Raw genomic sequence first — 55,367 nt, 5'->3', positions numbered from 1 at the left:
ACTGGTCCGCGCCGGCACCCTGCGCCCGGACCGCCTGGTGACCTCGACGATCACCCTGGACGCCGTCCCGCGGGCGCTGGCGGCGATGGGTACGGCCCCGGGAGCGGGGGTCACGGTCGTCGAGCCGTGGGCCTGACACGTCCGTGCCCCGCCCACGGCGGGCGGGGCACCGTACGGGACGGGCGAGGGGCGGCTCAGAAGTCCTTGCGCCCCCGGTTGCCCGGTCTCGACGCGACCCAGGCGCGGACCGTGTCGGCGTACCAGAAGGGCTTGCCGCCCTCGACGTGGTCGGGCGGCGGAAGCAGTCCGTGCTTGCGGTAGGAGCGGACGGTGTCGGGCTGCACCCGGATGTGTGCCGCGATCTCCTTGTAGGACCAGAGCCTTCGGTCGGTCATGAGCCGCACCTCCCTGCGCGCACCACGGCGGCGACCGGGGACGGTCGGCGGGGGAGCCGGGCGCTGCGCTGGCGATCACCAAGCCTGTCCCCGGTGAACGACGGAGCGTGACGGTGGGCCAGGGGCTGTCGACCGGGTGTGACCAGGAGTCCGCGCACATGCGACATGTGTGACAGAAGGGGGGTGTTTGTGACACGGCTGAGGCGCAGGTGTACCCGCTCTCTGTGCCCCCTCTCGTCCGAATGTCCGGACAAAGCATTGACACGACCTCCTGTCCAGGACTACAAACCATCGGGAGAGCCGTGACGAAGGGAAGCCGATGGCGTACGACCTGATCACCATGGGGCGGATCGGGGTGGACCTGTATCCGCTCCAGACCGGTGTCCCGCTCGCCCAGGTGTCGTCCTTCGGCAAGTTCCTCGGCGGGTCGGCGACGAACGTGGCCGTGGCGGCCGCCCGGCTCGGCCGCAGCACCGCCGTCATCACCCGCACCGGCGAGGACGCCTTCGGCGCCTACCTCCACGAGGCCCTGAGGGGCTTCGGCGTCGACGACCGCTGGGTCACCCCGGTCGCCGGCCTGAACACCCCGGTGACGTTCTGCGAGATCTTCCCGCCGGACGACTTCCCGCTCTACTTCTACCGGCAGCCCAAGGCCCCCGACCTGGAGATCGACGCCCACGAACTGGACCTCGACGCCGTCCGGGAGGCCCGCGTCTTCTGGATCACCGGCACCGGCCTGAGCGAGGAGCCCAGCCGTACGGCGACCCTCGCGGCCCTCGCCCACCGCGCCAAGGCCGGGACGACCGTCTTCGACCTCGACTGGCGCCCCATGTTCTGGCAGGACCCCGAGGCCGCCCGCCCCTTCTACGCCGAGGCCCTCAAGCACACCACCGTCGCCGTCGGAAACCTCGACGAGGTCGAGGTCGCCACCGGTGTGCGCGAGCCGCGGGCCGCCGCCCAGGCGCTGCTGGACGCCGGTGTCGAGATCGCCGTGGTCAAGCAGGGGCCCAAGGGCGTCCTCGCCGTCAGCCGCGACGGCGACTCGGCCGAGGTCCCGCCGCTGCCCGTCGAGGTCCTCAACGGACTCGGCGCCGGCGACGCCTTCGGCGGCTCCCTCGTCAACGGCCTCCTCGAAGGCTGGGACCTGGAGAAGACCATGCGGCACGCCAACGCGGCCGGCGCCATCGTGGCCTCCCGCCTGGAGTGCTCGTCCGCCATGCCGACCGGCGAGGAGATCGCCGCCGCCATCGCCGCCGGAGCGGTGCTGTGAGGGCCGGCCGCGTCACCGGCGCGCACCCCGACGGGGGCGCCGGCGCCCCCGTCAAGCGGCCCGACGTGGACGTCTCCGCCCTCGTCCGCACCCGCACCCACCACCCCGAGGCCATCGCCGAGGCGGCCGCCCGCCGCGCCCGCCGCCCGCTCCTCAACGAGGACGGCAGGCTGATGATCGTCGCGGCCGACCACCCGGCCCGCGGCGCCCTCGGCGCCGGCGGCGACAAGCTCGCCATGGCCAACCGCGCCGACCTGCTGGAACGGCTGTGCCTGGCGCTGTCCCGGCCCGGTGTCGACGGTGTCCTCGCCACCGCCGACATCCTCGACGACCTGCTCCTCCTCGGCGTCCTCGACCACAAGGTCGTCATGGGCTCGATGAACCGCGGCGGTCTCCAGGGCGCCTCCTTCGAGCTCGACGACCGCTTCACCGGCCACCGCGGCGAGGACATACAGCGCCTCGGGTTCGACGCCGGCAAGCTGCTGCTGCGCATCGACTACGACGACCCGGGCTCGCTGACCACCCTGGAGTCCACCGCCCGCGCCATCGACGACATGGCCGCGCGCCGGCTGCCGGTCTTCGTCGAGCCGTTCATCAGCCGCCGCACCCCCGAGGGCAGGGTCAGGAACGATCTGTCCCCGGAGGCGGTCACCAGGTCCATCGCCATCGCCTCGGGCCTGGGCGGGAGTTCGGCCTACACCTGGCTCAAGGTGCCGGTGACGGACGACCCCGACGACATGGCCCAGGTCATGGAGACGTCCACGCTCCCCGCGGTGCTGCTGGGCGGTGAGGTCGGCGGCTCCGTCGAGGAACAGGACGGCGTCTACGAGAAGTGGCGCAGCGCCCTGCGACTCCCCACCGTGCGCGGCCTGGTGGTCGGCCGCTCACTGCTGTACCCGGCGGACGGCGACGTGGCCGCCGCCGTGGACACCGCCGTAGGACTGCTGTGAGGCCATGATGACGACCGGCGAGCTGCACCTGAGCAAGGGGTCGACCGCGACCGCCCAGTACGAGCTCGACATCGACCCCGAGCGGGCCGGTTGGGCGCACAGCAGCCTTCGGATCGTCGAACTGCCCCCTGGTGGAACGCATTTGTTCACCACCGGGGACAGCGAGTGGATCGTACTTCCGCTACAGGGCGGTTGTACGGTGCGAACAGAGGGAACCGAGTTCCAGATCCTGGGCCGGGAGAGCGTGTTCAGCGGAGTCTCGGACTTCGCGTACGTGCCCCGGGACGCCCAGGTCCAGATCGCCTCCGGCGCGGGAGGCCGCTTCGCCCTGGCAGGAGCGAAGTGCGAGCGACAACTCCCCGCCCGCTACGGCCCCGCGCCGGAGGTCCCCGTCGAAGACCGCGGCAGCGGCACCAGTGCCCGCCGGGTGCGCAACTTCGCCTCCGCGGACTCCTTCGACTGCGACAAGCTGATCGCCGTCGAGGTGATCACCCCCGGAGGCAACTGGTCCTCGTACCCGCCGCACAAGCACGACGAGCACCGGCCCGGCGAGGAGTCGGAGCTGGAGGAGATCTACTACTTCGAGATCGACGGACCGAACGGTTTCGGGTACCAGCGCGTATTCCCCTCCCGTGAGGGCGGTACGGACGTCCTCGCCGAGGTCCGCTCCGGCGACGCCGTGCTCGTTCCCGACGGATGGCACGGCCCGTCGATCGCGCAGCCCGGGCACGACATGTACTACCTGAACGTCATGGCGGGGCCGGGTGCGACGCGGGAGTGGCGGATCTGCTTCCACCCGGACCATCTGGAGGGTTACCGATGACGATTCGGCTGACCGTCGCGCAGGCGCTCGTCCGCTTCCTCGCCGCCCAGTACACCGAACGGGACGGCGAGCGCCGCCGTCTCGTCGGCGCCACCTGGGGCATCTTCGGCCACGGCAACGTGGCCGGGATCGGCCAGGCGCTCGTCGAGTACGCGGACCGCATGCCGTACCACCAGGGCCGCAACGAGCAGGCCATGGTGCACGCGGCGGTCGGCTACGCGCGTCAGTCGAACCGTCTCTCCACGCACGCCGTCACCACCTCGATCGGCCCGGGCGCCACCAACCTGGTCACCGGCGCCGCCCTCGCCACGGTCAACCACCTCCCGGTCCTCCTGCTCCCCGGCGACGTCTTCGCGGCCCGCCCCGCCGACCCCGTCCTCCAGCAGCTGGAGGTCCCGCACGCGGCCGACGTGTCCGTCAACGACACCCTGCGCCCGGTCTCCCGCTTCTTCGACCGGATCACCCGCCCCGAGCAGCTGATCCCCTCCGCCCTCGCCGCCGTGCGGGTACTCACCGACCCCGTCGAGACCGGCGCCGTGACCCTCGCCCTCCCGCAGGACGTCCAGGCCGAGGCGTACGACTGGCCCGAGGAGTTCTTCGCCGACCGGGTGTGGACGGTACGGCGGCCGGGCGCCGACCCCGTAGAGCTCGCCGCCGCCGTACGGGCGGTCAGGGACGCCCGCCGGCCGCTGGTCATCGCCGGCGGCGGCGTCCACCACAGCCGCGCCGAGGCCGTGCTCGCCGAGTTCGCCGAGGCCACCCGCATCCCCGTCGCCTCCACCCAGGCTGGCAAGGGCTCGCTGCGCTGGGACCACCCGCAGGACGTCGGCGGCGTCGGCCACACCGGCACCGCCACCGCCGACGAACTCGCCCGCACCGCCGACCTGGTGATCGGCGTCGGCACCCGCTACACCGACTTCACCACGGCCTCCGGCACCCTCTTCGAGAACCCGGACGTCCGCTTCCTCAACCTCAACATCGCGCCCCACGACGGTCACAAGCTCGCCGGCCTGCCGCTGGTCGCCGACGCCCGGGGCGGCCTCGCCGAACTCACCGAGGCGCTGGTGATGCACGGCCACACGGTGAGCGACTCCTACGCCGCCGAGTACACCGAGGACAAGGAGCGCTGGGAGCAGCGCGTCGACGCCTGCTACGAGGCCGACGAGCCGGACGTCCGCCCCACCCAGCCCCAGGTCCTCGGCGTCCTGGACGCCCTCGCCGACGAGTCCGACGTGATCGTCAACGCGGCCGGCTCCCTCCCCGGCGACCTGCACAGGCTCTGGCGGACCCGGTCGCACGACCAGTACCACCTGGAGTACGGGTACTCGTGCATGGGCTACGAGATCCCGGCCGCCATCGGGGTGAAACTCGCCGCCCCCGAGCGCACCGTATGGGCGCTGGTCGGCGACGGCACGTATCTGATGATGCCGACCGAGCTGGTCACCGCCGTCCAGGAGGGCATAGCGATCAAGGTGCTGCTGGTGCAGAACCACGGCTACGCCTCCATCGGCGGCCTGTCCGAGTCGGTGGGCGGCGAGCGGTTCGGTACCGCGTACCGCCTCCCCTCGCCCGAGGGCACGCTCACGGGCGCCCCGCTGCCCGTCGACCTCGCCGCCAACGCGGCCAGCCTCGGCATGCGCGTCCTGCGCGCGAAGACCGTCCGGGACCTGCGCACGGCACTCGCCGAGGCGCGGGCCGCCGACACTCCCACATGTGTCTACGTGGAGACCGAAACGGCCGACACTGTGTCGGGCCCGCCTCCGGCGCAGGCCTGGTGGGATGTACCTGTGGCCGAGACCGCGACCCGCACGTCCGCGGTCAAGGCACGAGAGCTGTACGAACGGCACGTCTCGACCCGACGCCGTCATCTGTGAAGGAGCAACCGGTCATGACGAAGATCGTCAACCACTGGATCGGCGGCAAGTCCGTCGACGGCACGTCGGGCAACTTCGGGCCGGTCACCGACCCGGCCACCGGCGCGGTCACCACCAAGGTCGCGTTCGCGTCGGTCGAGGAGGTCGACGCCGCGGTCGCCACCGCCAAGGACGCCTACCTGTCCTGGGGCCAGTCCTCGCTGGCCAAGCGCACCGAGATCCTCTTCCGGTTCCGCGCGCTGCTCGACGCCAACCGCGACGCCATCGCCGAGCTGATCACCGCCGAGCACGGCAAGGTGCACAGCGACGCGCTCGGCGAGGTCGCCCGCGGCCTGGAGATCGTGGACCTGGCCTGCGGTATCACCGTGCAGCTGAAGGGCGAGCTGTCGACGCAGGTCGCGACCCGCGTGGACGTCTCCTCGATCCGCCAGCCGCTCGGTGTCGTCGCCGGCATCACGCCGTTCAACTTCCCGGCGATGGTCCCGATGTGGATGTTCCCGATCGCCATCGCGTGCGGCAACACCTTCGTGCTGAAGCCGTCCGAGAAGGACCCGTCGGCCTCCGTCAAGATCGCCGAGCTGCTGGCCGAGGCAGGCCTGCCCGACGGCGTCTTCAACGTCGTCCACGGCGACAAGGTGGCCGTGGACCGCCTCCTGGAGCACCCGGACGTCAAGGCCGTCTCCTTCGTCGGCTCGACCCCGATCGCCCGCCACATCCACACCACCGCCTCCGCCAACGGCAAGCGCGTGCAGGCCCTGGGCGGCGCCAAGAACCACATGCTGGTCCTCCCCGACGCCGACCTGGACGCGGCGGCCGACGCGGCCGTCTCCGCCGCCTACGGCTCCGCGGGCGAGCGCTGCATGGCCATCTCGGCCGTCGTCGCGGTCGGCTCGATCGCCGACGAGCTGGTGGAGAAGATCCGCGAGCGCGCCGAGAAGATCAAGATCGGCCCCGGCAACGACCCCGCCTCCGAGATGGGCCCGCTCATCACGGCCGTGCACCGCGACAAGGTGGCCTCCTACGTCACCGGTGCCGCCGCCGAGGGCTGCGAGGTCGTCCTGGACGGCACCGGCTACACGGTGGAGGGCTTCGAGGACGGTCACTGGATCGGCATCTCGCTGCTCGACAAGGTGCCCACGACCGCGAAGGCGTACCAGGACGAGATCTTCGGCCCGGTGCTCTGCGTGCTGCGCGTGGACACGTACGAGGAGGGCATCGCCCTCATGAACGCCTCGCCGTTCGGCAACGGCACCGCGATCTTCACCCGGGACGGCGGCGCGGCCCGCCGCTTCCAGCTGGAGGTCGAGGCCGGCATGGTCGGCGTGAACGTCCCGATCCCGGTCCCCGTCGGCTACCACTCCTTCGGCGGCTGGAAGGACTCGCTCTTCGGCGACCACCACATCTACGGCAACGACGGCACGCACTTCTACACCCGCGGCAAGGTCGTCACGACCCGCTGGCCCGACCCGTCCGAGGCCCCGGCCGGCGTCGACCTGGGCTTCCCGCGCAACCACTGAGCGTCACCGACCGACCCCGTCGAGGCCGTCCGATATCCGGACGGCCTCGACTTTTTTTGTCGGCCGACCTTCGGTTCTCGTTTTGCGGGATGAAACGGATGTCTTAAGCACTTCCGGCATGTGACCTTGGAAAGCAAGGTCACTGAGTGACAAGGTTTGACGATTGTCAAATTCCCTCCTCCGTCCCTAAGAAAGCGATGTGATGCTCGTCGCCTTACGGGTGCGGAATCCGAAGGTAAACGGCCATTGACGCAGCGGTTTTCGTCGGGGTTCCATGCAGCACAGTCCAACCGCCGGAGGCCCGCCGCATGACCGACACGCTCCGCCCCGTCGAGACCGCCGTACCGGAGGCCTCCGACAGCCCCAAGACGCTCAAGCGCTCCATCGGCGTGGTCGGCGGCACCCTCCTGACCCTGTCCTGCGTCACACCGGCCTCCACGCTCTTCGTGGTCGTCCCGGACCTGTTCGGTTCCCTCGGCACCGCCACCGCCCTCACGATCGCCATCGGCTCCCTTCTCTGTATCGCCGTGGCGTTCTGCTACTCCGAGCTCGGCACCCTCATCCCGAGCGCTGGCGGCGAGTACGCGATGGTGTCCACGTTGGCGGGCCGGCTGGCCGGGTGGCTGGTCTTCGTGCTCTCGCTCCTGGTCGTGATGATCGTGCCCCCGGTGATCTCGATGGGCACGGCCGACTACCTGGCACCGATCGTCCACCTCGACCCGGCGATGACCGGCGCGGGCGTCATGCTCCTCGCGACCCTCGCGGGCCTGCTGGACCTGCGCGCGAACGCCTGGATCACCGGCATCTTCCTGGTCCTGGAGGTCATCGCGGCGGGCGTGGTGGCCGTGCTCGGCTTCTCCCACAGCCGCCGCGGCGTCGGCAGCCTCACCTCCATGCAGGTCGCGGACGCGGGCGGCCACACCACGACGGTCACCGCGATGCTCGTCGTCTCCGGCCTGGCCATCGCCCTCTTCGTCACCCAGGGCTTCTCGACGGCGGTCTACCTCTCCGAGGAACTGGAGAACCCGCGCCGCAACGTCGCCCGCACCGTGCTGGCCACGCTCGCCATCTCCACGGTGATCATCCTGGTCCCGGTCGCCGCGATCACCATGGGCGCCTCCGACATCGGGGAACTCACCGGCGGCGACATCAGCAGCATGGTGACGGCCTGGTCCAACTCCGCGGTCGGCACCTTCGTCAGCCTCTGCGTGGCCCTCGCGATCATCAACGCGGGCATCGTCATGGTCATCCAGAACTCCCGCGTGCTGTTCGCCTCCGCCCGCGACAAGGCCTGGCCCGGCCCGGTCAACAACGCCCTCTCCCGGCTCGGCCGCTTCGGCTCCCCCTGGGTGGCCACCCTCGCCGTCGGCGTCCCCGGCGCGCTCCTCTGCTTCGTCAACCTCGACACCCTGTACGGCGTCACGGGCGTCTCGGTGACCGGCATGTACCTCCTGGTCGCCGTCGCCGCCCTGCTCTCCCGCCGGGCCCACCACAAGCACACGCCGGCCTGGCGCATGCCGCTGTGGCCCGCGATGCCGATCCTGCTCATCGTCGTCCTCGCGTACATCCTCACCCAGCAGGACACCACCTACCTGCTCTGGACCGGCGGCATCACCGCGGCGGCCACCCTCTACTGGGCCCTCTACCTCCGCCCCCGCAAGGAGACCCACTGGGTCGTCTCGATCCCGGAGGACGTGGCACCCCACTAGGAGCGCGCCGGCAACCGGCGGCACGCCGTAGTCACCGGCAGCACCGACACCCCCAGGGGCGCGGGGAACCACGCGCCCGGCCCCCACCGGCCCGCAGGCGATCCACCGCCGCGGCCGGTGTTCGGCTTTCCGGGCCGCTCGGGGCGGTCAGGACGTGCTGTCGTACGCGCGGACGAGGGGGAGGAAGAGGTCGTCGACGACCGACCGGACCCGGGTCTCCTGCAGGGGTCCGAATCCCATGAGCAGGTCGTGACGCACCAGGTCGAACGGCATGGCGAGTACGGCGGAGGGAATCCGTTCCAGGTCGATCTCGCCCCGGTCGTGGGCCCTTCCGTACAACTGCCGGACGCGCGACCGGGCCCGGTCGCCCAGGATCTGGTCGCGTACCTGCGCGGGGGTGAGCCCGGTGCTGGTCAGCAGCCCCGAGGTGGCGGCTGCCGCCGCCACGGAGAAGAAGCCGGCGCGTGCCTTGCCCATGGCCGTGAGGATCGCGAGGAGATCGCCCCGCAGGCTGCCGGTGTCGGGCGGGTCGATGGGGTGGGTGCGCTGGTGGTGCTGCAGCGCGGCGAGCACGAGTTCGTCCTTGTTGGCCCAGCGGCGGTAGAGGACGGCGGTGCCCGTGCGGGCGCGGGCCGCTACGGAGTCCATGGTCAGTTTCCCGAAGCCGATGTCGACGAGTTCGTCCCAGGCCGCGTCCAGCAGCGCCGCTTCCAGTTCGGGTCCGCGTCTGCGCCGGCGGGCGGGAGCGTCGGCCTCGGCGTCGGGTTCGGTGCTCACGGACCCAGTATAGGGAAGGTTTGCGTTCCTTACGAAGGAGGACTACGTTCTTAAGAAATGAATCCGACTCTTATTTTAGGGGTGTGCCCATGGCTGGGACGACCGTACTGATCGTCGGCGCCGGTCCTACCGGGCTGGTGCTGGCCTGCGCACTGGCCCGGGACAAGATCCCGTGCCGGCTCGTCGAGGCCGCCCCCGGCCCCCGGCCCGGATCGCGGGGCAAGGGCGTACAGCCCCGCAGCCTCGAAGTGTTCGACGATCTCGGAGTCGTCGACCGTGTGCTCGCGAACGGCCGCGCGGACATGCGGATCCGCTCGACCGCCGCCGACGGACAGGTGAGCTTCGGCGGCGCGAAGCCGCAGGCGGCCCGCCCCGACATCCCCTACGCCACGCCCTTGATCACTCCTCAGTGGCGGGTCGAGGAGGCGCTGCGGGCGCGGCTGACCGAACTCGGCGTGACCGTCGAGTTCGGAACCGCCCTCGAAAGCTTCGAGCAGTCACCCGACGCCGTCGTGGCGAAGGTCGTCAGGGACGGAACGGCCGAGACGGTCACCGCGCACTGGCTGGTCGGCTGCGACGGAGGCCGCAGCACCGTCCGCGGACAGGCGGGCATCTCCTTCGACGGCGAGACCCGCGAGGAGGTCCGGATGATCGTCGCCGACCTGGGCGCCGACGGCCTGGAGCGTGACGACTGGCACATGTGGTGGCACGCGGAGGGCCTCGTGGGCCTCTGCCCCCTGCCCTCGACCGGCGACTTCCAGTACCAGGCGAGCATCGCGCCGGGTCAGGACCCCGGGACGGGCCTGGCCGACCTCCAGGCGATCCTGGAGCGGCGCAGCGGCCGGACGGACATCCGTCTCAACGCTCCGCACTGGTCGACCCTGTGGCGCGCCAACGTCCGTCTCGCCGACCGCTACCGCGAGCGCCGGGTGTTCCTCGCCGGCGACGCGGCACACGTGCACGCGCCCGCCGGCGGACAGGGCATGAACACCGGTATGCAGGACGCCTACAACCTCGGCTGGAAGCTCGCGGCGGTCGAGCGGGGAGCCCCGGCCGCCCTCCTGGACACCTACGAGGCGGAACGGCGTCCGGTGGCGACCGGGGTCCTACGACTCTCCGACGCCCGTCTCGAACAGGCCATCGGGCAGAAGAACGTCCCCATCCACTCCGACGCGCGTACCCGGCAGCTGGGTGTCGGGTACCGCGGCTCCGTACTGGCACGTGACGACCGTGGCGAGGCGGCGTCGCTCCGCGCGGGTGACCGGGCCCCGGACGCGACCGGCCTCATGACGGCCGAGGGTGAGAGGCGCCTGTTCGACCTCGTACGGGGCGGCCACTTCACGCTGCTGGACTTCGGCACCGCGCCCGTGGCCCCGGCGGCCCCCGCGGCCGGTCTCAGGACACTCCGTGTCGTCGCCGGACCGGCCGGGCCGGACGACATCGCCGACACCGCGGGTCACCTCGCCGGCGCCTACGGCGCGACCGACGCCACGCTCGTGCTGATCCGCCCGGACGGGTACGTCGCCGTGCTCTCCGACACCGGTGACGTCACGGCGGTGGCCGACTGGCTCGCGTCCGCCGGCGGGACCGTCCCGGCACCGGCATGACGCGAGGGGCGCACCGCCCGGCCCCTTCGGGCGGGACTCCGGGGCCGGGCCGTCCCGGTGTACCGCGTCCGAAGTACGTGGTGGCGGGGGTGTAGTCCTCCGGGATGGGCGTCGGTTCAGCCCACCGTCTGCATCGGACGGCCGTCCCGCCCCGTAACGTTGAAGCATGGATCTTCGACCTCCCGGCCTACGAGCCCTGCTGCGGCGGCCGCGACGGCTTCTGTCCGCCGCGGCCGCCGTCGTCGTGCTCGTAGGCGCCGGTACCTGGCAGGCCGTCGCCTCCGACGGCCCGGCCCCGGTGCACCGTTCCGACAAGGTGATGGCCGTGGACGGGGTGCGCCTGGACACCTCGTACTTCACCACCGCCGGCACCGGCCGACGCCCCGCCGTCCTGCTCGCCCACGGCTTCGGCGGCAGCAAGGACGACATGCGCCAGGAAGCCGAGTCCCTCGCCCGCGACGGCTACGCGGTCCTGACCTGGTCCGCCCGCGGCTTCGGCAGATCCACCGGGAAGATCGGCCTCAACGACCCGAAGGGCGAGGTCGCCGACGTCTCCCGGCTCATCGACTGGCTCGCCGAGCAGCCCCAGGTCGAGCTGGACAAGGCCGGCGACCCGCGCGTCGGCATGGCCGGCGGCTCCTACGGCGGCGCGATCTCCCTGCTCGCCGCCGCCTACGACGACCGCGTGGACGCCATCGCCCCGTCCATCACCTACTGGGACCTCGCCGACGCCCTGTTCCCGGACGGCGTGTTCAAGAAGCTCTGGGCCGGCATCTTCGTCAACTCCGGTGGCGGCTGCGCCAAGTTCCAGAGCGAGCTGTGCGCGATGTACGACCGGGTCGCCGAGTCGGGCGAGCCGGACGCGGCCGCGGTCAAGCTCCTCCAGGAGCGGTCCCCGTCCGCCGTCGGCGACCGCATCAAGGTGCCGACCCTGCTCTTCCAGGGCCAGACCGACTCCCTCTTCACGCTCGCCCAGTCCGACGCCGCCGCGAAGGCGATCAAGGCCAACGGCGCCCCCGTCGACGTCGACTGGATCGCCGGCGGCCACGACGGCGGCGACATGGAGACCAGCCGCGTCCAGGCCCGGGTCACCTCCTGGTTCGACCGCTACCTGAAGGGCGACAAGGCCACCGACATCGGCCCGGCCTTCCGGGTCACCCGCACCGGAGGCGTCGACTCCACCGACGGCGCCACCCAGCTGCGCGGCGCGACCTCGGACCGCTACCCCGGCCTGGGAGACGACCGGAAGTCCGTCGCCCTGACCGGCTCCGCGCAGCGCGTCGAGAACCCGGCCGGCGCCAGCCCGCCCGGCGTCTCCGCGCTCCCCGGCATCGGCAGCGGCCTCTCCCAGCTCTCCAGCCTGGGCGTCGGCGTCTCGCTCGACTTCGCCGGCCAGTACGCCCGCTTCGAGTCCGCCCCCGTCACCGACGACCTGCGGATCACCGGCTCACCCACCGTCACCGTGCACGCCACCTCCACCAGCGACGACGTCGTGCTCTTCGGCAAGGTGTACGACGTCGGCCCGGACGGCTCCCAGGTGCTGCCCTCCCAGCTGGTCGCCCCGATCCGCGTCGAGGGAGCGAAGTCCGGCAAGGACGTCACCATCACCCTCCCCGCCGTCGACCACGAGGTGCAGAAGGGCCACCGGCTCCGCCTGGTCCTCGCCTCCACCGACCTCGGCTACGCCTCCCCGGCCGCCCCGGCCACCTACACGGTCTCCCTCAAGGGCGCCCTGAGCGTGCCGACGGCCCCCGAGGTGGACACCGCCGCCACCTCCCTGCCGTCCTGGGTGTGGTGGCTGCCGGTGGCCGGCGCCCTGGTCGCGCTGGCCCTGCTGCTCACCGGCCGCCGCCGTACGGCGGGCCCGGCGCCCGACCCGGAGTCGGCCGAGGTCCCGCTGCGGATCACGGACCTGAGCAAGCGCTACGCGGGCTCGACCGACCGCTACGCGGTCCGCGACCTGTCCTTCACCGTGGAGAAGGGCCAGGTCCTGGGCCTCCTCGGGCCGAACGGCGCGGGCAAGACCACCACCCTGCGCATGCTGATGGGCCTGATCAAGCCGGACGGCGGCGAGATCCGCGTCTTCGGCCACGCCATCCGCCCCGGCGCCCCCGTGCTCTCCCGGGTCGGTGCCTTCGTGGAGGGCGCGGGCTTCCTGCCGCACCTCTCCGGCCGGGAGAACCTGGAGCTGTACTGGCGGGCCACCGGCCGCCCGCCCGGGGACGCGCACCTCGACGAGGCCCTGGAGATCGCGGGCCTCGGCGACGCGCTGGCCCGCGCGGTCCGCACCTACTCGCAGGGCATGCGCCAGCGCCTCGCCATCGCGCAGGCCATGCTCGGCCTGCCGGACCTGCTCATCCTCGACGAACCGACCAACGGACTCGACCCGCCGCAGATCCGCGAGATGCGCGAGGTGATGATCCGCTACGCGGCCGCCGGCCGTACCGTGATCGTCTCCAGCCATCTCCTCGCCGAGGTCGAGCAGTCCTGCACCCACCTGGTGGTGATGGACCGCGGCCGGCTGGTCCAGGCCGGTCCGGTCGCCGAGATCGTCGGCTCCGGCGACACCCTCCTCGTCGGCACCGGCGTGCCGGTGGAGGAACCGGTCGTGGAGAAGGTCGCGGCGCTGCCCGGCGTCGCCTCCGTGACCGGCACGGACGACGGGCTCCTCGTCCGCCTGGAGCCCGGCGGCAGCGCCCCGCGCCTGGTCGCCGAACTCGTCCGGCTCGACGTGCCCGTGGCGTCGGTGGGCCCGCACCGCCGCCTGGAAGACGCCTTCCTGACCCTGATCGGAGGTTCCGCATGAGCAGCGCGCTCACCGAGGAGACCGCGGTCGCCTCCGGCTACCGGGCGGGCCGCACCCTGCCGTTGCGCGTCGAGCTGGTCCGCCAGCTGGGGCGCCGCCGCACCCTGGTGATGGGCGGCGTCCTGGCCGCCCTGCCGTTCGTGCTCGTGATCGCGTTCGCGGTCGGCGGGCAGCCGGGCGGACGCAACAGCTCGGTCAGCCTGATGGACACGGCCACCGCGTCCGCCGCCAACTTCGCCGCGGTCAACCTGTTCGTGTCGTCGGGCTTCCTGCTGATCATCCCGGTCGCCCTGTTCTGCGGGGACACGGTCGCCTCGGAGGCCGGCTGGTCCTCCCTGCGCTACCTGCTCGCGGCGCCCGTGCCGAGGATGCGCCTGCTGTGGTCCAAGCTGGTCGTCGCGCTCGGCCTGAGCCTGGCCGCGATGCTCCTGCTGCCCCTGGTCGCGCTGGTCGTCGGCACCGTCGCCTACGGCTGGGGCCCGCTCCAGATCCCCACCGGCGGCACGCTCGGCACCGGCACCGCGCTGCAGAGCCTGCTGATCGTCGTCTCGTACATCTTCCTGTCCCAACTGGTCACCGCCGGACTCGCGTTCTGGCTGTCCACGAAGACCGACGCCCCTCTCGGCGCGGTCGGCGGCGCGGTCGGCCTGACCATCGTCGGCAACGTCCTGGACGCCGTCACCGCCCTCGGCCACTGGCGCGACTTCCTGCCCGCGCACTGGCAGTACGCCTGGGCGGACGCCGTACAGGCACACCCCGAGTGGTCCGGCATGATCCAGGGCACCGTGGTCTCGGTGACCTACGCCCTGGTCCTGTTCGCCCTGGCCTTCCGGGGGTTCGCCCGCAAGGACGTGGTGTCCTAGGCGCCGGCCCGGTCCAGCCCATTGACCAATCCTTACTTCTGAGTAAGTTGACGGCCCATGGGCGTACGCAGTGATCTCAGACGGGCCCGCCGACGGACCGACCTGGCCGACCGGGGCAAGATCGAAGTCATCAGGGACGCCGACGGCGTCGTACGGGAGGTGCGCCGGGAGCCCCTCGCGCCGCCGCTCACCACCGGCTCCCTGGCCGACCTCCCGTACACCAACGCGGCCGGGGCGCCGGACGCCACGGCCTTCCGGCGCGGCGACGGCACGGTCACCGCGGCCGGTTTCGCCGCCCAGGTGACCTCGGTCGCCAAGGGCCTCATCGGCGCCGGCCTGGCCGTGGGCGACCGGGTGGCGGTCATGTCCCGCACCCGCTACGAGTGGACGGTCCTCGACTTCGCGATCTGGGCGGCCGGCGGTGTGACCGTCCCGGTCTACCCCACCTCCTCCGCCGACCAGGTGGAGTGGATCGTCAGGGACTCCGGCGCGGCCCACGTCGTCACGGAGACCCCCGACAACACCGCCACCGTCACCACCGGCACCGCCGCCCACGACCGGCCCCCGCGCGTCTGGGAGATCGCCCCGGCACCGGGGGCCGGCGCGGCGGGCGGCGCGCTCGCCGAGCTCACCGCGCTCGGCCGGGACGTCCCCGACGAGGAGGTGGCCAAGCGCCGCGGCGCCCTCACCCCCGACACGGTCGCCACCGTCTGCTACACCTCCGGAACCACCGGCCGGCCCAAGGGCTGCGTCCTCACCCACGCCAACCTGCACGCCGAGGCCGCCAACACGGTCGAGCTGCTGCACCCGGTCTTCCAGGCGGTCACCGGCCGGACCGCCTCCACCCTGCTCTTCCTCCCGCTCGCCCACATCCTGGGCCGCACGCTCCAGATCGCGTGCCTGATGGGCCGTATCGAGATGGGCCACTTCCCGAGCGTGAAGCCCGACGAACTGCGGCCCGCGCTCAGGGAGTTCCGGCCGACGTTCCTGGTCGGGGTGCCGTACCTCTTCGAGAAGATCCACGACACCGGCCGGGCGACGGCCGAACGGATCGGCCGGGCCGCCTCCTTCGACCGCGCCGAGCGGATCGGGGTGCGGTTCGCCGAGGCGTACCTCGGCCGCTTCCTCGGCACCGGGAAGGGCCCCGGACCGGGACTGTACGCCGCGTGGGCGCTGTACGACCTGCTGGTCTACCGCCGTATCCGCAGGGAGCTCGGCGGCCGGATGCGGTACGCCATCAGCGGCGGCTCCCCGCTCGACCGGGACCTCAACCTGTTCTTCCACGCGGCCGGGATCGTCGTCTACGAGGGCTACGGCCTGACCGAGACCAGCGCGGCCGCCACCATCGTGCCGCCGCTGGCACCCCGGCCCGGCACGGTCGGACAGCCCGTCCCGGGCACGGCGGTCCGGATCGCCGCCGACGGCGAGGTGCTGATCAAGGGGCCGGTGGTCTTCGGGTCCTACTGGCACAACCCGGCCGCCACCGCCGAAGTCCTCCCGGACGACGGCTGGTTCGCCACCGGCGACCTCGGCGCGCTCGACGCCGACGGCTATCTGACGATCACCGGCCGCAAGAAGGACATCCTGGTCACCTCCGGCGGCAAGAACGTCTCCCCGGCCGTCCTGGAGGACCGGCTGCGCAGCCGCTCACCCGTCGGCCAGTGCCTGGTCGTCGGCGACAACCGGCCCTTCGTCGCCGCCCTGATCACCCTCGACCCGGAGGCGGTCGCCCACTGGCTGTCGGTGCGGAAGCTGCCGCCGGACACCCCGTTGTCCGAGCTGGTGCGCGACGAGCGGATACGCGCCGAGGTGCAGAAGGCCGTCGACCACGCCAACCAGGCGGTCTCCCGCGCCGAGTCGATCCGCTCCTTCGCCCTGGTCGAGGGCGAGTTCACCGAGGACAACGGGCTGCTCACACCGTCCCTGAAGGTCAAGCGGCACGCGGTGAGCGCCCGTTACGCCGAGCAGATCGAGGCGCTGTACCACCCGTAGGCACGACAAAGGCGGCGGGCCACCGGAGGAACCGGTGACCCGCCGCCCGCGGAGCGTCCGGCTCAGCTGTTGCCGGCGCCGTTGGCCGACAGGGCCGAGATGTCGTCCAGGACGTGCGACAGCGGCTCGTCGCCCTTGGCCTGGGTGGAGTTGTCGGCGCACTGCTGGTTCTGCGGCGCGGAGAGGACCGGCACGTCCTGCACGAGACCGACGGCGGCCAGGCCGACCAGGCCCTGGAGGTTCGCCTTGACCGGGAGGCCGATGCACGGCTTGTTCAGCGTGTCCTCGACCAGCGACTGCTGCGGGCTCATGTCGCCGAACGTGGCCGAGTTGCCGAACGCCTCCGAGGCGCCGACGCCGCTGGCCGAGGTGGTGCCGTTGTCGTTGCCGGTCGCCAGGGCCTGGGGGGCGGCCGTGGCGGCGAAGCCGGCGACGGTGGCGGCGACAGCGGCGGTTGCCCACAGCTTCTTCATGTTCGTTCCCTTCGAAAGGCGGACTCCGGGGAGGAGCTGCGTGATCATCAACGGGGCGATCCCCGCCGGGGTTGCGTGCTTTGCCCCGATCGGAGTAGCGCAGTCCGATCAGTCGACAAGCGCCCCTCCGTACGGCGGGTGAGCCGGAGAAAAACGCAGGCCGGCGGGTCGCCGAGAAGTCGGCGGCCCGCCGGCCGAGGGGCCCGGAAGGGGCCCGGTGCGCGTCCGGACTACTTGTTGCCGGTGCCGTTGGCCGCGAGAACGGCGATGTCGTCCAGGATGTGCGACAGCGGCTCGTCGCCCTTGGCCTGGGTGGAGTTCTCGACACACTGCTGGTTCTGCGGGGCCGAGAGGATCGGCACGTCCTGCAGGACGCCGACGGCGGCGACGCCGACCAGGCCCTGGAGGTTGAGCTTCGCGGGCAGGCCGATGCAGGGCTTGTTGAGCGAGCCCTGGATGAGCGCCATCTGCGGGCTCATGTTGCCGTACGTGGCGGAGTTGCCGAACGCCTGCGAGGCGCCGACGCCGCTGGCCGAGGTGGTGCCGTGGTCGTTGCCGGTGGCCAGGGCCGGCGTGGCGGCCGCAGCCGTGGCGCCGACGACGGACGCTGCGACAGCGGCGGCGGCCAGAACCTTCTTGATCACTTTCAATTCCCTTCGGAAGAAACCCCGTCCACCGGAGCACGCTGGTCAACTCCCCGCGGTCCGATTGGTTGCTCACCTTCACTCCAATGGCCCACAGGGCGGTTTATCCACGGGGCCGCGGCCGGCCTGGGAACGACGTGAATTCCGGGCCGACAATCGGTCCGTTCGGGTGACGTACCGCGTCCCTGCCGCAACCATTCCGGGCGCAGCCGGTTGATGCCGGACAGGAACGTCCGTCTTGGCCATGGGCCGGGAAAGGAATAGCGAAATGCTGAAGAAGGCAATGGCTGCGGCGGCGGTCGCCGTGTCCGTCGTGGGTGTGTCGGCGGCGGTCGCCCCCCAGGCGCTTGCCACCGGCAACGACCAGGGCACCACCTCCGCCAGCGGCGTCGGCGCCCAGGAGGCGTTCGGCAACCAGGTGACCGGGGGCAACCTGAGCCCGCAGTCCACCCTGGTGGGCGACTCGCTCAACAAGCTCTGCGTCGGTCTGCCCGCGAAGGTGAACGCCCAGGGCATCCTCGGCGTCATCGCCGCCGTCGGTGTGGCCCAGGACGTGCCGGTCCTGTCCGCCCCGCAGAACCAGCAGTGCGCCGAGAACTCCACCCAGGCCAAGGGTGACGAGCCGCTGTCGCACCTGCTGAGCGACATCTCGGCGCTCTCGGCGAACGGTGTCGCCAACCAGTAGTCCGGTTCGCGTAAGGTCCGCTCGGGCGGCGTGTGTTTCACACGGCGTCCGGGCGGCTTTCGTCGTCCTCCCCCTTTCCTGCGCGGGGGCTTTCTGGAGAAGCGTTTCCCCTCTGTTTGCGTCAATTCTGTGAAGGCGTTCGAGTGAATTACCCGACGGCGCGCGTTCCGTAGTTTCTTCGGCTGTCTATTCCTCGTTCTACAGCCTGCCGGTCATGGTGCGAGCCATCCATGCTGTGCTCGCTCGGTTTCGGCCGTCACTCGGGCATGACCGCAGAGAAGGGAAACTTCATGAAGAAGACCGCAGCTGTCGTGGTCGGCGCGCTCCTGGCCCTGGGCGGTGCCGCCCCGGCCTTCGCCGACGCCGGCGCCAACGGTGCCGCCGTGGGCTCCCCGGGCGTGCTGTCCGGCAATGTGATCGAGGTCCCGGTCCACGTCCCGGTCAACCTCTGCGGTGACTCGGTCGACGTCATCGGGCTGCTGAACCCGGCGCTCGGCAACGGGTGCGCCAACGTCTGACGACGTCGTTCAGCGCACCAGCCACGGCTGTGTCACGGCCGGCCTCGGACCGTCGATCCTTCGAATCTGCGTTCCGGGGCCGGCCTTCCCACTTCTCCCAGCAGGAAGACAACGAGATTGCGACCGACCCTCAGCAGGGGAATGTTCGCGGCCGCCGCCGCGACGAGCATTCTGTCCCTTTACGGCAGTCCCGCTTTCGCCGACTCCGACGCGACCGGAGCCGCCGCCGGCTCGCCGGGCGTCCTGTCCGGCAACAACATCCAGGCCCCGGTGAACGTGCCGGTCAACATCTGCGGCAACTCCGTCGATGTGATCGCCGCGTTGAACCCGACCTTCGGCAACTCCTGTGCGAACGTCTCGCACTCCGACGAGCGCACCGGCGGCCGGGAGGAGGAGAAGTCCTACGGCGACTCCTCCGAGTACGGTGACTCGGGCCACGGCGACACCGGCCACGGCGACACCGGCTACGGAGACACCGGTTACGGCGACACCGGCTACGGCTCCGGTGACCACGAGGCCCACCCCCGCCCCTTCACCGTCGACTCCGGGGAGCACGGCGGCAGCGGCACCCACGAGCACCCGCGGCCGTACGGCGAGGACACCCCGCACTCCTACGGGGACGACACTCCGCCCGCGTACGGCGGTGAGGAGAGCACTCCGCCCGCGTACGGCGGTGAGGAGAGCACCCCGCCTGCATACGGCGGTGAGGAGAGCACTCCGCCCGCGTACGGCGGTGAGGAGAGCACTCCGCCCGCGTACGGCGGTGAGGAGAGCACCCCACCCCCGTACGGCGGCGAGAGCTCACCCCCCTGCTCGGAGACCCCGCCCCCGAGCCACACGCCTCCCACCGGCCACACCCCGCCGCCGAGCCACACTCCGCCGCCCGGTCACACCCCGCCCCCGACCCACACACCCCCGCCGAGTCACACACCTCCCACCGGCCACACCCCGCCGCCGAGCCACACCCCGCCCCCGCCGCACACGCCTCCGCCCGGCGGTTGGCACCACGGGCCGCCGCCCGGCGGTGAGCACCACGGGCCGCCGCCGTCCCTGCCGCACACCGGCAGCGAGGCGATGATCGCGACCTCGGCCGCGAGCGCCGCCCTGATCGCGGGCGGCACGATCCTGTACCGCCGGGGCCGGGCCGCGTCCCGTCGGCCGTAGTACCCGAGGGCACACGAAGTCGGGTGCCGGACGCCCCAAACGCCCGGCACCCACCCCCCGTCAGCTTGTCATCGCGGCCCGTGCCGACTCCCGTCGCCCCGCCGGACCCCGGCGCGGGGTTCTCCGCCACGAACGCCTGCCCAGGCCGGTTCCCCTGCCTCCGTTCACCCGTGCGGCCGGTCGGAGAACCCGAAAGCCGCAACCTCGGTGGCGGAGGTCATATTGATGTGACTGAGTGTCAGTAACTGGCACTCAGTCAAAGGAGCAGGCATGGCTCCACAGCAGCGAACGCGGCCCGGGTCCCGGTCGTGTCGCCCCGCCGTGGTCGCGGTCGCCGTCGCTGTCGCCGTCGCCTCGGCGACCCTGGCGGCCGGCCCGGGATTCGCCGCGGACGCGGGGGCGGCGCGGGCCACCGGCACACCGGCTCCGACACCCACGACGTCCGTCCCGGCGTCGGCGGCGCCCCTGCCCGTACCGGCGAGTCCCACGCCCGTACCGGCCGGTCAGGCCCCGGCCCCGGCCGCCGGTCAGGCGCCCCCGGCCTTCGGCGCCTTCCTCGACTCCGGTCCGCTGGGTGTGGCCCGCATGGCCCAGCTGAGCACCTGGCTGGGCGGTACCGAGCTGAAGGTCGCGCACACCTACCTGCCCGGCGACCGCTGGCGCAACATCGAGGGCGCCCCCGGCTTCCTGGACGTCTGGGCGCACTGGCGGCGGGAGAAGGCCGGCCGGACGCTCGTCCTCAACGTGCCCATGCAGGAGCGCAACGAGGACCACGTCGGCGACGACGAGGTCCGCAGGCTGCTGCGGGAGGGCGCGGACGGGCAGTTCGACCACCACTTCCGGGCCCTGGCCGAGCGGCTGGTGGAGCTCAACGTGCCGGACACCGTCATCGTCCTCGGCTGGGAGATGAACGGCACCACGTACACCCACCGCTGCGGGCCGGACCCGGAGACCTGGAAGAAGTACTGGAACCGGATCGTCACCACCATGCGCGCGGTGCCGGGCCAGAGGTTCCGGTTCGACTTCACGCCGAGCCGGGGCCGCGACGCCGTGCCGTGGACGCAGTGCTATCCCGGGGACGACACCGTCGACATCGTCGGCATGGATTCCTACGACCAGCCGACCGGCCTCTCCTTCGACGAACAGGTGCGTGAGCCCTACGGGCTGCAACAGCACGTGGATTTCGCGAAGGCCCACGGAAAACCCGTCTCCTATCCGGAGTGGGGGCTCTTCCGCAACGGTGACAACACCGAGTACATGCGGCGGATGCTCGCCTGGATGGACGAGCACAAGCCGCTGTACAACACCCTGACCGACTACTGCCCGCACGGTGTCTGGCAGTGCTCGGCCAACCCGCGCTCGTCGCGGATCTACCGCACAGCCCTCTTCGGCCGCACCGAGACCGCGCCCCCCACACCGCCCCCCACACCGACCCCGACGCCGACTCCCACTCCGAGCCCGAGTCCGACTCCGAGTCAGACTCCGGTTCCCGCACCGAAGCCGGCGTCCACACCCACACCCACGCCCACGCCCAAGCCCACACCGAAGCCCGTGCCCACGCCCGTGCCCACCCCCGTCACCACGCCCCCGGCCGGCTGCGTGCCGGTGGACCTGGGCGACTGGGTCGAGTACTGGCTCGGCGGGAAGCTCTGCGTCCGCCTGGACTGGTGGTCGCGCACCGGACGCTAGTGGCGCCGGTGCTCCTTCCACCGGAGCAGCACCCCCTTCGCCCGCTGCCGGGCGGCGGCTTCGCACAACGCCGCCGCCAGCAGCGGTGCGGTGCGCCGGCGGGCGAGCAGCAGCCGCTGGTTGACCACCGGCCGCGGCCGCCAGTGGTGCTTGTACGGCTCGTCGCCGCGCAGCAGGCTCAGCGCGCCCCGCTCACCGGCACCGGTGTGCTGGGCACAGGCGTCCAGGAGCATCACCGCCACGTCCGCCTTCTGCTCCCGCAGCCGCGGATGCGCCCCGTACAGATAGCCGCCGGCCAGGCTCGGCGACAGCAGGGTCAGATCGACGGCGACCACCTCGTCGTCGAGCCGGAACTCGGTGACGACCGCGTCCCCGGAGCGCACCATCGGGCCCACCGCGCGCACCAGGTGGTCGCGGAACCGGGGCTGGAGGTGCTCGGTGGTCACCTTCCGCCCCTGCCACTGGAGCCGGTGCAGTTCGAGCAGGCGGCCCAGCGCCGCGTCGACCCCGTCGACGGGCACGGCGTCCCGGCGCACCCCCAGCGAGCCCAGTCTGCGCAGCTTGGCACGGACCCGCTGCTGGGCCTTGGCCGAGGGCAGCCGGGCGACCAACTCGTCCATCGGGACGGCCGGCAGCTCCAGGCACAGCGAGTCGGCCACCTTCCGGCGCGGGCCGTCCCAGTGGTCGTAGACCCGCTCCACCGCGCTGCCGGGACGCACCTCGCGGAAGTCGATCAGCGCGGTCCGGGCCGCGTCGGACAGCTCCCGGGTGAGCGCGTCGACGACCCGGCCGTCGTCGGAGTCGGCGAGCAGCACGTCCGCGTAGTCCGAGATCGCGCCGCCCATCGGCACCAGCGCGGGCAGCGGCCGGCGCGCCAGCATCAGCGGGGCCGCGCCGACCAGTTCGGTGCCGTGGCGCACCAGGACCAGGCGGAGCAGGCCCCGGCCGCCGTAGGAGCGCCACCAGGAGTGCAGCCAGGCGTGGCTCTGGAACGGGGTGGCCGTGGAGCACCGCCGGTACAGGCGGCCCCAGGCGGGGGCCAGCCCGGCGAAGGCGGCCTCGTCGGTGACGAGTTCGGTGGTGTACGCGGCGAGTGTCGGGTGGGCCGTCGTGGTCACAGCTGTCCGTGTACGTCGGCGGCGAGAGCCGGACCGGGCACGGACGCCTGTGCCGTCGCCCCGGCCGGGCGGCGCCGGGGCCGGACGAGGAGCGCCAGGGCGCCCAGCAGGCCGCCTGCGCTCGCGCCCACCAGGCCGGTCACCTGCGCCGACGCCGAGGCCGGCGCGGTCGGCTTCAGGGCGCGGGAGAACTGGAGCAGTTCGACATGGGTGTCGCCCTTGGTGTCGTTGGCGTGCTGGGTGAGCGAGCGGGCCACCGCGTTGGCCATGTCGGCGGCCCGGTCGGCGCGGGACGAGGTGGCCGAGACCGCGACCATCGGCGCGTCCGGCGAGGTCTCCGCGCGCACGCTGTCGCGCAGCGTGTTCATCGGCACCCCGGCCCACACCTGCGCGTCCCCGAGCACCGCGAGCTGGGTGGCGACCCGGCCGTAGGCCTGCGCGAAGCCCTGCGCGGCCGCGGAGTCGGAGCCCTCGGCGGGGACGGCGATGACATAGCTGGTGGCCGTGTAACTGGCCGGCGTGAGCACCCCGTAGGCGCCGCCCAGCAGGCCGCCGGCGAGGACACCGGCGGCCACCAGCGACCAGGGCGGGACCGCACGGGCGGACGGTCGGGATGCTCGGACGGTGTTCTCGGTCATGGCGTACTGACTCCCTGGGATGTGGTGGCGAGTGCGGCCGCGTAGACGTCCATGAGCCGGGCGGCGCTGCGGGTGATGCAGTAGTGACGGGCGGCCTGGGGCGCGGTGCGCGGGCCGGGGCCGGCGGCGCGGACGGCGGCCAGCGCCTCCGCGAAGGCGCCGGCCCCGCCCTCGACCCGGCGGGCGCCCGGGGCGGCGGCGGGCGGCAGGTCCTCGACGGCCGGGCAGGAGCTGTAGAGCACCGGCAGCCCGGCGGCCAGCGCCTCGACGATCGCGAGCCCGAACGCCTCCTCGGCGGAGGGCGAGGCCAGCACGTCCATCGCCGAGGCCAGCGCGGGCAGGTCGGGCTCGGCGGGATCGCCGCGGACGTAGGGCCGCTCGCCGGTGAACACGACCCGGTCGGCCACCCCGGCCGCCCGGGCCGTCCGGCGCAACGCGTCCTCCTGCGCGCCGCCGCCGACCAGCAGCAGGCGGCAGTCGGCGGGCAGCAGGGCCAGCGCCCGGAGGAGGACGTCGAACCGCTTGCCGGGCGCGAGCCGTCCGATGCCCCCGACGACGAAGGCGTCCCGCGGCAGGCCGAGCAGGTCCCGGGTGCGGTGCCGTGCGGCCGGGTCGAAGCGGAACCGCGCCAGGTCGATGCCGTTCGGCACGACCTCGATCCGCGCCCCCGGCACCCCCCACCGGCGCAGCCGCTCGGCGACGGTGGGGGAGACGGCGACCGTGGACCGGCCAAGGCGCTCGCCCGCGAGGTACAACGCCCGCACTCCCGCGGTCAGTTCACGGCCCTCCAGCTGTGAGTCGCCGAGCGAGTGCTCGGTGGCGACCACCGCCCGGACGCCCGCGAGGCGCGCGGCGATCCGGCCGTAGAGACAAGCCCGGTACAGGTGGGTGTGGACGAGGTCGTAGCGGCCCCGGCGGATGATCCGGACCAGGCGGGGCAGCGCGGCCAGGTCCCGGTTCCCGGCCATGCCGAGATGGACCACCCGCACCCCGTCCGCGGCCAGCCCCCGCGCGACCGGCCCGGGGTTGGTGAGCGTGACGACGTCGCAGGAGACCGGCAGGTGCCGCAGCAGCAGCCGGAGCTGCTGCTCCGCCCCGCCGATCCCGAGCCCGGTGATGACGTGCAGTGCCTTCATTCAGAGCCCCTCGACAGGACGGCGGCGCAGCCGGTGCAGCCGGTACTTCAGGAACAGGCGCACCGAGTGGTCGCGCTGGCCGACGTGCACCCGGGGGAGGGCGTGCACGCCGTTCAGCGGCCCGGGGTCGATGGCGCAGGCGTAGCCGTACCCGGCCTTCCGCACGGCGGTCACGGCCCGCCGGTCGACGGTCCCGTACGGGTAGCAGAAGCCGTGGACGGGCGCCTGGACCAGCTCTTCGAGCAGGGCCCGGCTGGTCACGGTCTCCGCCCGGAGCGTGCGGGCGTCGGCCTTGGTCAGATCGACGTGGGAGAGCCCGTGCGAGCCGATCTCCACCCCGCCCGCCGCGGCCCGTCTGATCCCGTCGGCGCTCAGCAGCGGTCTGCGCGGGCCCAGCGGGTCCCAGGCGTTGTCGCCGCCCAGCCGGCCCGTCAGTACGAACAGGGTGGCGCCGCAGCCCCAGCGGTCCAGCAGGGGCAGGGCGTGGTCGAGGAAGTCGGCGTACCCGTCGTCGAAGGTGAGGCCCACCAGCCGGCGGCCGCTGCCGCGCGCCCGGGCGGCGAGCAGATCGGCGACCGACACCCCGCGCAGCCCCCGCCGCCGCAGCCAGCTCAGCTGTTTCTCCAGGCGTGCGGGGCTGACGGTGACGCGGTACGGATCGTCGGAGCAGTCGCCCACCGAGTGGTACATGGCGACCCAGGGAACGTGACCGGAGAGGAGCCCGGCTCTTTCGGCGGACTCAGTGGAAGACGGCATACGCGAGCCTTCGGGTGACGGTGCCTACGGAACGGAGAGCGGGGGCGAAACCCTGGGCGTCCAGGGCCCAGCCGAGCAGGACGAAGACGACGGTCACGGTCGAGCCCCCGGCCAGCAGACCGTTCAGCGGTTGTGCCGGGCGCCCCGCGGCGAACGTGCCGACGACCCCCGCGACGACGGCGGCCCGCACCGGCCGGCTCAGCTCCACGAGCACCCGCCGGGTGCGGATCGGGACGCTGCGCGGGCCCGTGCCGCACAGCAGGAGCACGGCGGTCACGCTGATGCCGGCGGCGTTGGCGGCGGCGATGCCGGTCACGCCGTGGCGGCCGACCGCCAGGGCGCCGATCCAGGAGGTCACCACGATCCCGGCGACCATGGCGGCGACCGGGTACCAGGTCGCGCGGCCGGCCGAGAAGTAGGAGCGGACCAGCACGCCGACCAGGGTCTGCCCGAGCAGCCCGAGCGCGTACACCCGCATCACCCCGGCGGTGGCGGCGGTGTCCGCCGCGGTGAACGCCCCGCGCTGGAACAGCAGGTGGATGAGTTGCGGTGCGCAGGCCACGACCACGGCCGTACCGAGCAGCACCACGCTCGCGGCTATCGAGAGGTCCCGCTCCACCCGGCGCCGGGCCCGTTCGGTGTCGCCCTCGGCCAGCGCCCGGGCCACCACCGGAAAGGTGACGGTGCACAGCATCAGCGACATCGTCATCGGGATCTGCGCGACCTTCTGCGCGTAGTTGAGGTGCGAGATCGCCCCCGAGGGCAGGTGCGAGGCGAGGAACCGCTCGATCAGCACCTGCGACTGCCGGCACAGCGCGAACAGCAGCACGGTGGCCATCAGCACGACGTCCAGGGGGCGCGCCTCGCCCGCGCCGGCGTCCTCCCGGGGCTGCGGCCTGCGCCGCAACTGCCGTACCAGCGAAGGGACCTGGACCGCGACCATCAGGGCGCCGCCGACCGCCACCCCGAACGCGGCCGAGCGCACGCCCCAGCGGCCGCCGAGGGCGAACATCGCCGTGATGATGCCGGCGTTGTAGGCGACGTAGATCGCGGCCGGGGCGAGGAACCGCCGGTGGGCGCGGAGCGCGGCGCTGCAGTACCCGGCCAGGCCGAAGGTCAGCACACAGGTCGCGGTGAGCCGGGTGCAGCCGACGGCGAGCCCGGGGTCGCGCAGCCCGGGCGCCAGCGCCTCGACGAACTGCGGCGCGGCGACGGCGAGCAGCGCGCCGGCGCCCGTGAAGGCGAACGCCAGTTTGGGCAGGGTCCCGGCGACGAGGGCGCGCACGGGGTCCCCGGGCGCGCCCCGGGCCCTGCGGGCGAGGGCCACGCTGAACGCGGGGACCAGCGCGAAGGCCAGCCCGTCCTCGATGAGCAGGGTGGCGGCGAACTCCGGGACCGTCCACGCCACGAGGAACGCGTCGGTGTCCCGGCCGGCCCCGAAGAGCCGGGCGAGGGACTGGTCCCGGATCAGCCCGAGGAGCGCACCGGCGACCGAGAGGGCGGCGGTGACGAGGGCGGCCTTGGCGAGGAACCCGTGCGGCGGCGCCCCGCTCTCGACGCCGGGGCCCCCCGGCCGGGGGCCGGGAACCGCTTGTCCGGGGGTGGTGGGTGGATGCTCGGGGGCGGGGGGCTGTGCTGTGCGCGGCTCTGTGGTGCGGGGGTCGTCGTCGGCTTCGGGGCCCTGGGGACCTCGTACGCCCGGTGGCACGGTCATGGCGCCGTGGCCTCCGCCCCCGCCAGCGCCCACCACGCGACCACCCCGAAGACCACCGCTGTGAGCACCGTCGAGGGCCCCCCGATGTCCGCGTACGCGAAGTCCACGAGCTGCCAGACCAGCAGCCCGCACGCCACCAGGGCGCAGTCGAGACCCGTACCGCCCCGGACCCGCCACCACCCGCGCAGCCCGCGCACCAGCAGCGCCAGCCAGCTGCCCGCCAGGGCGAGCAGCCCGATCAGCCCCTGCTCGCTCAGCACCAGCAGGTACATGTTGTGCGGCGACAGCAGCGGCTGCCTGCGGAACGCGGACCCCGCCCCCTCGGTGTCGCTCCCGGAGGACAGCGCCAGCGACGCGTAGCCGTCCCGGTACTCCGGGAACCTCTTCAACCCGACGCCCGTGAGCGGGTGTTCGCGCCACATCCCGGTCGCCGCCGACCACAGCGTGTACCGGTCGACCACCGACTGGTCCGGCGCGTCGGCGACCTGCCCGATGCTGCTGAGCCGCTCCTGGAGCATCGCCGTACCGACGCCGAAGCCCCCCACCAGCACCACACCGGCCGCGACCGCGACCGCCACCACCCTGAGCGCCTGCCGCAGCCCGGCGAGGACCAGCTGCACTGCGCAGGTCAGCGCGGTCGCGATCCAGGCGCCGCGGCTGAAGGACACGGCCAGCGGCAGCAGCAGCGCGAGCGCGCACCCGGCCGCGGCCACCCGCTGCCGTACCGGCGCGCGCCCCAGCGCCAGTCCGAGCGCGCAGACCAGGCCGAAGGAGACCACCGTCGCCATGCCCATCACGTCCTGCGGCCCGAAGGTGCCGACCGCGCGGATCTCCTCGCCCTGGTACGACGCGCCGGTCCCGGTGAGGTACTGGTGCACGCCGACCGCGCCCTCCCAGCCGGCGATGCCCACGAACGACCAGGCCAGCAGCCGGAAATCGGCCCGGTCCCGGATCAGCAGCAGTACGGCGGCGGGGACCAGCACGAACACCTGGAGGTAGCGGCCGAGCCCGGTCAGCCCGGCCCCCGGCGAGGACGCGCCCATCGCGGCGAGCGCCAGCCCGAGCACCGGCGCGCCCAGCACCACCGCGGCCGTCGGCGACAGCGGCCGGCGCCGCTCCCGCAGCACCCGCACCGCGCAGTAGAGCACCACCAGCGCGGACACCGCGTCCGCCGGTCCCGCCCCGCCCTCCCCGCCGCCTGCGAGCGGCAGCGCGAGGACCGCGGGCACCGCGATCACGGCCAGCACCGGCGGCAGCCGCAGGGACCTGACCTGCGAGAGTGCGAAGCTCATCGTCAGCTCCCCGTCGAGCGCACGAGCGCGGCCGCGGTGCGCAGCAGGATGCAGACGTCCTGCCACAGCGACCAGTCGTCGATGTAGGCGTTGTCGAAGCGGGCCCGGTCCTCGATGGAGGTGTCGCCGCGCAGCCCGTTGACCTGGGCGAGCCCGGTGAGCCCGGTCCGCATCCGGTGACGGGCCGCGTAGCCCGGGTAGGTCTGGCTGAACTGGCCGACGAAGAAGGGCCGTTCGGGGCGCGGGCCGACCAGGCTCATGTCGCCCCACAGCACGTTCCACAGCTGGAGCAGCTCGTCGAGGGAGGTCTGGCGCAGGAAGCGGCAGAAGCGGCTCATCCGGACCTCGCCGGCGACGCTCCACCGGGTGGCGGCCTCGTGCGCGTCGACCGGGCGGTGGGTGCGCAGCTTGAGCAGCGTGAAGGGGCGGCCGCCCTTGCCGATGCGCTCCTGCCGGAAGACGACCCCCGGCCCGTCGGTGACGCGCAGCACCACCGCGCACACCAGCAGCAGCGGGCTGACCAGGACCAGCGCGGTCCCGGACACGACGATGTCGAGGACCCGTTTGCCGACGCTGCCGCGCCGCCGCGCGCCCAGCTCCAGCCGGCGGCAGGAGAACCCGGCGAGCTGCTCGCGCATCTCGTACGCCGGCGAGTCCGCGTCGACCTCCCACACCGCGCAGCCCGACTCGGCCAACGCCCGCAGCAGCGGGCCCTGTTCGGTGCGGACGCCGGGGTGGACGGTGAGGACGGTGCGGACGCCGTTCTGGATGAGGGCCCGCTCGACCTGCTGGCCGCTGGTCAGCACCGGCAGCCCCTCGTGGCCCTCGGGGTGCTCGGCGACCACGCCGACCGGGCGCACTCCGCAGCCCGGGTGGCGCAGCACCGCGGCGGCGACCCGCTGGGCGGTGGCGGCGGGGCCGACGACCAGCGCGGCGCGCGGCCGGCGGAGCAGGTCGCGGCGGCGGCGCCAGTGCACCAGGCCGCGGCCCGCGGCGGCCGCCGCCGCGTGCAGGGCGAAGCCCAGCAGCAGGACCCGCGCGGACAGCGCGCGGTCCGGGTTCCAGGCCGCGACGGCGGCGGCGACGCCCAGCCAGACCACCGCGATCCGGCCGTGGACGGCGGGCAGTTCGTCCAGGACGCCCCGCACCCGCCGGGCGGCCGGCGGGCGCAGCAGTATCGCCCCGGACACCAGCAGGCCGACCAGGATCGGCCGGCGTAGGGCCTCGTCGAGCGCGGCCGCGCCGAGCAGCGCGGCGCACAGGTCGGCGGCGAGCAGCGGCACGGGGGAGGCGGGCCGCGCGGGCGGCCGGCGCAGCGGGAACCGGAAGCCTCCGGCGGGGCGGGCCGGCAGGACCGAGACGGGCGAGTATCCGTGGTCCCGCGGCTGCGCGCCGGGGGACGTGCCGGGGGAGGGGACGGTGCTTTCCGCGGTCACGAGTGGATGGACTCCCTGCACTCGGAGGGCACGAGCGGCCGGCCGCCGAGGAGTTCGCGGTACAGCCCCGCGACCGCCTCCGCCGTGCGCCGCACATCGTGCGTGGACTGGACGTGCCGGCGCCCCCGGTCGCCGAGCGACGCGCGCAGCCCCGGGTCGAGCAGCAGCCCGGCCACGGCGCCGGCCAGTGTGCCGGGCCGCCCGGGCGGGACCAGGCAGCGGCCGGTGTGCGTGGGCGGCAGGCTCTCGCGGGCCCCGTCGACGTCGGTGAGCAGCACCGGCCGGCCGCAGGCCATCGCCTCCAGCGGGGCCAGTGCCATGCCCTCCCAGCGCGAGGGCAGGACCACCAGGTCGGCGGCCCGGTACCAGGGGACGACGTCGGTGACGGCGCCGGCGAACTCGACGCGGGCGGGGGCGAGCCGGCGCAGCGCGTCCCGGTCGGGGCCGTCGCCGACGAGGACCAGCCGGGCGTCCGGCACCCGCCGCAGCACCCCGGGCCAGGCGCGCAGCAGCACGTCCTGGCCCTTCTGCCGGCACAGCCGCCCGACGCAGACCACCAGCGGGGCCCGCGTCTTCGGGGGCCGTCCGTCCGGGGCGAAGCGCTCGGTGTCGATGCCGTTCGGGACGACGGCGTACCGAGCGCGGACGCCGGCGCGTACGCCGGTCGCGCGCTCCGCCTCGCTGACGCACACCACCCGGTGGGCCCAGCGTGCGCCCCGGCGCTCCCACCGCAGGGCCAGCTGGGCGGTGGCGCCGCCGACGGCCTCGAAGGACCAGGCGTGCGGCTGGAACACGGTCGGGATCCGGCCGCGCACGGCGAGCCGTCCGGCGAGGCCCGCCTTGGCACTGTGTGCGTGCACCAGTTCGGGCCGTACCTCTTCGACCAGCCGTCCGAGCCGTCGTACCTCGTCGGGGAGCGCGGGCCCGGGGGAGCGGCCGGCCCGCCACCCGCGTACCTCGGCGCCCAGTTCCCGCGCGCCCTCGGCGAGTTCACCGCCCGGGCAGGCCACCGTGACCCGCAGACCGGCCGCGAGCTGGGCCTTCGTCAGGTCCAGCACGACCCTGGCCACCCCGCCCTCGACGGGTTGTGCCAGGTGGAGGACCCGTGGTCGGGGGCCGGTCGGTGATCTGTGCATGCGCGGTTTCCTAGCTCACGGGGGCGCTCGGGACTGCGGGCGGGAACGCGCCGTACTGCTGCGCGTCCACGGCGGCGAGGAGAACGCCCGCCCAGGCCGCGTCGGGCTGGGAAACGAGCCGGAACGTCGGCTGGTCACCACCGTCGGCGAGACCGGTGCCGAGATCGAACACATCCGAGTCCTGGCCGAGCGCGTTGGCGTACGCCGGTTCACGCCGGGCGCTCGGCGCACCTGGGTCGTTGGTCGTGGAGTGGAGTACGTCGTCGGCCGGATCGGCGAAGTCGCGCGGAGCCGTGGGGACACGGCCGGCGGTGGCGTACGTGAGCGGGTCGCCCGGGTTGCCCCGGTCGCCGTTGTAGACCACCGGTCCCACCCGGCCGCCGGCGCCACGCGGCACGCGTAGCCCGTTCGGCCGAACCGGGGGCTGCGCGCGACCGGCTTCGCCCTTCCGTGAGGAGGGGAGACGGGGAGACGGGGAGACGGGGGAGGGAAGGGAAGGGGAAGGGAAGGGGAGCGAATGCGTCGGAATGCTGAGGAAGGCCTTCCGGCAGTGCGTTTCCGGGATTTACTCCTCGGATCACTCCTTTGGCGGCACAACCCGAGCGGACGCCACGCGTTGACACAGCGCTGGGCATCCCGCCCGGATGTTTGTTTCGATCTCCAAGGAGCACTTCCCCATGTCGCGTATCGCGAAGGGCCTGGTCCTGTCCACCGCCGCCGTCGCGGCCGTCGCCGGCGCCGCCGGTGTGGCCGCCGCCGACAGCGGTGCGAACGGCGCCGCCGCCCACTCCCCGGGCGTTCTGTCGGGCAACGTGATCGAGGTTCCGGTCCACGTTCCGGTCAACGTCTGCGGTGACACGATCGACGTGATCGGCCTGCTGAACCCCGGGTTCGGCAACACCTGCGTCAGCGACTGACGCAGCCGCACGTTCCCTTCGGCCGGCCGTCCGCCCGCGCGCCTCGCGGGTGGACGGCCGGCTGCGTTCCCGGCGGACGCCGGGGGATCTCATATGTCTTGTGAGCACGGGGTTTCCGGTCGGCCGGGCGCGTCGTTGGACACGGCGTCCGCATCCCCCCGGTGGCTTGCGTTGCCGAAAGTCGCCGAAGAAAGGAACACGATGAAGTCCCTGAAGGCCGCCGTCGTCGTCGCCGGATCCGTGGCCCTCGCCGGCGTCGCCGCGCCCGCGTTCGCCTACAGCACCGCCGACCTCACGCCGAGCAGTCTCAACGGCGCCGTGAACACGCTCACCAAGGGCCCGATCCCCGTGGAAGAGGCGCTGCCCCTGCGGCACCAGTCGAACGCCCTCGACACCGAGAACAAGGACTCCGTGCTCAGCACCGTCAAGGGCGCGGCCGGCTCCCTCAACCAGCACAACCCGCTGCTGGGCGGCCTGCCCCTGCAGAGCTGAGGCGGCACGTCGGGGACCGTTCGAGGGACGTCGAGAGGCGTCCCTCGTTCGTGTGGCGGCCCCCTTCGGTATCCGCCGGTCGGGTGACGGGACGCCCGGCCGCCCCACGGCCCGTCGATAGGGTCGCGCGGTGACCTCAACCCCAAGCGCAACCCGCCCCTTCCGCGCCGCCGACCTCGGCACCCTCGTCGTGCTGGCCTGGAGCGGCGAGGCCCCCGACGGCTCCGACATGCCCTACCTGCTGGCCTACTCCCTCGGGGACGCCGCGGGCGGCCCGGAGGCCACCGCGGCCGCCATCGAGGCGCTGCTGGGGAACAACGGACTGCCCGTCGGCGGCGACGTCGTCGACGGCACCGCCCGGCCCAGCCTGCCCGTCACCCTGCTCGTCGAGGCCGGCCAGGCCGTCCTCAACCTGGCACCGCTCAACGCCCAGTGCCCCGCGCCCCCGGAGTGGCTCGCCGCGGTCGCCGAACGCGGCTACGCCTACCTGGTGTTCACCACCCGCCCGTGGCCCGAGGGCGAGCCCGGCAAGCCCGTCGCCCCGGAGGCGCTCGCCGCCTTCGCCGGTGCCGACGAGACCCTCGCGGCCGCCGCGCACGTCGTGCTGCCGGCCCGCAGCCTGCGCGGCTGATGAACCGGACGGCGGGCTCCGGCCGGGGGTTCGCGCTGCTGACGGTGGCCGCCGGGGCGGCCGGACTGCTGGCCTCCTGGGTCATCACCCTCGACAAGTTCAAGCTGCTGGAGAACCCGAACTTCGTCCCCGGATGCAGCCTGAACCCGGTGGTGTCCTGCGGCAGCGTGATGAAGAGCGAGCAGGCCTCGGCCTTCGGGTTCCCCAACCCGATGCTGGGGCTGGTCGCCTACGCCGTCGTGATCTGCGTCGGCACGAGCCTGCTGGCCGGCGCCCGCTTCCCCGGCTGGTACTGGCTGACCTTCGACGCGGGCTGCGCGTTCGGCGTCGGCTTCGTGTCCTGGCTCCAGTTCCAGTCGCTGTACCGGATCAACGCGCTCTGCCTGTGGTGCTGCCTGGCCTGGGCCGCCGCCATCGTCCTGTTCTGGTACGTCACCTCCCACGTCGTACGCCACCGGTTCCTGCCCGCGCCCGGATGGCTGCGGGGGTTCCTCGCCGAGTTCGCCTGGGTGCCGCCGCTGCTGCACATCGGTGTCGTCGGCATGCTGGTCCTGACCCGGTGGTGGGACTTCTGGACGAGCTGAACAGCCGACTATTGCTGCACCCGGGCGAATTGTGAACTGATGCCGTTTTCCGGCTCGTTACCCGGTACGGACCTCGCTCCCCCGCATCCTGAAAGGGCCCGTACCTGAGATGAAGCCGACCACCCGAGGAACCCTTGCCGCCGTCGTCACGGGCGTCGCGGCCGCAGCGGCGGCCGTGGGCGGTGCCGCCGCCGCCCCCGCCGCCGCGGCCGGCACGGTCCCCGTGCCCGTGCCTCTGGACGGCGTCTCGAAGTCCCTCAACATGGAGGTGCCCAGGCTCGGGATGGAGCTGCCGCTGCTCACCCCCGGCGCCCCCGAAGGTCCGCGCTACGTCGAGGGACGGCTCCTCCCGGACCGCGCCCTGCCGCAGCTCCCGTTCAGCGGCGCACTGCCCGGCCTCGACCTGAGCGCCCCGCTCCCGCACCTCCTCGGTGACGACTTCGACCACGTCGGCGTCCACGCCCCCGCCTCCGGCCTGCGCACCCTCGCCCCCGGCCTGGCGGTGGACGCCCCGCTGACCGCGCCCAACCCGCGGAACTTCGGCCTGCCGGACCTGAAGCCGCCCCAGGCCGGCGTGCTCGCCCCGGTCCTCCAGACCGTCGCCGGCGGCGACCTGGGCGTCGGCCCCGGCCTGTAACCCCGTCTCAACTCCTCGTCCCGCGCGGCTCTTTCGAGCCGTCCGTGCATCGGATGGCGGCGCGGCGGTGACCGGGCGGCCCCTCGGACGGTTACCCGTAACGACAGTTGTCGGTGAACCGTACGAGGAGTGAGCATGGTCGTCGGAGTCGGTGGTGTGGCGGTGGGCGCGGAGCCGGGAGCCGGGCAGCCGGGCAGAGCCGGGACGGGCAGACCGACGCGGCGCGAGGTGACGCGGGGGCTGTTCGCCGCCGCGGCCGCCCTGGCGCTCGCCCCCGTCGTCGCCGCCTCCCGCCCGGTGCCCCCGGCGGACGGCCCGCCGGGCACCTCCTTCGACGAGACCTACCGCGGCCGCCGCATCCACGGTGTCCTGGTGCCGGCGACGGGCCGGGCCGTCGGCACCGGCCGCGGCGAGTGGCAGGTCACCGTGGACGGCCGTCCGCTGCACCTGATGCGCCGGGCCGACGGCACCTGGCTGAGCATGGTCGACCACTACGACTCGTACCCGACGCCGCTGGCGGCGACCCGGGCGGCCGTCGACCAGATCGGACCCGGGCAGCGGCTGCGCGAGCTCGCCCCGGGGCCGATGGGCGGACACCACGCGCACACGGGGGGTGACCATGGCGTACGTGCGTAAGGACGCCGCGAAGCTGACCGCCACCGAGCGCAGGCGGCTGGTGACGGCCTTCCTGGAGGTCAAACGGCGGGGCGAGTACGACGCGTTCGTGCGGACGCACATCGACTACTACACCCCCGACGGCGAGGGCGGGCTGCGCTCCGCCCACATGGCGCCCTCCTTCCTGCCCTGGCACCGCCGCTTCCTGCTGGAGCTGGAGCGCGCCCTGCGCCGGGTGGACTCCTCGGTGACCGTGCCGTACTGGGACTGGACCCGGGACCGCGCGGCATCCGGTGTGCCGTGGACGAACGACCTGCTCGGTGGGAACGGCCGGGCCCGTGACCAGCAGGTGATGACCGGGCCGTTCGCCTACTCGGCGGGGCACTGGACCATCAGGGAGGGCATCACCGACGGCGAGTTCCTCGCCCGGGACCTGGGCCGCGCCCGCGCCCCCTTCGACCTGCCCACCAGGGCCGAGCTGGACTGGGCGCTGGCCGACCCGGCGTACGACGTCTCCCCGTGGGACTCGACCGTCACCCGGGGCTTCCGCAACAAGCTGGAGGGCTGGGGGACCGGCGGCGGCAGCACGTCCTGGCACAACCACAACCGGGTGCACCGCTGGGTCGGCGGGGCGATGCTCGGCGGGGCCTCCGTCAACGACCCCGTCTTCTGGTTCCACCACGCCTTCATCGACCTCCAGTGGGAGCGCTGGAAGGCCCGGCACCGAGGGCAGCGCTATCTGCCGGCCGCACCGCCCGGCCCCGGCGACCCGCAGCACGACCGGGTCGTCGCGCGCCGCGGGAAACTGCCGCCGTGGGACGTCACCCCGGAGTCGCTGGAGGACGTGAGCCGGATCTACCGGTACGCCTGACCGGGCACGCAGGATCGGGCGGACCGGATCGGGCAGGCCGGGTCAGACACGCCTGCCCGGCTACGCCTGCCCGGCTACGCCTGATCCGGGTTCGCGGACGGCAAGAGCCCCGGCCGCCCAGGGCGCCGGGGCTCTTGCGTGAGCGTGGCTCAGTAGCCGTAGCCGCCGTTGTCGCCGCCGCCCCTGCCGAGGTGGCCCTGGTTGGCGCAGGTGTCGCCGAACGCCGGGTTCAGCAGGCCGACCACGTCGACGGTGTCGCCGCACAGGTTGACCGGGATGTTGACCGGGACCTGGGCCGCGTTGCCGGACACCACGCCGGGCGAGCCGACGGCCTCGCCGTTGGCGCCCGCGTCGGCCAGGGCCAGGCCGGCCCCGCCGATCACCACGGCGCCGGTGCCGAGGGCTACGACGGCGGCCTTCGCGATGCGAGACATCACGTTCTCCTTCTTGTTGCCTTGTTGCTCGGGGAGCGCGGCGACAGGACCAGCCGCCGCACTCCCCGTTCAACGCCGCCACCTGCACCTGGTCACGCCGTTTGCCGGACGATCACCCCAAGGGCCGGGATCAGGGCAGCCGTCGTACCGGGGAACCCGCCAGGTGGCCCCGGACGGCTTCGACCGCCTGGCCGTAGTACGTCGTGTAGTTGGCGTAGGAGACATAGCCGAGGTGCGGGGTGGCGAGCAGCCGGGGGGCGGTGCGCATCGGGTGGTCGGCGGGCAGCGGCTCGATGTCGAAGACGTCGACACCGGCCCCGGCGATCCGGCCCTCGCGCAGCGCGGCGAGCAGCGCGTCCTGGTCGACGATGGCGGCGCGCGAGGTGTTGACCAGGTAGGCGGTGGGCTTGAGGAGGGCGAGTTCGGCGGCGCCCAGCAGCCCCCGGGTGCGGTCGCCCAGCGCCAGGTGGACCGAGACGAAGTCGCAGGAGGAGAGCAGCGTCTCCTTGTCCGGCGCGAGTTCGACGCCGACCTCGGCGGCGCGTTCCGCGGTGAGGTTCCGGCTCCACGCGCTCACCCGCATCCCGAACGCGAGCCCGACCTGCGCGACCCTGCCGCCGATCTTCCCGAGCCCGAGCAGTCCGAGCCGGCGTCCGTGCAGATCGGCGCCGACGGTGGACTGCCAGGGGCCGCCGGTCCGCAGCGCGGCGGACTCCTCGACGATCCCGCGCGCCAGCCCCAGCAGCAGCGCCCAGGTCAGCTCCACCGGGGGCGTCGAGGCGCTCTCCGTACCGCAGACCGTGACGCCGTTGGCCTCGGCGGCCGCGTAGTCGATGACGCTGTTGCGCATGCCGGACGCGACGAGCAGCCGCAGCCGCGGCAGCCGGCCGAGCAGCGAGGCGGGGAAGGCGACCCGCTCGCGCAGGGTGACGACGACGTCGAAGTCGGCGAGCGCGGCGGCGAGTTCGTCCTCACCGCCGAGATGCTCCCGCAGGGAGACCACCTCGACCTCGGCGGGAAGGGACGCCCAGTCCCCGAACTCCCGGGCCACCCCTTGGTAATCGTCGAGCACCGCACACCGAAGACGCATGGCCTCACAGTACCGGCCGACAAGATCATGACCCATGGATCGGATCAGGTCCTGATGATTGGCTTGTTGTTAGTTGGACCATTGATGGATAAGCAAGTTGACGATACTGTCCCGGTACGGCGCCGAGCGAGGGAGACAGCGATGAGCCAGGAGTTCAGGAACCTCGACATGACGATGATGTTCGCGATCCACGACGCGCTGCGGCGGGAGCTGGAGCGCATCGCCCGGATCACCGCACGGGTCGACGACGACCCCCGGCACGTGCTGGCCACCGCGGTCGGCTGGGAGCTGTTCAAGAAGTTCCTGACCGTCCACCACACCTCCGAGGACGTGCGGATCTGGCCGGTGATGCAGGCGGCTCTGGCCGGCCGGGACGCCGAACTCGCCCTGCTCGCCGACATGGAGGCCGAGCACGGGGTCATCGGCCCGCTGCTCGCCGACATCGACGCGGCCCTCGCCGACCGGGACGCCGGCCCCGAACGCCTCGGCGGGCTGACCGACACCCTGCGCGCACGGCTCGGCGGCCACCTCGGCCACGAGGAGCGGGACGCGCTGGAGCTGATCGACCTCACCCTCTCCCCGCGGCAGTGGCAGGACTTCGCCGCCGAACAGCGCACCCGCCTGATCGGCGACGCCGCCCGCTACCTGCCCTGGCTGCTCGACGGCGCCGACGCCGCGCGGGCCGCCCGCGTCATCGCCTCGATGCCCGAGCCGCTGCGCACCGCCTACGAGAACGACTGGCGCGACGCCTACGAGGACCTCGACATCTGGACCCCCAGGGCTCCGTTCCCGCCCCGCGCCCGCTGAGCGGCGCCGGCCGCCCCGCGGTCCCTCGGCACCCGGCCGCTCGCGGGGCCGCCGATATGATCGGGGCGTTCGAGCGGGAGGTGCTGTCGTGCGGCGTGACGACGATGCGGAGCCGGAGCCCGGCGCGGTGACCCGGGCCGAGGAGACCGCCGAGGTGCCCGGCGTCCTCCCGGCGGCCCTCACCGGTTTCGTCGGCTACCTCCTGCGCCGGGTGTACGCCCTGTTCTCCGCCACCGGCGACGGCGACGGCAAGGACTCCCGCGACTTCCTGGTCCTCGACGCGCTCACCGGCCGCGACTGGCAGTCCCAGCTCGACCTCGCCGAGCGGCTCGGCATCAACCGCACCGTCATGGTCGGGGTCATCGACCGGCTGGAGGCCCGCGGTGAGGTCCGGCGCACCCGCAATCCCGACAACCGACGCCAGTACGTGCTCTCCCTGACCGACGGCGGCCGCGAGGCCGTGGAGGCCAGCCGCGGGGCCGTCGCCGAGCGGGACGCCCGGCTCACCGCCGTACTCACCGCGCGGGAGACCGCGCGGTTCGACGAGTTGCTGGCCCGGCTGCTGCCCGAGCCGGCGCAGCCGCTCGTGCAGGGCACCGAGTACCTGGTCGCGCAGGCCGCTCAGCGGGTGCGCAGGTACGGGGACGCCAAGCTGGCCGGCACCGGCCTGCGGGTGCGCCACTACGGCCCGCTGTCCGCGCTCGACACCCTGGGGCCCGTCACCCAGCAGCGGCTCGCCGAACTCCTCGCCGTCACCGGGCCCGCGGTCTCCCAGCTGGTCGACGAGCTGGAGGAGCCGGGGCTCGTCCGCAGGGGCCGCGATCCGCACGACCGGCGGCGCTACGCCCTCGAACTCACCGGCACGGGCCGCGAGCGGCTGGGTGTCGTGGCACGCGCCGTCGCGGAACTCGCCGCGGACATCGACGTCATGCTCGGCCCCGGTGGCGCGGACGAACTGCGGGACCTGATGCTGAAGCTCCTGGCTCCGGCGGCCGCGGGTGCCGCCGTCCCCGGGCACTGACCCCGGACGCGCGGAACGCGGGCTCCTCCTCGTCGAGGGGCCCGCGTTTCCGTGCGGTCGGCAGGTCAGCCGTGGTTCAGGCGGCCGGCCAGCAGATGGGCGTCGAGGAGGGCGATGTCGGCCGTGCGGGCGGCTTTGGCGTAGCCGGTGAGCATGCGTTTGGTCAGGACCAGCGCCTCGGGGGAGCGCCGGGCCAGCGGTTTCGTCCAGGCCGTGACGGCGTCGTCCAGCCGGTCCAGCGGCGCGACCTTGTGCAGGAGGCCGAGCCCGTGCGCGGTGTGCGCGTCGAAGACGTCGCAGGTGAGCATGAGTTCACGCATCCTCGCCGCGCCCGCCTCGGCGATCAGCCGGCCCATGGCGCCGCCCCAGGCGGGGGCGAGTCCGAGGCCGACCTCCGGCATGCGGAAGCGGCTGGTGTCCGCGCCGGCCCGCAGGTCGCAGTAGGCGGCGAGGGCGAGTCCGGCGCCCACGACCTTGCCGTGCAGCCGGGCGACGGTGACGACGTGGGTGTTCTCCAGGGCCTGGCACAGCCGGTGGGCCTTGTCCGCGACGCGGCGCAGCACGGTGCCGGTCGGGTCGGCGGCCAGGGCCTCCTGGTACTCCCGGCGGTCGGCCCCCAGGCAGAAGTCGTCGCCCAGGGAGGAGAGCACCAGGATGCGGATGTCGGGCTGGTCGTGGAGGTTGTCGAGGACGGCGATCAGCTCGTCCAGGACGGCGGTGCCGAGCGTGTCGTCCCGGTCGGCGGAGGGGTTGAGCCGGACATGCAGGACGGGGCCGTCCAGCGAGAGGCCCAGCGGGTCGGGGGAGGGCGCGGGCGGTGGCGGGACGGCGGGCGCGCCCGGGTCCGCTATCGGCAGGTTCATGACAGTGCGACATCCAGGTTGAGCAGGCGTCTGAAAGCCACCCGGGGTGCCCGGGCGGGCCGGCGGACCAGGGCCAGCCGCGGTAGCCGGGTGATCATTTCACGGAGCAGGGTCTGGGCTTCCAGCCGGGCCAGCGGCGCCCCGAGGCAGTAGTGGATGCCTCCGCTGAACGCGAGGTGGGCGGGCTTGCGGCGGGGGTCGAAGGTGTCCGGGTCGTCGAACCGGGCGGGGTCCCGGTGGGCGGCGCCCACCATGAGGTGGACCATCTCCCCCTGCCTGACCTCGGCGTCCCCCAGCACGATGTCCTGGCCGGCCACCCGGCTGATCACATGGGTGGGGGCGTCGTGGCGCAGGGTCTCCTCCACGAACGCCGGCACCAGGTCGGGGTCCTCGGCCAGCATGGTCCAGCGGCCGGGGTCCTCGACCAGGCGCAGCACCATGGTCGACAGGAGGGTGGCGGTCGTCTCCAGCGCCGCCAGCAGGACGAACAGGGCCAGGAAGTAGACGGCCTCGTCGGCCTTGTCCCGGTCCGGCTCCAGCTCGTCCCAGGTGCGTATCCACCGGGACACCGGATCCTCGCCCGGACGGGCACGCCGTTCGCGTACCAGGTTCAGGAAATAGGCCCGCAGCTCGGCCATGGCCGCGTCCGACCGGGCCAGCTGGCTCGCGTTGGGCAGCAGTTCCTGGGTGAAGACCTGGTCGTGGGTCAGCTCGCGCAGCCGGGGCCAGTCCGCGCGGGGCAGCCCGAGCCAGTCGCCGATGGTGGCGACCGGAAGCTCCTCGCCCACCAGGGCGTTGAAGTCCGCCTCCCCCTCGTGCACCCGCTCGCGCAGCGTGCCCAGGAGCCGGTCGACCACCTGTTTCACCCGGCGGCCGATCTGTTCGATGGTGGACCTGTCGAAATTGCCTGCCGACCGGCGCACCCGGGTGTGCTCCGGGGGGTTGAGCGCCGGCAGGGTGCGGCTGATCTCCCGGGAGGAGGGTGCGCTCCAGCGGGTGCGCGCCCCCTGCCGTTCGCGCCATTTCGTGTCCGGTTCCAGCCAGGCGCCGTTGCGCAGCACCTGGTCGCAGGTACTGAATCCGGTCACGAGGAAACCGCCCCAGGGGGCGGGGCTCACATCGCCCCGCGCCCGGAGTTCTGCGTAGTACGGGAAGGGATCGGCCTGCCCATCAGCCGTCCGAAGACGGGAGAACAGGGAAACGGTGGCGCGACGGTCCGAGGACTGAGTCGTGACACTTCCCACGATGACGGCTCCTTTCTGCCAGCCGCCATACGTACCCCTGGGTTGTTTGAAGCATCCAATAACCCTGCGTTCTCACAGGGTTACCTACGTCACTCCCCATTCATCCAGGCGCGGAACCGGCTGAACAGCCCGCCCTTGGGCGCCGTCCGCGGCGCGGCGTGGGCCGGCCGGGGCGCCGACGGCGACTGCGCACCGGCGGTGTACGCGGCCGGCTGCGGGGCGCTGGACGCCGTGGCCCGGGCGGCGGCCGACGGCACGGCGCGCGGGGTGAACCGGACCGGAACGGTCACCAGGGAGCGCATCCACGGCGACGGCACCCAGGTGAGCTCCTTGAACGGGACGCGCATCTCGATGTCGGGCAGCCGGTTGAGCAGCGACTCGACGGCGGTGGACGCGATCATGAACGCCGGGTCCTTGGCCGGGCAGCCGTGCGGGCCGGCCCCGAACGCCAGGTGCGCCTTGCCGCTGAGCTGCTCGCGGTGCTCGGTCAGCTTGGGGTCGGTGTTGGCCGCCGCGAAGGAGACCAGCACCGGGTCGCCCGCCCGCAGCGTCCGGCCGCCCAGCTCGACGTCCTGGGTGGGGTAGTGGCCCGCGTAGTTGGCGATCGGCGCGAAGTTCCACAGCGTCTTGACGACCGCGTCCTCGATCGGCAGACCGGTCGGCCAGTCGTCGCTGAGGTACAGCGCGCTGCTGGTGCCGATCGCGCCGGTCAGGGGCGCGGTGCCGCCGGAGAGCAGGGTCACCAGCTGGTGCAGCACCTCCTCGTCGGTCAGCCGGGCCGAGTGCACCATCAGACGGGTGGTGAGGTCCTCGCCGGGCTGGCGCCGTTTGAGGGCGATCAGCTCCGCGAGCGCGCCGCCCAGGACCTCGTCGGCACCAGGGGTGCCCTCGAAGATGCCGCTGATACCGACGATGACCCGGTCACCGAGCTCGGGCGGGCAGCCGAACAGGTCGCTGAAGACCAGCAGCGGCAGCGGCTGGGCGTAGGCGGACATCAGCTCGGCCTGGCCGAGCGGCTCGGAGCTGAACCGGCTGATCAGGTAGTCGGCCGACTGCTGGGTCAGCCGGACCAGCCGGACCTGGTCGACGGTGGCGAGGCTGTCCGTGACCGCCTGCCGCAGCCGGGCGTGCGCCGCGCCGTCGCTGAACAGCGCGTTGGGCCGGTAGCCCATCATCGGCAGGGCCGGGCTGTCCGCGGGCACCCGGCCCTCGTTCAGCGCGTTCCAGCGGCGCGAGTCCCGTACGAACAGGGACGGGTTCTGCAGGATGTACAGGCTCGCGTCGTAACTGGTCACCAGCTCGACCTCGACGTCCGGCGCGATGTCGACCGGGGCGCTCGGACCCGTCGAGCGCAGCCGGTCGTACAGGCGCTCGGGATCGGAGCCGAAGTCGGGCCCGTACAGCTGGACGTTGCCATGAGCGGGGCAACCGGCCGGTATCCCGGTCGGGTCGGATTGCTGATGCATACCGTGGCTCCTAGCCGATGATGGACATGAGGTGCTTCACGAGGGTGATGAGAGCCTGGGCCGAGGAGTCCTGGTCGCGGACGTCGCAGTGGACGATGGGGGTGTCCTCGGACAGGTTGAGCGCCTCGCGCACCTCGTCGAGCGGGTAGTCGGGGGTGCCGTCGAAGCGGTTGACTCCGATGGCGCAGGCCAGGCCGAACTGCTCGACCAGGTCCAGGATGGGGAAGCTCTCGTGCAGCCGTTCGGGGTCCACCAGGACCAGCGCGCCCAGGGCGCCCCGGGACAGCCCCTCCCACATCTCCTTGAAGCGTTCCTGCCCCGGCGTGCCGAAGAGGTAGAGGACCAGGCTGTCGCTGAGGGTCAGCCGCCCGAAGTCCATCGCCACGGTCGTGGTGGTCTTGTCCGGGGTGTTGGAGAGGTCGTCGAAGCCCTCACTGGCCTCGGTGATCTCCTCCTCGGTCTGCAGCGGCTCGATCTCGGAGATGCTGCCGATGCAGGTGGTCTTCCCGACTCCGAAATGGCCCACCACGAGGACCTTCACGGAACGGGAGACGGCTGGATCCAGATACACGGGGTTACGCTCCGAATCGGGTCTTCAGGCCGTCGAGCACGGCGGTGAGCAGTTCGCGGTCGACACGTTCGGCCCGTGGCGCCGGATTTCTCACGAAGATCAGGCCGTCCTCGGCCATCTGCGCCAGCAGGATGCGCACGATGCCCAGGGGCAGCCGGGTGTAGCCGGACACCTCGGCCACGGACAGGAAGCCGTCGGCGATCAGGTCCATGACCGTCCGGGCCTCCGGGGACAGGGTGCGCGCCGCCGCCGGGGCGCCCTCCTGGGCCGTGACGAGCGTGGTGTGCTCGTACTCGTTCGCCGCGGGCAGCGCACGTCCCTTCGCGATCACGAAGAGCGGCACTAATGCCGACGTGAGCTCCAGCTCGCCGTCCGGTTCCTCATGCATCGCCGACCCTCCCGCCCTGTCCCACCCGGCCCGCCGTGAGCGCGGGTATCGCGTCGCTCAGACGCGTGCTGAACGCCTCGATGTCACAGTCGTGCTCCGCGGCCGCCGCGAGGAAGGCGCCCTCGCCCGCCGAGATCAGGAAGATCCAGCCGTGCTGGAACTCGATGACCGTCTGGCGCCACTCGTCGTCCCGCACCCCGCCCGCGAACGGGGCGGTCGCCCGGCTGTAGGCGTGGATGCCCGTCATGGCGGCGGAGATGGTGTCCGCCAGGTCCCGGCCGATCCCCGCGCTCGCGCCGCGCGGCAGACCGTCCGCCCCGAGCAGCAGGGCGTGCCGGGCGCCGTGCACGGAGTCGATCACCTTGTCCAGCTCCGGCAGCACGAACCCGCTGCCGCTGCCCTCCGGGTCCCGCGCCCCGCCCTCACCGGCGGCCCGGGCGGCCTCGGCCGCGTTCACCCGGGGCGGCGCGACGAGGTTGTTGCCCAGCCTGGCGACCAGCCGGTGCATCCGGAAGGAGATCTGCTGCATGTCGACGTCGGGCTCCGCGGCGGCGGCCAGGTAGGCCCCCTGCCCGGCCCCGATCAGGAACACCCAGCCGTGCGCGAACTCGATGACCGTCTGGTTCCACGCCCGCTCCTGCGAGAACCCGGCGAAGTGCGCGGAGGCCCGGCTGAGCGACTGCATCCCCGCCATGGCGGCGGAGATGGTCCGCACGTCCTGGCCGGTCAGGCTGTCCGTGGCCCCGCGTGGGATGCCGTCCGCGGACAGCACGACGGCGTGCCGGGCCCGGGGGACGTTGTCCACGATGTCCTGGACCATCCACGACATGTCAGTACTCATGCGTTGTCGGACCCTCCGGGCGTCGGGGCGTCGAGGTCACGGCCCGTCAGAGTGCCGCGCTGGAACGCCCCCAGGCCGCCGCCGGTGCCGCGCGAGCCTCTCCGGGGCGACTGCTCCCCGCCGGAGCCGCTGCCGCCGGCCACGCTGACGATGGGGGACTTGCGCTGGCCGCGCTTGGGCAGCCCGTGCATCGTGCGCGCACCGGACTGCTCGCGGTCCTCGATGGGCCGGATGCTGGCCACCGGTGCCTCGGTGGCCGGCGGCGGGGTCTCCTCCATGGTCCACAGCTCCTCGGGCAGCAGGACGACGGCGCGGACGCCGCCGTAGCGGGAGACGCCGGTGACATCCACCTTGAAGCCGTACTGGCGGGCGATCAGACCGACGACGGGGAAACCGAACTTCGGCTGGGTGCCCAGCTGGGACAGGCGCGGGATCTCCTCGCCGGCCAGCAGTGCGGTCGCCCGCTGCCGGTCCTCGTCGCTCATGCTGACGCCGGCGTCGTCGATGACGATGCAGAGGTTCTCCTGGACCCGGCGGAACGTCACCTCGATCGGCGCGTCCGCCTGGGAGAAGCTGGCGGCGTTGTCGAGCAGCTCGGCGATGGCCAGGGCGACGGGCGCGACGGCGGAGGCCTTCAGCGCGATGCCGCTCGGCTGCATGATCTCGATCCGCTGGAAGTTGCGGATCTGGCTCTGGGCGCTGCGCACCACGTCGTAGACGCTGGCCGGCTGGTTGCGGCGGCCGAGCGGCGCGCCGCACATGACCGCGATGCCCTGGGCCTTGCGGGCCATCTGGGCGTTGGCGTGGTTGACGTCCATCAGGTCGCTGAGGACGCCGTGCCCGCCGTACTTGCGCTGGATCTCGTCCAGCAGTGCCGTCTGTTCGGCGGCGAGGCTCTGCAGGAACCGGGCGGCGCCCTTGAGGACCGCCTTGGTGCTCTCCTCCGCGGCCTGCTCGGCCTCCCGGATGACACCGTCCTGTTCGCCCTGAACCCTGGCCAACTCGCCCTGGGCACGGACGAGTTCACCCTCGGTGTAGCGAAGCCGCTGCTCCAGCGCGGCTTCTGTCTCCTTCTTCCTCCTCCCCAGTCCTCTGCTGCGGAGTACGAGTGCCACGACTGCGGCTGTGGCTATCACCGCTATCGCAACCAGGCACCAAAGAAGCACGTCTTGAGTCATGGAAACCTTTCCCGGCGCGTGGCATGCAGGCGTCGACGGATACACCTCGCGAGGATCCGCAACCTGTCACAAGGGACTGCATGAATGCTGGTGCGAGAGCAGACCTACTTCAGGGCAGGGCCTGAGCAAAGTGGATCAAGGTCGCAGACGGCGGAATGCTACCACCGTCAACCAAACCACCAGGGCCCGGCATTGACGTCCGGGCACCTCCAACAAGAGCAACGCGCACCGTCGTTGCGTGACACGGAGGCGGTGGGGCGGGGCCGTCACGGCGCGGAGCTGCGAGAATGCGGACTGAAGCGCTCCGTTTGCGCCATGGGTGGCTTCCGGACAACTTGTCACAAGGAATTTTCATCCGCCGCGGCGAGGGCCGGTCCGGCGGGCGGAAGAGGGTGCACGGGATGCCGGAGCGGCCGGCCGAACGGCGTGGAGGCGCCCCCGGCAGGACTCGAACCTGCGGCCAAGCGCTTAGAAGGCGCCTGCTCTATCCACTGAGCTACGGGGGCCGGCCGTGCTGGCTCCGTGCGTACTGCCCCGGTGTGGGCCGGTCCGTCACGTTGCCGGGGACAAGGATAGAGCTCACGAATCCGTGCCCCTGCTGCTTCGCCTCCGTGGCTCGATGTGGAGGTTCGGTGAAGCGGTCCTGATAATCGCAGGCAGGTACGAATCGTGCACCGCTTTTGGCGCCCGACGCACCGGGTGTTGTGCACTCGTTATGCCTGGACTGTGCCTCCGTCCCAGTCATCCCTTCCGTCCGATGTGTTCCGTCGGCGCGCAGGCATGTCCATATGCTTCAGAATTCCCCTAAAATTGGGCATTCTTCACATGTGGTGACCTTGGACGTACGGCCCCAGCTGCTCGACACACTCTCCGCCCTGCGCGACCGTGTCGCCGCCGCACGCTTCCCGCTGCCCCTGGCGGGGGCTCCACGCGCGCGTGCCAACCGCGACGAACTCCTCGCACAGCTCGACGACTATCTGGTGCCCCGCCTCAGAGCGCCCGAAGCGCCCCTTCTGGCCGTCGTGGGCGGCTCCACCGGCGCCGGCAAATCGACCCTCGTGAACTCCCTGGTGGGCCGTCGGGTCAGCGAGGCGGGCGTGCTGCGGCCGACCACCCGCACCCCGGTCCTCGTCTGCCATCCGGAGGATCATCACTGGTTCAGCGGCATGCGGGTGCTGCCCGACCTCACCCGCGTCTGGGTGCCGCACCAGGAACCCGCCGACGACCTCCTGCTGCCCGGCGAGAACCCCACGCGCGTCCTGCGCGTCGAGACCGCCGACAGCCTCCCGCGCGGCCTCGCCCTCCTCGACGCCCCCGACATCGACTCCCTGGTCGTCGACAACCGCGTCCTCGCCGCGGAGCTGCTGTGCGCCGCCGACATCTGGGTGATGGTCACCACGGCCGCGCGCTACGCCGACGCCATCCCCTGGCACCTGCTGCGCACCGCCAAGGAGTACGACGCCACCCTGGTGACCGTCCTGGACCGGGTGCCCCACCAGGTCGTCTCCGAGGTCTCCCGGCAGTACGGCGCCCTCCTCACCAAGGCCGGACTCGGCGACGTGCCCCGGTTCACCGTGCCCGAGCTGCCCGAGTCCGCCTGGGGCGGCGGCCTGCTCCCCGCCACCGCCGTCGCCCAGCTGCGCGCCTGGCTCGTCCAGCAGGCCCAGGACCCCGGCGCCCGCCGCCACACCCTGGCCCGCACCGCCCACGGCGTCCTGGACTCCCTCAAGGCCCGCATGCCCGAGCTGGCCGGCGCCGCAGCCGCCCAGTACGCCGCCGCGCTGCGCCTGACCTCCGCGGTCGACGGGGCCTACGACAGCGAGCACGCGCGCGTGCGCGGCCGCCTCAACGGCGGCGCGGTCCTCGCCGGCGACGCCCTCAAGCGCTGGCGCTCCTTCCCCCTCGACTGCGCCGCCGGCGAACTCCTCGACGCGCTGGTGGAGAGCCTGGCCGCGCTGCTGTTGTGCGCCGTCACCGCCGCCGACGAGCGCGTCGACGACGCCTGGCGCCGCGAGCCCGCCTCCGACGCCCCCGGGCTGGCCGACCGCGACCCCTCCCTGGAGAGCGCCGAACACCGCATCGGCCTCGCCGTACGGCGCTGGCGGCGGGAGCTGGAGGAGTACGCCGAGGAGGAGGTGCGCGGGCTGGACCGCAGCGTCGCGCCGGACGCGGAGGGGGTCGCGGCGCTGGTGGCCACCGCGCTGCTCGGCGGGCGCCGGACCCGGGTGGCGGGGGAGCGGCTCGCGGAGCGGCTGGGAGCCCACGGTGCGCTGCGGCTGCGGGACCGGGCCGGGCGGCTGCTCACGGAGCACGTGGACCGCGTCCTGCACGCCGAACGAGAACGCCGCCTCGCCCCGCTCGACGCGCTGGACGTCCACCCCGAACCCCAGGCCGAACTCATCGCCGCCCTGTCCGTACTGCAGAAGGAGAGGTGACCGGATGACCGCCGCCACCGACCACGACCACACGGACCACCAGACGGGTCAGACGGACCAGACGGACCAGACGGATCGGACGGGTCAGACGGATCAGATGGAGTGCGCGGATCGGGCGGATTCCATGGATCGGGCAGATCGAATGGATCAGACGGATCGCATGACTCAGGCGACTCGGGCGACTCAGGAGACTCGGGCGGATCGCGTCGATCAAGCGGCTCAGGTGGATCGCGTTGATCGGGCGGACCGGGTGGGTCGAATGCGCCGGGCGGATCAGGCGGATCAGGCGGATCGGATGGACGGGGCGGATCGGACGGGGCGGGCGGCGGGTCGTATGGGCCACATGGATCACGCCGACCGGCCGGACCGGACGGATCACTCTCGCCGGACGGACCCGGTGAACCCGGCGGATGGCGCAGACCGTACAAGTCGCGCGGGTCGGCCGGATCGTGCCGGGCAGGCGGATCGCACGGGTCGGCTGGACCGTGCGGGCCGGACGGAGCGTGCGGATCACGCGGACCGTACGCCTCGCGTCCAGCGCATGGACCACCTCGATCACATGGGCCACTTGGATCACATGGACCGCTTGAGCCACTCGGATCACTTCAGCCACTCCAGCCGCTCCAGTCACTCCGACTACTCCGACTACTCCGACTTCTCTGGCCACTCGGACGACTCGGGTCATTCGTGCGGCTCAGGTCACTCCGTCCCCTCGGACCACCCAGGTCACTCGCATCGCGCGCGCTACTCGGATCACGTCGGTGGCTTCGAGGGCGGACCGGTCTCGGTGGGCTCGGCGGCGGACCCTGCGGGCGGCGAGGCCCGGGTGCCGGCGAGCGCGGGTGAGGGCGGCACACAGGAGCGCACGGACGCGGCCGACGCCCCGGCCGCCCCTGCCACCGCGCCGCACGCGCGCGTGCCGGAAGCCACGGGAAACGCGCTCCACGCACGCGTGCGCGGCCAGCGCGACCCCGTCGACGGCACCACCGAGACACCTGACGGCGCACTCGGCGCCGCCCCCGCCTCCCCCGCCGCCGCGCACGGCGAGGCGGCCGAAGCTGCCCCCGCCGCCCTCGCCCCCGCCCCCGACGACGCGCCGGGCGACGTCTGGGACGACGGTCTCATCGCCCGCCGGGTCACCGAGGCCACCACCGCGCCCGCCGCCCCCGCCCCCGTGCTGGAGACCCGCGGCCCCGGCGCCCCGTCCCCCACCCCGCTCGCCTACGACGGCCCGCTGCGCTCCCGCCTCGACGCCCTGCGTGAACTCGTCGGCCTCTCCCGCACCCGCCTCGACAGCCAGACCCTCGCCGAGGCCGGCCGCGTCCTGGACGAGGCCGCGGCCCGCCGCAGGCTCTCCGGCCAGCACACCGTCGTCGCCATCGCGGGCGCCACCGGCAGCGGCAAGTCCCAGCTGTTCAACTCGCTCGCCGGAGTGGCCATCTCGGAGACGGGCGTACGGCGCCCCACCACCGCCGCGCCCATCGCGTGCAGCTGGAGCGACGGCTCCGCGACCCTCATCGACCGCCTCGGTATCCCCGGCCGGCTGCGCCGCCGCCCCGTGCACAACCCGGAGACGGAGGCGCAGCTGCGCGGACTGGTCCTGATCGACCTGCCCGACCACGACTCGGCGGCCGTCCAGCACCGCGAGCAGGTCGACCGGATCCTGAAGCTGGTCGACGCGGTGATCTGGGTCGTCGACCCCGAGAAGTACGCCGACGCGGTCCTCCACGAGCGCTATCTGCGCCCCATGGCCGGCCACGCCGAGGTCATGTTCGTCGTCCTCAACCAGACCGACCGGCTGCCCGCCGAGGCCGCCGACCAGGTCCTCGACGACCTGCGCCGGCTGCTCGACGACGACGGCATCGCGCTCGGCGAGTACGGCGAACCCGGCGCGACCGTGCTCGCGCTGTCCGCGCTCACCGGCGACGGCATGGGCGAACTGCGCGAGTTGCTGGGCCAGTTCGTCTCCGAGCGGGGCGCCGCGGCCCGTCGGGTCGCCGCCGACGTGGACGCCGCCGCGGCCCGGCTGCGGCCCGTCTACGCCACCGGGCGGCGCACCGGACTCAGTGAAGAGTCCCGCGACGAGTTCGCCGACCGCCTCGCGGACGCCGTCGGCGCCACCGCCGCCGGCGAGGCCGCCGAACGGGCCTGGCTGCGCAACGCCAACCGGGCCTGCGGCACGCCCTGGCTGCGGCTGTGGCGCTGGTACAACGACCGCGGCGAGCCGCCCACGGGGCGCCTCCAGAAGGCCCAGCCGGAGGAGGAGGCCACCGCCCGGCAGCGCGTCGAGCAGGCGGTGCGCACGGTCTCCGACCGGGCCTCGGCCGGACTGCCGGGGCCCTGGGGGCAGGCGGTGCGGGAGGCGGCCGTACGCGGCTCGCAGGGGCTGCCGGAGGCGCTCGACGAGCTGGCCGAGCGGGCCGGGCTGCCGACGGGGCGTCCGCCGCGTCCGGGCTGGTGGCCGGTGGCCGTGCTCGCCCAGGCGGCCATGACGCTGCTGCAAGTGGTCGGCGGGCTGTGGCTGGTGGGGCAGATCGCCGGGGTGATGGCGCCCAACCTGGGCGTGCCGGTGCTGCTGATGGTCGCCGGGATCATCGGCGGCCCGCTGGTCGAGTGGGGCTGCCGGATGGCGGCCCGCGGCCCGGCCCGGCGCTACGGCCAGGACGCGGAGCGGCGCCTGCGGGAGGCGGCCGCCGGCTGCGGCCGGGCCCGGGTGCTGGATCCGGTGGCCGCGGAGCTGCTGCGGTACCGGGAGGTACGGGAGCAGTACGCGAGGGTGACGCGCACGGAGGCCGGGGTGGGATGACCCCGGCGCGGACGGCGTTCACTCGTCCGGGTTGCGGAGTTCTCCACAGCCCGGACGGCCGTCCACAGCCCCCGGCGGACCCGGCCCGCTCGCTGCAGTCTGGACGAGCCGTACGGGACGGGCCCGTACGCGGTTCCGTCCGGCCCCGGCGGCCGGACGAGGGAGGGGTTCGTGATGAACGAGACGATGCTCTGCGCGGTGGGGAACGTGGCGACGCGGCCGGTGTTCAAGGAACTGGCGGCGGGCCCGTCGGCCCGCTTCCGGCTGGCGGTGACCTCGCGCTACTGGGACCGCGAGAGGAACGCGTGGACGGACGGGCACACCAACTTCTTCACGGTGTGGGCCAACCGGCAGCTCGCCGCCAACGTGATGGCCTCGCTGGCGGTCGGCGACCCGGTCGTCGTCCAGGGGCGGCTGAAGGTGCGCTCCGAGAACCGGGAGGGTCAGCAGCGGACCTCCGCCGACATCGACGCGGTGGCGATCGGCCACGACCTCACCCGCGGTACGACGGCCTTCCGGCGGGTCGTGAAACCGGAGACGACGGCACCCGCACCGCCGCGCCCGGAGCCGGACTGGGAGACACCGGCCGACCCCTCCGACCCGGCACACCCGGAACCGGTGGGGGCGGCGGCGGGGACGGCGGCGGTCGCGGCCGTGGCAGCCGTGGCGTGAAACCGGCGCGCGGCGCGGCCGGTTCACCGCGTCCGGACCGAACCGCGCCCGGCTGATCGCTCCTTGACCGCTTGTCGGCGGCTTGTCGGTGAACACACCCGAAGCGCTCGTTGCGGCGAACGGGTGGATTTGTCGACAGGCTCGGCCCGTTCACGGTCCCGCGATAACGATTCCGGATCGGATCGCTCATCCGACCATCTCACCGGGAAAGGCCGGTCCGGCTGATCCATAGGATGCCGGACATGGCCCCTCGGGCCGCTGATTCTGCTGGCGGGACCACCCCCCCTGTGTCCAACCGTGTCCAACGGGTCCTGCTCGAAGGGGAATTCCGTGCTCGTTGCGTTCTCTGGTCCCTCCGCTCCCTCTGCTCCCTCCGCGCCCCGCGCGTCCACCAGACACTCCCGTAGGGCCGGGGCCGCCAGAGGCGTGTCCCGCCTCGCCGCCGCGGCACTGGCGTCCGGGCTGGTCGCCGCCGCCGTGCTGACCGGCGCCGGCCGGGCGGCGGCCGACGACGGGACCGGGCAGAGCCAGAGCGGGGTCACGGCGAGCATGAGCGGCCTGAAGACCTACGGCGAGGCCGTGGTCCACGGCGACAGCGGCGACGAGCAGGTGGCCGCGGGCCTCTTCGAGATGTCCGTGGACGGCGGCGGCACACTCCAGACGTACTGCGTCGACCTCCACAACCCCACCCAGCGGGACGCCAGGTACCACGAGACGTCCTGGAGCGGCACCTCGCTGGGTGCCAACAAGAACGCCGGGAAGATCCGCTGGATCCTCCAGAACTCCTACCCGCAGGTCAACGACCTCGCCGCGCTCGCCCGCAAGGCCGGGGTCAGCGGCCTCACCGAGCAGGACGCGGCGGCCGGCACCCAGGTGGCGATCTGGCGCTACTCGGACGGCGCGGACGTCGACGCGGTCGACCCGCGGGCCGAGAAGCTCGCCGACTACCTGGAGAAGAGCGCCGGCGGCCAGAACGAACCGCAGGCCTCGCTGAAGCTCTCCCCGTCCGCCGTCTCCGGCCGTCCCGGCGCACTGCTCGGCCCGGTGACCGTGCACACCAACGCGGGCTCCGTCACCGTGGTCCCGCCGTCAGACGCGGCCCTCACCGGCGTACACATCACCGACAGGACCGGCAAGCCGGTCACCACCGCGCGCAACGGCAGCGAGCTCTACTTCAAGGTCCCCGACGACGCCGCCGACGGTTCCGCCGAACTCACCGTCCAGGCGTCCACCACGGTCCCCGTCGGCCGCGCCCTCACCTCCGAGAGCCGCAGCCAGACGCAGATCCTGGCCGGCTCCAGCGAGTCCACGGTCGCCGCGACCGCGAACGCGACCTGGGCGGGGCAGGGCGCGATACCGGCGCTGTCGGCCGAGAAGGACTGCGCCAGGAGCGGGGTGGACATCACCGCGGCCAACACCGGGGACAAGCCGTTCACCTTCGAGCTGATGGGCACCGAGCACACCATCCCCGCGAACACCACGCGGACGGTGACCGTCGCGCTCCAGGAGGACCAGGCCTACGACTTCACGATCACCGGCCCGAACGGTCTCGAACGCCGCTTCACCGGCGTCCTCGACTGCAAGACACAGGGCACCGACGCCGACCTCACCACCCAGACCCTCAGCGAGCCCAGCCCCGCCTCGGTCGGCGGCACCGTCGGCGGCACCAACCTCGCCGCGACCGGCGGCGGCTCCGCGGCCGGCGTGATCGTCGGCGTCGCCATCGGCCTGGTCGTCATCGGCGGCGCGGTCCTGGTGATCCTCCGCCAACGCGAACCCCACACAACCGACTGACCCCACCTCCCGAACCGGCCGCTTCCCGAACCGTCCATCTCCCGAACCGGCCGCTTCCCGGACCGGCCATCTCCAGGCCGGGCCGCTTCCCGGACCGGCCGACTGCCGGACGGGTGGGGGGACTGCCGGGCAGTATGGCGTCATGACCAAGTCATCTGCGTCATCCGCCCCGCCGGAGCGGTGCGGCACGTCCTCGGAGTCCGTCCTGTCCCTGTGGTCGCACGACTCGGTGCTGTCGATCGGCTCGGTGGGATCCGTGCTCTCCATCGGCTCGGTGGGATCGGCCCTGTCCGTCGGCTCGATCGGCAGCGCGCTCTCGGCCGGCTCGATCGGCTCCGCGCTCTCCCTGGTCTCGGCCGGCTCCTGGCTGAGCATGGGCTCCGTCCTGTCGGCCCAGTCCCGCTGGTCGGCCCTCTCCTGGCGCTCCTCCCGGGCCTTCCGCTCGGCCGGCGCGGTAGGACTGGGCGCCGCGGCGCTCACCGCCCTGCTGCTGACCCGCGCCCGGCACGGCGGCCGCGCCTGATCCTCCGCCGCTCCCGCCTCGCAACTGCCGGTGCCTCGGGGGCGTCGTACCCGCCATGACCGAAGCGAGCACAGAGCAGGGCGCGCGTCCGGGGCCGTCACCGGCCGTCTCCGCCGCCGTGGGCACCGGGAGCCTGGTCCTGGCCGCCGTGGCGAGCTGGAGCGGGCTCCTGCTGGTCGTACGGGGCCGGGTGGTCCCCGGCTGGTGGCTGAGCGCGGCGCTGTTCGTCACGGCGCTCGTCCTCCGCCGGGCCCTGACCCGGGCGGGCCGCCCGGCCGGTCTCCCGGAGATCGCCGGCCGGCGGGCCGTGTGGGCGAGGCTGGGGGAGGGCCTGCTCCTCGTCGCGGCGGTGCTCGGCACGGCAGGGGGAGCGGCGGGCGACCTGTTCTCGGAGGCGGAGTACCACGTGCTGCGCCCGGTGGGACCCGGGGGCTGCACGGTGGTGGTCCGGGAGACATCCTTCCTCCTTGCCGGCAGCGGCGAGGCGTACGCGGTGGGGCGCACCGGCCTGGCCCTCGGCGAGGCCGGATCCTGGGTGGTCGACGACGGCTACCGGCCCGTCGAGGCCGGCACGTACGAGCTGGACTGGGGGAAGGACGGCGGACTCCTGCGGATCATGGGTACGGCCACCGATCCGGTTCTCCGCGGGAGCATGACCGACATCGACTGCGGATGGTGATCCCGCCGCACGGTCAGTGGCTGACCTTGGTGCAGGTGAGCGCGGTCTTCCCGTCGGCCGACCTGACGACGATCCTGCCTCCGGCGAGGCCGCCGAGGTCGAACCTGCCCGACCCGTCCGTGGAGACGGTGCCCGAGGCGGACCCCGAGTAGGTCACCTTCGTGTTGCCGGGGAAGCCCACGCCCCAGAGGTGGTACCTGCCGTCCGACTCCGTTTCGACGTGGCACGCGGCCCGGGACACGGCACCGGGCGTCACGGCACCGGGCGTCACGGCGGCGGACGCCGGTGCGGAGGCGTGCGCGGCCAGCGCGGGGCCCAGCGCGAGCGCGGGGGCCACCAGGAACGTGAGAGCGGTGAGACGACGAGTGCGGTTCATGATTCAACCTGCTTCGGATGCTGCCGAGGCGACCGAAGGGACGTGACGGCTCCGCCACTCGCGGTAGCGGTCGCATGGTGCACCCGGGGCGGAATAACTCGCTCCGTCACGCCGTGCGGCTTGATACCGGTTCCACCGTAACGTCCGCCATGGCACCCGGCATCCCGCGGCATCCTGCCGGATCCGGCGGGACCCCGAGGCCGGACCGCCGGGGGAGGACGCGGAACAGCCCCCTTCGGAGCGAACTCCGAAGAGGGCTGCCTCTTGTCCCGCGGCTCAGTACCGGCTCGCTACTGCTCGCTCAGTACTGCTCGGTCTCCATGAAACCGGCGTTGCCGTTGTCGTCCGCGTCGAACGCGGCGGCGGTCGGGTCGAATCCGGGCGGGCTGTCCTTCAGGGCCAGGCCCATGCCGGCCAGCTTCGCCTTGACCTCGTCGATGGACTTCGCAC

54 protein-coding genes, 1 tRNA gene and 1 pseudogene (1 of these 56 running past the window's edge) are annotated in these 55,367 nt (G+C 73.1%); 30 read left to right on the top strand and 26 right to left on the bottom strand.

The annotated features are described in order from the left end of the window. Positions 1–136, top strand: the end of a protein-coding gene (locus tag ACZ619_RS39985; RefSeq protein ID WP_469610139.1) for a zinc-dependent alcohol dehydrogenase family protein. The gene continues 908 nt to the left of window position 1, outside the view; 136 of the gene's 1,044 nt are visible here — the last part of the coding sequence; the start codon falls outside the window, past its left edge; its stop codon occupies positions 134–136. A 58-nt stretch (positions 137–194) separates the two neighbouring features. Here ACZ619_RS39985 and ACZ619_RS39980 read toward each other — a convergent pair whose 3' ends face one another. Further along, complete coding sequence (locus tag ACZ619_RS39980) at positions 195–395, bottom strand: helix-turn-helix transcriptional regulator (protein ID WP_469610136.1); 201 nt, start codon at positions 393–395, stop codon at positions 195–197. Between the two features lie 319 nt (positions 396–714). Between ACZ619_RS39980 and iolC the strand changes: the two genes are divergently transcribed. The 6 genes from iolC (at position 715) to ACZ619_RS39950 (ending at position 8,538) form a co-directional block, all read left to right on the top strand. Further along, on the top strand, positions 715–1,665 hold the full coding sequence (iolC, locus tag ACZ619_RS39975; RefSeq protein WP_469610135.1) for a 5-dehydro-2-deoxygluconokinase: 951 nt from the start codon (positions 715–717) through the stop codon (positions 1,663–1,665). 65 nt (positions 1,666–1,730) lie between these two features. Further along, positions 1,731–2,615, top strand: a complete 885-nt coding sequence (locus ACZ619_RS39970; protein ID WP_469610183.1) for a Cgl0159 family (beta/alpha)8-fold protein — start codon at positions 1,731–1,733, stop codon at positions 2,613–2,615. A 7-nt stretch (positions 2,616–2,622) separates the two neighbouring features. After that, the gene (gene iolB / locus ACZ619_RS39965; protein ID WP_469610181.1) at positions 2,623–3,438 is read left to right on the top strand and encodes a 5-deoxy-glucuronate isomerase; all 816 of its coding nucleotides are present in this window, start codon (positions 2,623–2,625) and stop codon (positions 3,436–3,438) included. Continuing rightward, positions 3,435–5,312 carry a 3D-(3,5/4)-trihydroxycyclohexane-1,2-dione acylhydrolase (decyclizing) gene (gene iolD, locus ACZ619_RS39960; RefSeq protein WP_469610132.1) on the top strand — a complete coding sequence of 626 codons (1,878 nt, stop codon included), beginning with the start codon at positions 3,435–3,437 and terminating at the stop codon, positions 5,310–5,312. The genes iolB and iolD overlap by 4 nt, the downstream gene beginning before the upstream one ends. A gap of 14 nt (positions 5,313–5,326) precedes the next feature. Continuing rightward, on the top strand, positions 5,327–6,829 hold the full coding sequence (gene mmsA / locus ACZ619_RS39955) for a CoA-acylating methylmalonate-semialdehyde dehydrogenase (RefSeq protein ID WP_469610130.1): 1,503 nt from the start codon (positions 5,327–5,329) through the stop codon (positions 6,827–6,829). A gap of 308 nt (positions 6,830–7,137) precedes the next feature. Continuing rightward, positions 7,138–8,538 (top strand): APC family permease, encoded by a 1,401-nt coding sequence (locus ACZ619_RS39950; RefSeq protein ID WP_469610127.1) that lies wholly within the window; start codon positions 7,138–7,140, stop codon positions 8,536–8,538. Positions 8,539–8,685: 147 nt separating this feature from the next. On the opposite strand, the gene ACZ619_RS39945 is transcribed toward ACZ619_RS39950, so the two are convergent. Then, a complete protein-coding gene (locus ACZ619_RS39945) occupies positions 8,686–9,315 on the bottom strand; it encodes a TetR/AcrR family transcriptional regulator (RefSeq protein WP_469610124.1) in 630 nt (209 codons plus the stop codon). An 89-nt stretch (positions 9,316–9,404) separates the two neighbouring features. Between ACZ619_RS39945 and ACZ619_RS39940 the strand changes: the two genes are divergently transcribed. The 4 genes from ACZ619_RS39940 to ACZ619_RS39925 all read left to right on the top strand — a co-directional run bounded on the left by ACZ619_RS39940 (position 9,405) and on the right by ACZ619_RS39925 (position 16,583). Further along, on the top strand, positions 9,405–10,922 hold the full coding sequence (locus tag ACZ619_RS39940) for an FAD-dependent oxidoreductase (RefSeq protein WP_469610122.1): 1,518 nt from the start codon (positions 9,405–9,407) through the stop codon (positions 10,920–10,922). 166 nt (positions 10,923–11,088) lie between these two features. After that, positions 11,089–13,728, top strand: a complete 2,640-nt coding sequence (locus ACZ619_RS39935) for a CocE/NonD family hydrolase (protein WP_469610120.1) — start codon at positions 11,089–11,091, stop codon at positions 13,726–13,728. Beyond that, positions 13,725–14,591: an ABC transporter permease gene (locus ACZ619_RS39930; RefSeq protein WP_469610117.1), complete on the top strand. Its 867-nt coding sequence runs from the start codon at positions 13,725–13,727 to the stop codon at positions 14,589–14,591. Before ACZ619_RS39935 ends, ACZ619_RS39930 begins: the two co-directional genes overlap by 4 nt. A gap of 57 nt (positions 14,592–14,648) precedes the next feature. Continuing rightward, positions 14,649–16,583 (top strand): AMP-dependent synthetase/ligase, encoded by a 1,935-nt coding sequence (locus tag ACZ619_RS39925; protein ID WP_469610114.1) that lies wholly within the window; start codon positions 14,649–14,651, stop codon positions 16,581–16,583. A gap of 62 nt (positions 16,584–16,645) precedes the next feature. On the opposite strand, the gene ACZ619_RS39920 is transcribed toward ACZ619_RS39925, so the two are convergent. Together ACZ619_RS39920 and ACZ619_RS39915 are read right to left on the bottom strand one after the other, a co-directional pair. Further along, positions 16,646–17,056: a rodlin gene (locus tag ACZ619_RS39920; RefSeq protein WP_469610111.1), complete on the bottom strand. Its 411-nt coding sequence runs from the start codon at positions 17,054–17,056 to the stop codon at positions 16,646–16,648. A 230-nt stretch (positions 17,057–17,286) separates the two neighbouring features. Continuing rightward, on the bottom strand, positions 17,287–17,700 hold the full coding sequence (locus tag ACZ619_RS39915; RefSeq protein WP_469610109.1) for a rodlin: 414 nt from the start codon (positions 17,698–17,700) through the stop codon (positions 17,287–17,289). 268 nt (positions 17,701–17,968) lie between these two features. On the opposite strand from ACZ619_RS39915, the gene ACZ619_RS39910 reads away from it, so the two are divergent. The 4 genes from ACZ619_RS39910 (at position 17,969) to ACZ619_RS39895 (ending at position 21,756) form a co-directional block, all read left to right on the top strand. Continuing rightward, on the top strand, positions 17,969–18,385 hold the full coding sequence (locus tag ACZ619_RS39910) for a rodlin (RefSeq protein WP_469610106.1): 417 nt from the start codon (positions 17,969–17,971) through the stop codon (positions 18,383–18,385). A 290-nt stretch (positions 18,386–18,675) separates the two neighbouring features. After that, positions 18,676–18,903: a chaplin gene (locus ACZ619_RS39905; protein WP_469610103.1), complete on the top strand. Its 228-nt coding sequence runs from the start codon at positions 18,676–18,678 to the stop codon at positions 18,901–18,903. 117 nt (positions 18,904–19,020) lie between these two features. Beyond that, positions 19,021–20,067: a chaplin family protein gene (locus tag ACZ619_RS39900; RefSeq protein ID WP_469610101.1), complete on the top strand. Its 1,047-nt coding sequence runs from the start codon at positions 19,021–19,023 to the stop codon at positions 20,065–20,067. Between the two features lie 270 nt (positions 20,068–20,337). Next, positions 20,338–21,756, top strand: coding sequence for a glycoside hydrolase family 26 protein (locus tag ACZ619_RS39895; RefSeq protein ID WP_469610098.1), 1,419 nt, complete (start codon positions 20,338–20,340; stop codon positions 21,754–21,756). Here the strand turns inward: ACZ619_RS39895 and ACZ619_RS39890 are convergent. From ACZ619_RS39890 to ACZ619_RS39850, 9 genes are read right to left on the bottom strand one after another with little or no spacing between them, the layout of a single operon-like run. Beyond that, positions 21,753–22,874 (bottom strand): GNAT family N-acetyltransferase, encoded by a 1,122-nt coding sequence (locus ACZ619_RS39890; protein ID WP_469610096.1) that lies wholly within the window; start codon positions 22,872–22,874, stop codon positions 21,753–21,755. The genes ACZ619_RS39895 and ACZ619_RS39890 overlap by 4 nt on opposite strands. After that, positions 22,871–23,512, bottom strand: coding sequence for a YveK family protein (locus ACZ619_RS39885; protein ID WP_469610093.1), 642 nt, complete (start codon positions 23,510–23,512; stop codon positions 22,871–22,873). The genes ACZ619_RS39890 and ACZ619_RS39885 overlap by 4 nt, the downstream gene beginning before the upstream one ends. Further along, entirely contained in the window at positions 23,509–24,648 is a 1,140-nt protein-coding gene (locus tag ACZ619_RS39880) for a glycosyltransferase (protein WP_469610092.1), read from the bottom strand. Before ACZ619_RS39880 ends, ACZ619_RS39885 begins: the two co-directional genes overlap by 4 nt. Beyond that, positions 24,649–25,404 (bottom strand): polysaccharide deacetylase family protein, encoded by a 756-nt coding sequence (locus ACZ619_RS39875; protein WP_469610089.1) that lies wholly within the window; start codon positions 25,402–25,404, stop codon positions 24,649–24,651. Further along, positions 25,388–27,118, bottom strand: coding sequence for a murein biosynthesis integral membrane protein MurJ (gene murJ / locus ACZ619_RS39870; protein WP_469610087.1), 1,731 nt, complete (start codon positions 27,116–27,118; stop codon positions 25,388–25,390). The genes ACZ619_RS39875 and murJ overlap by 17 nt, the downstream gene beginning before the upstream one ends. Next, the gene (locus tag ACZ619_RS39865) at positions 27,115–28,410 is read right to left on the bottom strand and encodes an O-antigen ligase family protein (RefSeq protein ID WP_469610084.1); all 1,296 of its coding nucleotides are present in this window, start codon (positions 28,408–28,410) and stop codon (positions 27,115–27,117) included. The genes murJ and ACZ619_RS39865 overlap by 4 nt, the downstream gene beginning before the upstream one ends. Positions 28,411–28,412: 2 nt before the next feature. Next, entirely contained in the window at positions 28,413–29,846 is a 1,434-nt protein-coding gene (locus tag ACZ619_RS39860) for an exopolysaccharide biosynthesis polyprenyl glycosylphosphotransferase (RefSeq protein WP_469610082.1), read from the bottom strand. Beyond that, on the bottom strand, positions 29,843–30,982 hold the full coding sequence (locus tag ACZ619_RS39855; protein WP_469610080.1) for a glycosyltransferase: 1,140 nt from the start codon (positions 30,980–30,982) through the stop codon (positions 29,843–29,845). The genes ACZ619_RS39860 and ACZ619_RS39855 overlap by 4 nt, the downstream gene beginning before the upstream one ends. A 10-nt stretch (positions 30,983–30,992) precedes the next feature. Beyond that, positions 30,993–31,379, bottom strand: coding sequence for a hypothetical protein (locus ACZ619_RS39850; protein ID WP_469610078.1), 387 nt, complete (start codon positions 31,377–31,379; stop codon positions 30,993–30,995). Between the two features lie 280 nt (positions 31,380–31,659). On the opposite strand from ACZ619_RS39850, the gene ACZ619_RS39845 reads away from it, so the two are divergent. The 7 genes from ACZ619_RS39845 to ACZ619_RS39815 all read left to right on the top strand — a co-directional run bounded on the left by ACZ619_RS39845 (position 31,660) and on the right by ACZ619_RS39815 (position 35,729). Further along, positions 31,660–31,899, top strand: a complete 240-nt coding sequence (locus ACZ619_RS39845; protein WP_469610075.1) for a chaplin — start codon at positions 31,660–31,662, stop codon at positions 31,897–31,899. 201 nt (positions 31,900–32,100) lie between these two features. Beyond that, on the top strand, positions 32,101–32,391 hold the full coding sequence (locus tag ACZ619_RS39840) for a hypothetical protein (RefSeq protein WP_469610072.1): 291 nt from the start codon (positions 32,101–32,103) through the stop codon (positions 32,389–32,391). Positions 32,392–32,521: 130 nt separating this feature from the next. After that, positions 32,522–33,022 carry a DUF5949 family protein gene (locus ACZ619_RS39835; RefSeq protein ID WP_469610070.1) on the top strand — a complete coding sequence of 167 codons (501 nt, stop codon included), beginning with the start codon at positions 32,522–32,524 and terminating at the stop codon, positions 33,020–33,022. Next, a complete protein-coding gene (locus ACZ619_RS39830) occupies positions 33,022–33,606 on the top strand; it encodes a vitamin K epoxide reductase family protein (protein ID WP_469610068.1) in 585 nt (194 codons plus the stop codon). The genes ACZ619_RS39835 and ACZ619_RS39830 overlap by 1 nt, the downstream gene beginning before the upstream one ends. A 109-nt stretch (positions 33,607–33,715) precedes the next feature. Then, positions 33,716–34,243, top strand: coding sequence for a hypothetical protein (locus tag ACZ619_RS39825; RefSeq protein WP_469610065.1), 528 nt, complete (start codon positions 33,716–33,718; stop codon positions 34,241–34,243). A 135-nt stretch (positions 34,244–34,378) separates the two neighbouring features. Next, positions 34,379–34,879, top strand: coding sequence for a tyrosinase family oxidase copper chaperone (locus ACZ619_RS39820; protein ID WP_469610063.1), 501 nt, complete (start codon positions 34,379–34,381; stop codon positions 34,877–34,879). Continuing rightward, positions 34,863–35,729, top strand: a complete 867-nt coding sequence (locus tag ACZ619_RS39815) for a tyrosinase family protein (protein ID WP_469610062.1) — start codon at positions 34,863–34,865, stop codon at positions 35,727–35,729. The genes ACZ619_RS39820 and ACZ619_RS39815 overlap by 17 nt, the downstream gene beginning before the upstream one ends. Before the next feature lie 149 nt (positions 35,730–35,878). Here the strand turns inward: ACZ619_RS39815 and ACZ619_RS39810 are convergent, their stop codons facing one another. Further along, positions 35,879–36,163 carry a chaplin gene (locus ACZ619_RS39810; RefSeq protein ID WP_469610060.1) on the bottom strand — a complete coding sequence of 95 codons (285 nt, stop codon included), beginning with the start codon at positions 36,161–36,163 and terminating at the stop codon, positions 35,879–35,881. 130 nt (positions 36,164–36,293) lie between these two features. Beyond that, complete coding sequence (locus tag ACZ619_RS39805; RefSeq protein ID WP_469610058.1) at positions 36,294–37,253, bottom strand: D-2-hydroxyacid dehydrogenase family protein; 960 nt, start codon at positions 37,251–37,253, stop codon at positions 36,294–36,296. A gap of 141 nt (positions 37,254–37,394) precedes the next feature. Here ACZ619_RS39805 and ACZ619_RS39800 point away from each other — a divergent pair, with 141 nt between their 5' ends. Beyond that, on the top strand, positions 37,395–38,060 hold the full coding sequence (locus ACZ619_RS39800; protein ID WP_469610056.1) for a hemerythrin domain-containing protein: 666 nt from the start codon (positions 37,395–37,397) through the stop codon (positions 38,058–38,060). A gap of 88 nt (positions 38,061–38,148) precedes the next feature. Beyond that, positions 38,149–39,081 carry a MarR family winged helix-turn-helix transcriptional regulator gene (locus ACZ619_RS39795; RefSeq protein WP_469610053.1) on the top strand — a complete coding sequence of 311 codons (933 nt, stop codon included), beginning with the start codon at positions 38,149–38,151 and terminating at the stop codon, positions 39,079–39,081. 65 nt (positions 39,082–39,146) lie between these two features. Here the strand turns inward: ACZ619_RS39795 and ACZ619_RS39790 are convergent, their stop codons facing one another. From ACZ619_RS39790 to ACZ619_RS39755, 8 genes are all read right to left on the bottom strand, one after another. Continuing rightward, positions 39,147–39,944: an enoyl-CoA hydratase/isomerase family protein gene (locus ACZ619_RS39790; RefSeq protein ID WP_469610051.1), complete on the bottom strand. Its 798-nt coding sequence runs from the start codon at positions 39,942–39,944 to the stop codon at positions 39,147–39,149. Further along, complete coding sequence (locus tag ACZ619_RS39785; RefSeq protein WP_469610048.1) at positions 39,941–41,188, bottom strand: cytochrome P450; 1,248 nt, start codon at positions 41,186–41,188, stop codon at positions 39,941–39,943. Before ACZ619_RS39785 ends, ACZ619_RS39790 begins: the two co-directional genes overlap by 4 nt. Positions 41,189–41,277: 89 nt before the next feature. Further along, positions 41,278–42,654 (bottom strand): cytochrome P450 family protein, encoded by a 1,377-nt coding sequence (locus ACZ619_RS39780; protein WP_469610045.1) that lies wholly within the window; start codon positions 42,652–42,654, stop codon positions 41,278–41,280. A gap of 10 nt (positions 42,655–42,664) precedes the next feature. Beyond that, entirely contained in the window at positions 42,665–43,225 is a 561-nt protein-coding gene (locus tag ACZ619_RS39775; RefSeq protein WP_469610043.1) for a GTP-binding protein, read from the bottom strand. Positions 43,226–43,229: 4 nt separating this feature from the next. Further along, the gene (locus ACZ619_RS39770; protein ID WP_469610041.1) at positions 43,230–43,613 is read right to left on the bottom strand and encodes a DUF742 domain-containing protein; all 384 of its coding nucleotides are present in this window, start codon (positions 43,611–43,613) and stop codon (positions 43,230–43,232) included. Beyond that, complete coding sequence (locus tag ACZ619_RS39765; RefSeq protein WP_469610038.1) at positions 43,606–44,454, bottom strand: roadblock/LC7 domain-containing protein; 849 nt, start codon at positions 44,452–44,454, stop codon at positions 43,606–43,608. The genes ACZ619_RS39770 and ACZ619_RS39765 overlap by 8 nt, the downstream gene beginning before the upstream one ends. After that, the gene (locus ACZ619_RS39760) at positions 44,451–45,632 is read right to left on the bottom strand and encodes a sensor histidine kinase (RefSeq protein ID WP_469610035.1); all 1,182 of its coding nucleotides are present in this window, start codon (positions 45,630–45,632) and stop codon (positions 44,451–44,453) included. Before ACZ619_RS39760 ends, ACZ619_RS39765 begins: the two co-directional genes overlap by 4 nt. Positions 45,633–46,065: 433 nt before the next feature. After that, a tRNA-Arg gene (locus ACZ619_RS39755) sits at positions 46,066–46,138 on the bottom strand. 321 nt (positions 46,139–46,459) lie between these two features. Between ACZ619_RS39755 and ACZ619_RS39750 the strand changes: the two genes are divergently transcribed. After that, positions 46,460–48,067, top strand: coding sequence for a dynamin family protein (locus tag ACZ619_RS39750; protein WP_469610033.1), 1,608 nt, complete (start codon positions 46,460–46,462; stop codon positions 48,065–48,067). Here the strand turns inward: ACZ619_RS39750 and ACZ619_RS39745 are convergent. Further along, positions 48,030–48,680 carry a hypothetical protein gene (locus ACZ619_RS39745; RefSeq protein ID WP_469610030.1) on the bottom strand — a complete coding sequence of 217 codons (651 nt, stop codon included), beginning with the start codon at positions 48,678–48,680 and terminating at the stop codon, positions 48,030–48,032. The genes ACZ619_RS39750 and ACZ619_RS39745 overlap by 38 nt on opposite strands. Here ACZ619_RS39745 and ACZ619_RS39740 point away from each other — a divergent pair. The 5 genes from ACZ619_RS39740 to ACZ619_RS39720 all read left to right on the top strand — a co-directional run bounded on the left by ACZ619_RS39740 (position 48,654) and on the right by ACZ619_RS39720 (position 54,541). Continuing rightward, positions 48,654–50,873 (top strand): YfjP family GTPase, encoded by a 2,220-nt coding sequence (locus tag ACZ619_RS39740; protein WP_469610027.1) that lies wholly within the window; start codon positions 48,654–48,656, stop codon positions 50,871–50,873. The genes ACZ619_RS39745 and ACZ619_RS39740 overlap by 27 nt on opposite strands. A 174-nt stretch (positions 50,874–51,047) precedes the next feature. Then, a complete protein-coding gene (locus ACZ619_RS39735) occupies positions 51,048–51,545 on the top strand; it encodes a single-stranded DNA-binding protein (protein WP_469610024.1) in 498 nt (165 codons plus the stop codon). Positions 51,546–51,971: 426 nt separating this feature from the next. Then, positions 51,972–53,339 carry a Cys-Gln thioester bond-forming surface protein gene (locus ACZ619_RS39730; RefSeq protein WP_469610021.1) on the top strand — a complete coding sequence of 456 codons (1,368 nt, stop codon included), beginning with the start codon at positions 51,972–51,974 and terminating at the stop codon, positions 53,337–53,339. Positions 53,340–53,481: 142 nt separating this feature from the next. Beyond that, entirely contained in the window at positions 53,482–53,862 is a 381-nt protein-coding gene (locus ACZ619_RS39725) for a hypothetical protein (RefSeq protein WP_469610020.1), read from the top strand. A 55-nt stretch (positions 53,863–53,917) separates the two neighbouring features. Next, positions 53,918–54,541, top strand: coding sequence for a hypothetical protein (locus ACZ619_RS39720; protein WP_469610018.1), 624 nt, complete (start codon positions 53,918–53,920; stop codon positions 54,539–54,541). A 13-nt stretch (positions 54,542–54,554) separates the two neighbouring features. Here the strand turns inward: ACZ619_RS39720 and ACZ619_RS39715 are convergent, their stop codons facing one another. Together ACZ619_RS39715 and ACZ619_RS39710 are read right to left on the bottom strand one after the other, a co-directional pair. Then, entirely contained in the window at positions 54,555–54,917 is a 363-nt protein-coding gene (locus ACZ619_RS39715) for a hypothetical protein (protein ID WP_469610015.1), read from the bottom strand. Between the two features lie 301 nt (positions 54,918–55,218). Then, positions 55,219–55,367: pseudogene (locus ACZ619_RS39710) on the bottom strand (DNA-directed RNA polymerase subunit alpha); the annotation flags it as partial.

The sequence above is a fragment of the Streptomyces sp. NPDC104367 genome (genome assembly GCF_055583825.1).
Note: the sequence above shows the minus strand (reverse complement) of the source record. Positions and strands in the feature narration are given on the sequence as shown.

What these genes read in the sequence shown, in the direction of transcription:
- ACZ619_RS39980 (WP_469610136.1), bottom strand. Translation starts at nt 395, where the DNA reads ATGACCGACCGAAGGCTCTGGTCCTACAAGGAGATCGCGGCACACATC.
- iolC (WP_469610135.1), top strand. Translation starts at nt 715, where the DNA reads ATGGCGTACGACCTGATCACCATGGGGCGGATCGGGGTGGACCTGTAT.
- iolB (WP_469610181.1), top strand. Translation starts at nt 2,623, where the DNA reads ATGACGACCGGCGAGCTGCACCTGAGCAAGGGGTCGACCGCGACCGCC.
- iolD (WP_469610132.1), top strand. Translation starts at nt 3,435, where the DNA reads ATGACGATTCGGCTGACCGTCGCGCAGGCGCTCGTCCGCTTCCTCGCC.
- mmsA (WP_469610130.1), top strand. Translation starts at nt 5,327, where the DNA reads ATGACGAAGATCGTCAACCACTGGATCGGCGGCAAGTCCGTCGACGGC.
- ACZ619_RS39950 (WP_469610127.1), top strand. Translation starts at nt 7,138, where the DNA reads ATGACCGACACGCTCCGCCCCGTCGAGACCGCCGTACCGGAGGCCTCC.
- ACZ619_RS39940 (WP_469610122.1), top strand. Translation starts at nt 9,405, where the DNA reads ATGGCTGGGACGACCGTACTGATCGTCGGCGCCGGTCCTACCGGGCTG.
- ACZ619_RS39935 (WP_469610120.1), top strand. Translation starts at nt 11,089, where the DNA reads ATGGATCTTCGACCTCCCGGCCTACGAGCCCTGCTGCGGCGGCCGCGA.
- ACZ619_RS39930 (WP_469610117.1), top strand. Translation starts at nt 13,725, where the DNA reads ATGAGCAGCGCGCTCACCGAGGAGACCGCGGTCGCCTCCGGCTACCGG.
- ACZ619_RS39925 (WP_469610114.1), top strand. Translation starts at nt 14,649, where the DNA reads ATGGGCGTACGCAGTGATCTCAGACGGGCCCGCCGACGGACCGACCTG.
- ACZ619_RS39920 (WP_469610111.1), bottom strand. Translation starts at nt 17,056, where the DNA reads ATGAAGAAGCTGTGGGCAACCGCCGCTGTCGCCGCCACCGTCGCCGGC.
- ACZ619_RS39910 (WP_469610106.1), top strand. Translation starts at nt 17,969, where the DNA reads ATGCTGAAGAAGGCAATGGCTGCGGCGGCGGTCGCCGTGTCCGTCGTG.
- ACZ619_RS39905 (WP_469610103.1), top strand. Translation starts at nt 18,676, where the DNA reads ATGAAGAAGACCGCAGCTGTCGTGGTCGGCGCGCTCCTGGCCCTGGGC.
- ACZ619_RS39895 (WP_469610098.1), top strand. Translation starts at nt 20,338, where the DNA reads ATGGCTCCACAGCAGCGAACGCGGCCCGGGTCCCGGTCGTGTCGCCCC.
- ACZ619_RS39885 (WP_469610093.1), bottom strand. Translation starts at nt 23,512, where the DNA reads ATGACCGAGAACACCGTCCGAGCATCCCGACCGTCCGCCCGTGCGGTC.
- ACZ619_RS39880 (WP_469610092.1), bottom strand. Translation starts at nt 24,648, where the DNA reads ATGAAGGCACTGCACGTCATCACCGGGCTCGGGATCGGCGGGGCGGAG.
- ACZ619_RS39875 (WP_469610089.1), bottom strand. Translation starts at nt 25,404, where the DNA reads ATGCCGTCTTCCACTGAGTCCGCCGAAAGAGCCGGGCTCCTCTCCGGT.
- murJ (WP_469610087.1), bottom strand. Translation starts at nt 27,118, where the DNA reads ATGACCGTGCCACCGGGCGTACGAGGTCCCCAGGGCCCCGAAGCCGAC.
- ACZ619_RS39865 (WP_469610084.1), bottom strand. Translation starts at nt 28,410, where the DNA reads ATGAGCTTCGCACTCTCGCAGGTCAGGTCCCTGCGGCTGCCGCCGGTG.
- ACZ619_RS39855 (WP_469610080.1), bottom strand. Translation starts at nt 30,982, where the DNA reads ATGCACAGATCACCGACCGGCCCCCGACCACGGGTCCTCCACCTGGCA.
- ACZ619_RS39845 (WP_469610075.1), top strand. Translation starts at nt 31,660, where the DNA reads ATGTCGCGTATCGCGAAGGGCCTGGTCCTGTCCACCGCCGCCGTCGCG.
- ACZ619_RS39840 (WP_469610072.1), top strand. Translation starts at nt 32,101, where the DNA reads ATGAAGTCCCTGAAGGCCGCCGTCGTCGTCGCCGGATCCGTGGCCCTC.
- ACZ619_RS39830 (WP_469610068.1), top strand. Translation starts at nt 33,022, where the DNA reads ATGAACCGGACGGCGGGCTCCGGCCGGGGGTTCGCGCTGCTGACGGTG.
- ACZ619_RS39825 (WP_469610065.1), top strand. Translation starts at nt 33,716, where the DNA reads ATGAAGCCGACCACCCGAGGAACCCTTGCCGCCGTCGTCACGGGCGTC.
- ACZ619_RS39820 (WP_469610063.1), top strand. Translation starts at nt 34,379, where the DNA reads ATGGTCGTCGGAGTCGGTGGTGTGGCGGTGGGCGCGGAGCCGGGAGCC.
- ACZ619_RS39815 (WP_469610062.1), top strand. Translation starts at nt 34,863, where the DNA reads ATGGCGTACGTGCGTAAGGACGCCGCGAAGCTGACCGCCACCGAGCGC.
- ACZ619_RS39810 (WP_469610060.1), bottom strand. Translation starts at nt 36,163, where the DNA reads ATGTCTCGCATCGCGAAGGCCGCCGTCGTAGCCCTCGGCACCGGCGCC.
- ACZ619_RS39805 (WP_469610058.1), bottom strand. Translation starts at nt 37,253, where the DNA reads ATGCGTCTTCGGTGTGCGGTGCTCGACGATTACCAAGGGGTGGCCCGG.
- ACZ619_RS39800 (WP_469610056.1), top strand. Translation starts at nt 37,395, where the DNA reads ATGAGCCAGGAGTTCAGGAACCTCGACATGACGATGATGTTCGCGATC.
- ACZ619_RS39790 (WP_469610051.1), bottom strand. Translation starts at nt 39,944, where the DNA reads ATGAACCTGCCGATAGCGGACCCGGGCGCGCCCGCCGTCCCGCCACCG.
- ACZ619_RS39780 (WP_469610045.1), bottom strand. Translation starts at nt 42,654, where the DNA reads ATGCATCAGCAATCCGACCCGACCGGGATACCGGCCGGTTGCCCCGCT.
- ACZ619_RS39770 (WP_469610041.1), bottom strand. Translation starts at nt 43,613, where the DNA reads ATGCATGAGGAACCGGACGGCGAGCTGGAGCTCACGTCGGCATTAGTG.
- ACZ619_RS39765 (WP_469610038.1), bottom strand. Translation starts at nt 44,454, where the DNA reads ATGAGTACTGACATGTCGTGGATGGTCCAGGACATCGTGGACAACGTC.
- ACZ619_RS39760 (WP_469610035.1), bottom strand. Translation starts at nt 45,632, where the DNA reads ATGACTCAAGACGTGCTTCTTTGGTGCCTGGTTGCGATAGCGGTGATA.
- ACZ619_RS39735 (WP_469610024.1), top strand. Translation starts at nt 51,048, where the DNA reads ATGAACGAGACGATGCTCTGCGCGGTGGGGAACGTGGCGACGCGGCCG.
- ACZ619_RS39725 (WP_469610020.1), top strand. Translation starts at nt 53,482, where the DNA reads ATGACCAAGTCATCTGCGTCATCCGCCCCGCCGGAGCGGTGCGGCACG.
- ACZ619_RS39720 (WP_469610018.1), top strand. Translation starts at nt 53,918, where the DNA reads ATGACCGAAGCGAGCACAGAGCAGGGCGCGCGTCCGGGGCCGTCACCG.
- ACZ619_RS39715 (WP_469610015.1), bottom strand. Translation starts at nt 54,917, where the DNA reads ATGAACCGCACTCGTCGTCTCACCGCTCTCACGTTCCTGGTGGCCCCC.